The organism is Bacteroides sp. HMSC067B03, from assembly GCF_001811315.1.
Lineage (GTDB): Bacteria > Bacteroidota > Bacteroidia > Bacteroidales > Bacteroidaceae > Bacteroides > Bacteroides faecis.
In genome coordinates this window covers 259,700-303,943 of the sequence record NZ_KV804368.1, presented here as the reverse complement: position 1 = coordinate 303,943, position 44,244 = coordinate 259,700, and the positions used below count along the sequence as shown (strand labels likewise).

The window sequence follows — 44,244 nt, the reverse complement described above, 5'->3', positions numbered from 1 at the left end:
GGCGGGGATTTATGTGTTTTGGCGGTTTAGGAAAAAAGTGCTATATTTGCCGGCGACAATTATTTTATTAAACGTTTAAAGCAAATTAAAAGGTATGAAAACAAAACTTTTTTTGGCTGCTGTAGCAGTAACATTTTCTTTCGCTGTGATTTCTTGTTCTGGTAACAAAACTAATAATGCTGCCGCTTCTGAAGGTGAAGAAGCAACAGTTGAAACTGTAGAAGCTGTTGCTGTTGAAGCAACTGACTCTTGCTGCCAGGCTAAAGACTCTTGTGCTACTGCTTGCGATAAGAAAGCTGATTGCGCAGAAAAGAAAGAATGCTGTGATAAGAAGTAATCTATTGATTTAGAACGATAAATTAAAGGGGGTATGGTGTGTCTGCACTATACCCCCTTTTTCTGTTTGACGAAATGCAGTGCTTAATTAGTGATACTTTTTTGCTAATAACCGACTTTAACTTATGAAATGAAATTATTTTCGATAAAAAAGTAACGTATTATTTGGTAGTATAGAAATAATCCATACCTTTGCACCGTCAAACTATAAAAGAGACAAAAAATGAATCAGATGTTTATACATATTCTACTATGCGGTATTATTATTCTACTATCAAAGGTTAGTGGAAGTGAGTGCTGCGCGTAACTGTGTATACTGAAAATATACGAAAGCCTTTCTCACTTCCAAGTGCGAAAGGTTTTTTTTTGAGCTAATAATAACATAAAATGATAGAAGATGGACAATAGGTTATTTATTTTTGATACCACCCTTCGGGATGGTGAACAGGTTCCGGGATGTCAGTTGAACACAGTGGAGAAGATTCAGGTAGCGAAGGCGCTCGAATCTTTGGGAGTGGATGTAATTGAAGCCGGCTTCCCTATCTCCAGCCCGGGAGATTTTAATTCAGTGATTGAAATTTCAAAAGCGGTGACTTGGCCTACTATTTGTGCGTTGACCCGTGCGGTTCAGAAGGATATCGATGTAGCAGTAGATGCATTGAGATTTGCCAAGCATAAACGTATCCATACAGGTATCGGTACTTCTGATTCTCATATTAAATATAAATTCAATTCCAATCGGGAAGAGATTATTGAACGTGCGGTAGCAGCAGTGAAGTATGCACGTCGTTTTGTGGATGATGTGGAGTTTTATGCAGAGGATGCAGGGCGTACGGACAATGAATATCTGGCACGTGTGGTAGAAGCGGTTATTAAAGCAGGAGCTACGGTGGTGAATATACCGGATACGACAGGCTATTGTCTGCCTTCAGAATATGGTGCTAAGATTAAATATTTGATTGACCATGTAGATGGCATCGATAACGCAATCATTTCTACCCACTGTCATAACGATTTGGGAATGGCAACAGCTAATACAATAGCGGGTGTTTTGAATGGGGCACGTCAGGTAGAGGTGACAATCAATGGTATCGGCGAACGTGCGGGAAATACTGCTCTCGAAGAAATTGCGATGATTATTAAGAGTCATCACGAAATTGATATTCAGACAAATATCAATACACAGAAGATTTACCCGACCAGCCGTATGGTATCGAGCTTAATGAATATGCCTGTTCAGCCGAATAAAGCGATCGTAGGCCGTAATGCTTTTGCTCATTCTTCGGGTATTCACCAGGACGGCGTATTGAAGAATGTGCAGACTTATGAGATTATCGATCCGCATGATGTAGGTATTGATGATAACTCGATCGTACTGACTGCCCGTAGCGGACGTGCGGCATTGAAGAATCGCCTTTCGATCTTGGGAGTGAACCTGGATCAGGAGAAGTTGGACAAGGTATATGAAGAGTTCCTGAAGTTGGCTGATAAGAAAAAAGACATCAATGATGATGATGTGCTGGTATTGGCAGGAGCAGACCGTAGCCAGAATCACCGTATTAAGTTAGAATACTTGCAGGTGACAAGCGGTGTTGGCGTCCGTTCGGTTGCCAGTCTGGGACTGAATATTTCCGGTGAGAAGTTTGAAGCCTGTGCAAGTGGCAATGGTCCGGTGGATGCTGCTATTAAGGCACTGAAGAAGATTGTAGACCGTCACATGACATTGAAAGAGTTCACTATTCAGGCAATCAGCAAGGGAAGTGATGATGTAGGTAAGGTTCACATGCAGGTGGAATACGATAATCAGATATATTATGGCTTCGGAGCAAATACGGATATTATTGCTGCATCAGTAGAAGCTTATATCGACTGTATTAACAAATTCAAGGCGTAAGGAATAAAGAAAGTGGTACTGAAATACGTAACTCGCATTAATTATAAATCATACATAGTAAAAATATAGATAACAGATGAATACATTATTTGATAAGATATGGGATGCCCACGTGGTGACTACGGTGGAAGATGGCCCGACACAACTTTATATTGATCGTTTATATTGTCATGAAGTGACCAGCCCGCAGGCTTTTGCCGGATTGCGTGAGCGTGGAATCAAGGTATTGCGCCCGGAAAAGGTGTTCTGCATGCCCGACCATAATACTCCGACACATGATCAGGATAAACCGATTGAAGATCCGATCTCCAAAACTCAGGTGGATACGCTGACGAAGAATGCAAAAGACTTCGGTCTGACACATTTCGGTATGATGCATCCTAAAAATGGAATTATCCATGTGGTAGGTCCGGAACGTGCGTTGACATTACCGGGCATGACGATCGTTTGCGGCGACTCGCATACTTCCACTCATGGGGCAATGGGGGCAATCGCCTTCGGTATTGGTACCAGTGAAGTGGAAATGGTGCTGGCTTCACAATGTATCCTTCAGTCAAGACCGAAAACAATGCGCATTACTGTAGATGGTGAACTGGGTAAGGGCGTGACAGCGAAAGACATTGCCCTGTACATGATGTCTAAGATGACTACCAGCGGTGCTACCGGTTACTTTGTGGAATATGCAGGTTCGGCAATCCGCAATCTGACTATGGAAGGACGTCTTACTCTTTGTAACCTTTCTATTGAAATGGGAGCACGTGGTGGAATGGTTGCTCCGGATGAAGTGACTTTCGAATATATCAAAGGTCGTGAAAATGCTCCGAAAGGGGAGGCATGGGATCAGGCTATAGAATACTGGAAGACACTGAAGAGCGATGATGATGCCGTATTCGATAAGGAGGTTCGTTTTGATGCGACAGATATCGAACCGATGATTACCTATGGAACTAATCCGGGAATGGGAATGGGAATTACGCAAAACATTCCTACTACGGAAGGGATGGGAGAAGCTGCACAGGTTTCTTTCAATAAATCGATGGAATATATGGGATTCCAGCCGGGTGAATCATTGCTGGGCAAAAAGATTGATTATGTATTCTTAGGTGCTTGTACTAATGGTCGCATTGAGGATTTCCGTGCATTTGCTTCTCTCGTGAAGGGACGCAAAAAAGCGGATAATGTAATCGCATGGCTGGTTCCGGGATCATGGATGGTAGATGCGCAGATTCGTAAGGAAGGAATTGACAAGATATTGACTGAGGCAGGATTTGCAATCCGTCAGCCGGGATGTTCAGCTTGTCTGGCGATGAATGACGATAAGATTCCTGCCGGAAAGTACTCTGTATCGACTAGCAACCGTAACTTTGAAGGTCGTCAGGGTCCGGGAGCGCGCACATTGCTGGCCAGTCCGCTGGTTGCTGCTGCCGCTGCGGTGACAGGAGTGATAACCGATCCGCGGGAACTTATTTAATGGATAATTGATAATTGAAAATGAAATGAAGACAAAATTTAATATAATAACAAGTACTTGTGTACCCCTTCCTTTAGAAAATGTAGATACTGACCAGATTATTCCGGCACGTTTTCTGAAAGCGACCACTCGTGAAGAAAAGTTTTTTGGTGATAACCTGTTTCGTGACTGGCGTTATAATGCTGACGGTTCTTTGAACAAGGACTTTGTGTTGAATGATCCCACTTACAGCGGGCAAGTATTGGTGGCAGGAAAGAATTTCGGTTCGGGTTCCAGCCGCGAGCATGCAGCCTGGGCAATTGCCGGTTATGGTTTCCGTGTAGTGGTATCAAGTTTCTTTGCCGATATTCATAAGAATAATGAGTTGAACAACTTCGTTCTTCCGGTAGTTGTTACAGAAGAATTCTTGCAGGAGCTTTTTGACTCTATTGCTGCCAATCCGAAGATGGAGGTGGAAGTGAATCTTCCGGAACAGACCATCACTAACAAAGCAACAGGCAAGAGTGAACATTTTGAAATCAATGCTTATAAGAAACTTTGTCTGATGAACGGATTGGACGACATCGACTTTTTGCTAAGCAATAAAAATAAAATAGAAGAATGGGAAAACAAGGCGTCAAAATAGAGATCATGGACACAACGCTCCGTGACGGTGAACAGACCAGCGGAGTGTCTTTTGTGCCTCATGAGAAACTAATGATTGCCCGTTTACTGTTAGAAGACTTAAAAGTAGACCGGGTAGAGGTTGCGTCAGCGCGTGTGTCGGACGGTGAGTTTGAAGCCGTGAAGATGATTTGCGACTGGGCAGCCCGCCGCAATCTGCTTCACAAGGTGGAAGTGCTGGGGTTTGTTGACGGTCAGACTTCGGTGGACTGGATACAACATACCGGCTGCCGCGTAATCAATCTCCTTTGTAAAGGTTCGCTGAAGCATTGTACGCAGCAACTTAAAAAAACTCCGGAACAACACATCGCGGATATCGTCAACGTAGTACACTATGCTGACGAGCAGGATATCAACGTGAACGTATATCTGGAAGACTGGAGCAATGGAATGAAGGATTCTCCCGACTATGTGTTTCAGTTGATGGATGGCTTGAAGGAAACGAGTATCAAACGCTATATGCTGCCCGATACACTGGGAATCCTGAATCCGCTGCAAGTGATAGAGTATATGCGGAAGATGAAGAAACGGTATCCAGATACACATTTTGACTTCCATGCGCACAATGATTATGATCTGGCTGTGAGCAACGTGTTGGCTGCTGTGCTGAGTGGCGTTAAAGGACTTCACACTACTATAAACGGACTGGGCGAACGGGCGGGTAATGCACCTCTTGCGAGTGTTCAGGCTATTCTGAAAGATCATTTCAATGCTATAACCAATATTGATGAAAGTCGCTTGAACGATGTCAGCCGGGTAGTAGAATCGTATTCGGGTATTGTAATTCCTGCCAATAAGCCGATTGTCGGTGAGAATGTATTTACACAGGTAGCAGGAGTGCATGCCGATGGCGATAACAAGAATAATCTGTATTGCAATGACTTGCTTCCCGAACGTTTTGGACGTAAACGCGAATATGCGTTAGGGAAAACGAGTGGCAAAGCAAATATCCGCAAGAACCTTGAAGACCTCGGATTGGAGCTGGACGAAGATGCAATGCGTAAAGTAACGGAGCGCATTATCGAACTGGGAGACAAGAAAGAACTAGTCACTCAGGAAGATTTGCCATACATTGTTTCTGATGTGTTGAAGCATGGAGCAGTAGGTGAGAAGGTCAAGTTAAAGAGTTATTTTGTAAATCTGGCTCATGGACTGAAACCGATGGCTACTTTGAAAATAGAAATCAACGGCAAGGAGTACGAGGAAAGCTCGGGTGGCGATGGACAATATGACGCTTTTGTACGTGCATTGCGTAAGATATATAAGGTGACATTGGGACGCAAGTTCCCGATGTTGACGAATTACGCGGTAACGATCCCTCCCGGTGGACGTACGGATGCATTTGTGCAGACAGTCATCACTTGGAGTTATGACGAACAAGTGTTCCGTACCCGCGGACTGGATGCCGACCAGACTGAGGCAGCTATCAAAGCTACAATGAAGATGCTGAACCTCATTGAAGATGAATATGAGAAAGAGTAAGTGGAAGTTACTTGCCCGAAGAATGTTTTTATAAGTATATAAATAGATAGAATTGACGATTATGGATTTTAAGATTGCTGTATTAGCAGGCGACGGCATCGGACCCGAGATTTCGGTACAAGGTGTAGATGTAATGAGTGCCGTTTGCGAGAAATTTGGTCATAAAGTAAGTTACGAATATGCGATCTGCGGTGCAGATGCGATTGATAAAGTGGGTGATCCGTTCCCGGAAGAAACATATCAGGTTTGCAAGAATGCAGATGCTGTTTTGTTTTCAGCCGTAGGCGATCCGAAGTTTGACAATGATCCTACTGCAAAAGTGCGCCCTGAACAGGGATTGCTGGCAATGCGTAAGAAATTAGGATTGTTTGCCAATATTCGTCCGGTACAGACATTCAAATGTCTGATCCATAAATCTCCGTTGCGTGCAGAACTTGTTGAAAATGCAGATTTTATCTGTATCCGTGAGTTGACCGGAGGTATGTATTTCGGTGAGAAATATCAGGATAATGATAAGGCATACGATACTAACTACTACACTCGTCCGGAAATTGAACGTATTCTGAAAGTTGCTTTTGAATATGCAATGAAGCGCAGAAAACACTTGACTGTGGTGGATAAGGCAAACGTTTTGGCTTCTTCCCGTCTGTGGCGTCAGATTGCACAGGAAATGGCTCCGAACTATCCGGAAGTGACTACTGACTATATGTTTGTGGATAATGCTGCAATGAAGATGATCCAGGAACCTGCTTTCTTTGACGTGATGGTGACTGAAAATACATTCGGTGATATTCTGACTGACGAAGGTTCTGTTATCAGCGGCTCTATGGGATTGCTTCCTTCAGCTTCTACTGGTGAAAGTACTCCGGTATTCGAACCGATTCATGGTTCATGGCCACAGGCGAAGGGCTTGAATATTGCGAACCCGTTGGCACAGATTCTGTCTGTAGCTATGTTGTTTGAATATTTCGATTGCAAGGAAGAAGGTGCGCTGATTCGTAAGGCGGTTGATGCATCACTGGATGAAAACGTGCGTACACCGGAAATCCAAGTAGCTGATGGTGCCAAATACGGTACAAAGGAAGTAGGACAGTGGATTGTTGACTATATTAAGAAGGCTTAAACAGATCATTCTGAACAAGATATATGGAGGCTGGATTCTTAAAACGGAGTTCAGCCTCTTTTTTGTTCATTTCGTTTCTTTGTTTTTTTACTGAATAAAATGAGTCCGTTGGGAGAAAAAACTAGTCGGACTGTTAAAAAGTAAAAGAGTAAGATATTTGCTAATGAAAAACAGTATATTTGCACAGATTAATACACAAATGCTATGACAAAAAATTATCTATTCTTACTGTTGGGTTTGCTGCTTGCAGCGTGTAGCTCTGATGACAAGGATGAACAACCGATTTTAGTGACCAATGTTGTAATGCCTGCTTCGGGAACAGTATTCAAGCCTGGTGAAAAGGTAACGATAATGGCGAAAGGATTCCAGGACAATGATGAAATCATGTTCGATATCCGCTGGCCGCTTCAAGATGAAGTGCTGCATGAAGGATATGCTAAAGGGGGACGGGGTGTTATAACGGAAAAGACGGCTACGAGCATTACTTTTCTGGCTCCCGGACACTGGCCTGCTTCTACAACGGAAATCTTGTTATGCCGCTCCGGTCAAATGATGTCTTTAGGAAAGATTTCAGTGGCGGATGGACAGGCACCCAAAGATTTTCAGCTTTATGGTATCATTAATTCTCGTTCCAATACTGACCGTCCTTATGCTATCGAATACATCAATCTTGAAAAGCCACAGACAGTAGAGATAGTACGACTTGCAGACAATCAAGACTTCTCTTGTGTAGTCAACCTTCCCGGAAGCTGGAGTCTTAGTGGAGTATGGACGCAGGATAATCGTCGTACGACCGGGCTTTATGATCTTTCTATGAACTATTGGGAAAAAACGGGAGCTGATCAGCTTGTAACAATGGGGATAGCGACCGGTAACTCTGTATTTGGGGTATATCAAGGTGGAGACCGTTTATTTGTTAAAACAGTTAATGTGATGCCCTATACCAGAATGTATATGCCGGAGAAATCTGATTATGGTTTTCTGCTGCCCGAAGGAATGAAGGCTGAAGTATTGTCACGTTATCCCTGTATACAAATGAGTGATGGAAATATACTCTGTTCGGCTGATAATGGCGATGGAACTTTTTCACCAGTAGTCTTGAACGGACAAAATATGGAAGAGAAAAGTATATATGTTGGCGAGCCGATACAGGCTGTGGCATTGATCCCTTTTTGGATAGTTAAGCCTGTAGAAGGTATGGGAACGGCTAAATATACACGTGTTGGCGGATATATCGTATCGAAGAGAAATGGTGCGACGGCAGAGGAGGGAGATGGAACAGAATTTAGGTTATGGAATCCGGCTACAAAGACGCTGGACGAACCTTTCACCACATTCTCTAATGCTGCGTGTTCAGTAGCCACACTTGTTTCGGAAGATTTTAAGAAACAAGAACTTTATGTATTGTTTGATGGTAGTCGGAATGGAAGGCTGATTTATGTATATGATTTACTAAAAGGTAGCTGGGAGTCATTATATCCAGGGGGCGGATTTCCTTATTCAGAAATCGTATTAGCCCGATAAGATTATTACTCAGTTATTCTCCGGGCTACTATGCACAAAGGCCCTTTTTCATGCTTATATGAAGCAATGGAGACAAAGCCGGACTGCAAGAGTATGGATTTCAATTCATCACAAGAACGAATAATCATCCCGTCAATCAGATTTGTCCAAGTTTTGACTGACGGGTTATTCAGTTCGCAGCAAATCAGGAAATGTCCGTTCCGCTTTAATACCCGTGTTACTTCGGTGAATGCTTTCGGAAGATCGTTCCAAAAGTAAACCGTCTCGAATGCAGTGACTACGTCGAACATTTCATCGGTATAAGGCAGTGTGTCTACCGTGCCTTGTTCTATAAAACAGCGGGTGGAAAGATATTTCTTGTTTTTCTTCTGTGCGAAAAGGACACTTTCCGGTGAAATGTCAATGCCGTATGCTTTTCCTTGCGGACAGCGACGCATCAACTGTGTAAGATTGGCTCCGCCACCGCAACCAATGTCGAGCACATTCCATTCCTTATTCCATGCTATATGTGACATTCCCCATTCGGAAAGCAAAGTGTGCCGTTTGTTCATTTCCCGGAGAATGACTCTTCCCCAAAAGCCTTCCGGTTTTTTGAGATTGTTGAATAACTTATGGATGATATTTTTTTTACCCATGTTATAAACTAACTTTGCACGATGGAGTAGATGATAATGCCTGCTAAAGTCAGCAATCCGGTATAGATCATAACTTCCGTTTGTTTCATGCCGGTACCCTTTTCAAGAGCAGGAGTAGGAGTATCTGACTGAAGTCGTGCCGTTAACTTGTGGGCGATAAAGTAGAACAGCCAACCTCCGAATCCACCGATAATGGCTCCTGCTACTAAATCACCGGGATAATGCAATCCCAGATACAGGCGTGTGTAAGAGTTGGTAAATGCCCAAAGCACGATAAATATGCTTAACCAGCGTTTACGGAACAGGCAAATCAGAAATATGGCAAGTCCGAAAGAATTGGCAGCATGACAGGAAGGGAAACCGAATCCTCCTCCTTGTCTTCCATTCACGATATAGACCAAATCCGCTATTGGATTTTCCGGATTGGAGGGACGCAGGCGACCTACCAACGGACGAAGAAAACTATTGCACATCTGATCGGCAAACGTGATAGTGAGGGCGATTGCTATCACATAGCACAATGCCACTTTCCAATGAAAATTCTTGAGCAGTATATATAAAATACTGGCATACATCGGTACCCATATAACTTTACCTGTGAATGCACTCATGAAGTAATCCCAGAAAGGCGAATGTATTCCGTTGAAGAATAAAAGCAGTTGGGTGTCTATATCTGAAAGAAATTCTATCATAAAATAAATCGTATTATTGAAAAGGGATTTGTTTGATCTTATCGTTTAGCCAAGTCATCATATAGCTTCTGAAGGAAGGCTTTTCCTTTTTCCAGATTCGCTCCTTTCTCAGTTCCTTCGTCTATCTGAACGGTATTGGCATCCAGATTGTACACTAATTGATTTTCCGCAGTCACCATGCCGAACAGGGTCGGTTCTGTGAAATACCCGAAGTGGGGAGAAGCCGGATTGAAGATATTCTTACTGAAGGTAAAGTCATCATGCGGTAATCCCAGCTGAGAAAGTAGAGTAGCAGCGATGTCAATCTGTGAAGCATAGGTCTCTACGACTCGTGGTTCCTTCACAGCTCCTCCGATAAGTATGAGCGGAATTGTATGTCCCTCCAGCGGATTTTCTACCGGACGGGGGTAGGCACCCAAATGATCCGGTACAAGTACAATCAGCGTATTTTTCCACATAGGAGTCGCCTTATACTGTTTCACAAAATCTCCTACACAACTGTCTGCGTAGGCGAAAGCATTCAGGACTTTGTCATCCAACCGGTAGAAGGGAACTTCAAAGGGCTCATGACTGCTTGATGTCTGTACAATTTTGAAGAAGGGTTCCTGTTGTCTCTCTTCTTTCAGGTCTTTCATAAAACGTTGGAAGAGTGCGTGGTCCGGTGCTCCCCATTTGCCCGGGCGTTCGGACAAAGGAAAATCTGTCTCTGAAATAATCTTCTCAATGCCCGATGAAACCAGATAGGAACGCATGTTAGTGAAGTCTGCATCTCCTCCGTAGTAGTATTCCAGACTGTATCCGGCATCTTTCAGACTGCGTGGAATGGAAGGGAGCCCGTCTGTCTTTTCAGGATACTTCATAATACTGGTACTTGGCTGACCGGGATAACCACTGATAATAGAGGCCAGTCCGCGATCTGTGCGGAAACTGTTTGCATAGAAATTAGTGAATAACACTCCTTCTTTTCCGAATTTATCCATATTCACTGCCACATTTGGTTGTCCTCCCATCGTTTCCATCAGGTGTGTAGAAAAACTTTCGAGGATGATAAAGATAATATTCGGGCGCTGAGTATTCAGAATTTGTGGGATACTGTCTGTTGCAGTAACAGGTTTATCCAGCATTTCTGTAAACAGATTATCCGCAACTTTCGGGTCCATGAACCGATATTGCTTATCGAAATTGTTTTGATGGGTAGCGGAATACATAAAACTGAATGCCGGATTGATGGCAGCATGATTCATTCGCTGATTCTGACTATAATATACTTTACTCAGATTCATGGTTGACACGGAAAAACCACCGCGGATGGGAATGAAAAGCGCAGCTGTCAGCAACAAAAGAACGAGGGATACATATTGCCGTTGATAAGGTATTTTCAGTGGTGTTTTCTCCCGAATAAGTACGGTGTAGAAAATACCGTAGAGAATGGCTGCGTAAATCAGCATAGCCAGTACACCGAGTAATATAAACCAGAAACTGACGCTCGCCATCGCATCCTTCGGGGAGGAGAAGAAATAGAAGATCGGAGTAGCATCCAGCCGGAATCCCCAGAAGCCGTACAAGCCCAGATCGACAATGAAGATACAGGACATCACAAAAGAGATGATTCCGAAATAACCTTGCCGGATACGGCGTAATATGGAAGATTTCGTCCAGGCGGAAGCGATAAGCAGGAAGCCCGGAATAGCAGTCAGATATCCTGCCAGTGAGAAATCCAGAGGCAAGCCGTGCCACATAACGTTGAAATAATCGCCGATGGAGGCGTCTGTATAAAGTTCATGGTAGTAAACCATGAAAATAGGTTTTTGAAGGACAAACAGAAGAACGAACAAAAAATAAGTCGTGAGAAATTGCAGTATTCTCTTTTTCATATCTATAAACTTAAAAATAATGAACGGAGACAAAGGTACAATTCTTTTCTGTATCTTTGCGCATCAACCTGATAAAACGAGGTGAATGATGGCAAAAATTGCGAATAAATTAACAGATTTAGTGGGTAATACACCTCTAATGGAACTTTCCGGTTATAGTGGAAAGTATGGTCTTGAACAGAATATTATTGCTAAACTGGAGGCGTTTAATCCGGCGGGAAGCGTGAAAGACAGAGTCGCTCTTTCCATGATTGAAGATGCGGAAGCCCGTGGAGCACTGAAGCCCGGTGCTACAATCATTGAACCGACCAGTGGAAATACAGGAGTTGGACTGGCAATGGTAGCGACCATTAAAGGATATCATCTGATATTGACTATGCCCGAAACGATGAGTCTGGAACGGAGAAATCTGTTGAAAGCACTGGGTGCGCAGATTGTGTTGACGGATGGACTGGGAGGTATGGCAGCTTCTATTGCCAAGGCGCAGGAGTTGCGGGATAGTATTCCCGGTTCGGTCATTCTGCAACAGTTTGAAAATCCTTCGAATGCTGCTGTCCATGAGCGGACAACGGGAGAAGAAATCTGGCGGGACACAGATGGCGAAGTGGCAGTGTTCGTTGCCGGAGTAGGAACCGGAGGGACGATTTGCGGTGTAGCACGTGCTTTAAAAAAACATAATCCGAATGTATATATTGTTGCGGTAGAACCTGCGTCGTCTCCCATATTGGCGGGAGGGCAGGCTGCTCCCCATCGTATACAGGGAATCGGAGCGAATTTTATTCCCGGACTTTATGATGCTTCTGTAGTGGATGAAGTAATCGGTGTGCCCGATGATGAAGCTATTCGTGCCGGACGGGAGCTGGCTGCTATAGAAGGGTTGCTTGCCGGAATCTCTTCGGGAGCGGCTGTTTATGCAGCCCGTCAGTTGGCACAGCGTTCGGAATTCAAGAACAAAAGAATTGTTGCGTTGTTACCTGATACGGGAGAACGCTATCTGTCGACGGAATTGTTCGCTTTTGATGCCTATCCTTTGGATTAATACTTAAACCATGATAAGAATTATTTTAATTTTATTGTTTAGCTTTCCAGTTGCCTTATGTGCGCAAACCTATCAGCAATTATCAGAAAAGGCGATTGAATATATCGAGATGGACAGTCTCCACAAAGCGGAAGAGCTTTTGCTTCAGGCTTTGAAACTGGAACCGAAGAATGCGAAGAATGCCATGCTTTTCTCCAATCTGGGGTTGGTACAGCGCCGTATGGGGGAATATGATAAGGCACTCGAATCTTATTCCTTTGCATTGAACTTTGCTCCATTGGCAGTGCCTATCTTGCTGGATCGGGCTGCGATCAATCTGGAAATGGGAAATACGGATCGTGCCTATACCGATTATTGCCTGGTACTTGACGAAGACAAGCAAAATAAAGAAGCGCTGTTGATGCGGGCATATATCTATGTGCTCCGGAGGGATTATCCTGCGGCACGAATCGATTATAATCGCCTGTTGGAGCTTGATCCGCAGAATTATAGCGGGCGGCTGGGTCTGGCTACCCTGGAACAGAAAGAAGGGAAGTTCAAGGAAGCGCTCGAAATCCTTAATAAGATGATTGCGGCGACTCCCGAAGATGCGACTCTCTATATTGCCCGTGCTGATGTAGAACGTGAAATGAAGCATGAAGATTTGGCTCTCGTTGACCTGGAAGAAGCGATTCGCCTGAAGCCGTCTTCGGCGGATGCCTATCTGCTGCGTGGCAATATTTATCTGACACAGAAAAAGAAAGCATTGGCTAAAACGGATTTTGAAAAAGCTATTTCGCTGGGCATACCTCCTGCTGATTTGCACGAGCAGCTAAAACAATGTAAGTAGAACTTCAGACAGTATACGGAAACTAAGTGCAGTATTTCCGCTATGAATACATGTTCCGCATAGAAAAGACAAAACTAAAAACATTTTTACTACTAACTAATACTCAAACAGAAAATGAAACGTATCGTTTTTTTAGATTACGTGCGCGTGTTCGCATGTTTCCTTGTTATGGTGGTCCACGCCAGTGAAAACTTTTACGGTGCTGCCGGATCTACCGATATGGCAGGACCGCAGTCTTATTTAGCTAATGAGGCAGACCGTTTGTGGGTGGCCGTGTACGACGGCTTTTCACGTATGGCAGTACCACTGTTCATGATTGTCTCTGCCTATTTGCTGGTACCGATGAAAGAGGGGCAGACCTCATGGCAATTTTATCGCCGCCGCTTCACTCATATCCTGCCGCCGTTTTTCATATTTATGATATTATATTCTACCCTGCCAATGTTGTGGGGACAGCTAGATGGAGAAACATCATTAAAGGACTTGTCTCGGATACTCCTGAATTTTCCGACGCTTGCCGGACACTTTTGGTTCATGTATCCTCTGATCAGTCTTTACCTGTTTATACCTATTATATCTCCATGGCTGAATAAAGCCACGGCGAAAGAAGAACGTTTCTTCATTGGACTGTTCCTGTTATCAACATGTATGCCGTACTTTAACCGCTGGTTTGGTGAAGTGTGGGGACAATGTTTCTGGAATGAATACCACATGTTATGGTACTTCTCAGGTTTCCTTGGATATCTTGTACTGGCACATTATATACGTGTACATCTAACTTGGGACCGCTCCAGACGTTTTATCGTAGGACTTGTTTTGATGGTTGTCGGAGCTGCATTGACAATTTACTCATTCTATATACAGGCTATACCGGGAGAAACTCTTTCTACACCTGTGATAGAGATAGGATGGGCCTTCTGTACAATCAACTGCGTACTTTTAACTGCAGGTACATTCTTGCTTTTCACATGCATAAACCGTGCGGAAGCTCCACGGCTTGTAACTGACATGTCGAAACTCAGCTATGGTATGTATCTTATGCACATATTCTGGCTCGGATTGTGGGCGACAGTGTTCAAGAGTACTCTGGAATTACCTACTGTTGCCGCGATACCATGCATTGCAGTAAGTACATTTATTTGCTGTTATGTGACTACGAAACTTATCTCGTTTATACCGGGAAGTAAATGGATAATAGGATAAATAACTGATTTTTTTAGGCACGGATTACACCGATTTCACGGTTTTAGGAGATTGGATAGACTACTAAAACCGTGTTCATCCGTGTAATCCTGCCTGATTTCATTTCATAACGACGTAATAATATGTCTTTTTTATATCGAGCGTTTTTTTACGAAGTCGATAAATTAGCACCGGATTACTATACAAACTGTCGGATCAGGTTCACGAACTCTTTTCCGTATTTCTTCTTCTTAAACTCTCCGATACCACTGATTTCTCCGAATTCTTCGATGGTAGTCGGGCGAGAAATACTAAGCAGATGCAGCACTTTATCAGACAAGACGATGTATGCCGGAAGTCCGTCCTGATCTGCTATTTGTTTCCGCAATGCCCTTAATGCTTCGAATAAATCTTCGTTTTCTCCACCGGGGATGCCGAAAGGAAGTTCTTTGGCAATGACTACCTTCTTCTTTTTCCCTTTTCCTGTCGCGATTTCTTCCCGGTGAATCACAGCGAGTGTCGCTTTTGCTTTTCCAAAAAGAATGTCACTTCCGCTTTGAGTAATTTTGAGATGGTTGTTCTCATTGTAGGCTATTTCAAAATAGCCCAGTTGTAACATCTGGAGTAAATAATCTTGCCAGTCACGAGGTGGTATGTCTCTTCCTGCACCAAATGTTTTTAATTCCTGATATCCTTTTGCCGTCACTTCTGCCGAATAACTTCCACGAAGAATATCTATTAATGTACCCGTACTTATTTGTTGATTCGCCCGGGCAATGGCACTTAATGCTTTTTGTACAATCACCGTACCGTCAAACCGTTGTGGCGGATTTTTACAGACATCACAGTTTCCGCAATCTTCTGTTGAGGTTTCTCCAAAATAGCTCAGCAGGATTCTTCTGCGGCAGATATCTGCTTCAGCGTATTGTTGCATACGTTGCAGTTTTTCCAGGTTGATGGCCTGCTGACTGCTTTCTGTGGCGAATTTAGTTAACAGTATCAAGTCCCCCAATGAATAGAACAATACTGTATCACTTGACAAGCCATCACGCCCTGCACGCCCGATTTCCTGATAAAAACTTTCAATACTTTTAGGAAGGTTGTAATGGATGACCCAACGGACATTCGATTTATCGATTCCCATACCAAAGGCAATCGTAGCACATACTACCTGAATGCGGTCGTTGATGAAATCGTTCTGAGTTTCGTCCCGATGTTGCGAAGACAGTCCGGCATGATAAACACCGCATCGGATTCCTTGTTTTTGCAGCATCTGTGCTACGGTTTCCGTTTTATTGCGGCTCATGCAGTAGATGATTCCGCTTTCTTCTCTGTGGCGATGGATAAATTCCAGAATCGCTTTATTTTTCTCTTTTGCCTGAAAACCGCGTTTCACGTCCAGGCTGATGTTGGGACGGTCAAAAGAAGAAATAAACGTCCGGGGTTGAACCAGATGCAACTGTCGGATAATATCCTCGCGGGTTATTTTATCCGCTGTTGCCGTTAATGCGATAATCGGTATCTGAGGAAATTGCTGATGGAGCATTCCCATTTGTGTATATTCCGGTCGGAAGTCATGGCCCCATTGGGAAATACAGTGCGCTTCGTCAATGGCAAAGAGTGAAATGCTCATATCCCGCAACAGATAGTCTTTTTCCGCTATTAACTTTTCCGGTGAGATATAAAGCAGTTTCAGGCGGCCTTCAACGCAGGCACGACGGAGATTGGCGTTTTCGGTTTCGTCATTGCTGCTGTTGAGTGCTCCTGCCGCGATACCATTGGCTTGCAATGTTTCTACCTGATCTTTCATCAGGGAAATAAGCGGAGAAACTACTACAGTCGTTCCTTCGGAGAGCAATGCGGGCAGTTGGTAACAGATCGATTTGCCTCCGCCGGTGGGCATCAATACCAGTGCATCTTGCTTATTCAGTACGTGACGGATGATCTCTTCCTGCAACGGGCGGAAGCTGTCATAACCGAAATATGTTTTTAGAGTTTCTTTCATCAACATTTATTTAAACTTTGTGGCAAAGGTACGCTTTTCTTTAGCAATCTTTATCATGTCTCGATTTCTGTTTTGATTTTAATGCTTCAAGAGTTAAAGTTTCTTATTATTCACCCTTAATTCCTCTTTTTCAAGGTTTTTGATTGTTTTATTAGAAAAAAAATGCACAAAATAATTGTGTGTTTAAAAAAAAAGTAAGACATTTGTAACATGTAACGTTGCAAATGAGCAATTAATAACAAATAAACAAACCCTAACCAGTTAATTCAATGAGTGATTTAGAGAACAAAAAAGCGGAGGAAGCTCCAAAGAAACGTCCCTACAATTTGAGGGAAAAGAAAGAAAAGAAGGCTGCATACCGGTCATTAATCAGACCGGAACTGGCAGACGAGTTGTATGACAAGATTCTGAACATTGTAGTTGTTCAGAAGAAGTACAAAGATCCTGATTATTCAGCTAAGGATTTAGCTAAAGAATTGAAAACGAACACTCGTTACCTTTCTGCAGTAGTGAATTCTCGTTTTGGTATGAACTATTCTTGTTTGTTGAATGAATACAGAGTGAAAGACGCTCTGCATTTGTTGACAGATAAGCGTTATGCCGACAAGAATGTAGAAGAAATCAGCGCAATGGTTGGCTTTGCAAATCGTCAATCTTTTTACGCTGCATTTTACAAGAATGTAGGTGAAACTCCTAACGGATATCGCAAGAAACACGCTGATAGTAAGAAGTAATTGCGTTTTCCGATACTGACCAAAAGGAATTACCTCTGAATGAAAAGTTCGGAGATAATTCCTTTTCTTATTTAATTAATCAATATCAGTAATTATGAAAAAACATTTTATTTCGATGGCCGTAACCGCTACGATCCTTGCATCCTGTGGTGGAGCCAAAACAACAACTGCTGAAGCAGATAAATTTGATTATACAGTGGAACAATTTGCAGACTTACAAATATTGCGGTACAAGGTCTCTGAATTCGAGACTTTGACGCTGAAACAGAAAGAATTGGTTTATTATCTGACTCAGGCTGCCCTGGAAGGACGTGACATCCTGTTTGATCAGAATGGAAAGTATAACTTGAGAATCCGTCGGATGCTCGAAGCTGTTTACACCCATTATCAGGGTGACAAATCGACTTCCGACTTTAAAAATATGGAAGTGTACCTCAAACGGGTATGGTTCTCCAATGGCATTCATCATCATTATGGTATGGAAAAGTTTGTGCCCGATTTCTCGCAAGACTTCCTGAAGAAGGCTGTACTCGGAATGGATGCCCAATTACTTCCGCTGGCGGAAGGACAGACTGCTGAACAACTCTGTGACGAGCTTTTCCCGGTAATGTTTGATCCGGCTATCATGTCGAAACGTGTAAATCAGGCGGATGGTGAAGACTTGGTGTTGACTTCGGCCTGCAATTATTATGACGGAGTTACTCAGCAGGAGGCGGAAAGCTTCTACGGAGCAATGAAAGATCCGAAAGATGAAACTCCGGTTTCATACGGACTGAACAGCCGTCTGGTCAAAGAGGATGGAAAAATACAGGAAAAAGTATGGAAAGTAGGCGGACTTTATACTCAGGCGATTGAAAAGATCGTATACTGGTTGAAGAAAGCGGAATCGGTAGCTGAAAATGATGCGCAGAAGGCAGTGATCGGCAAACTGATTCAATTTTATGAAACAGGCAGTCTGAAGGACTTCGATGAATATGCTATTCTTTGGGTGAAAGATCTTGATTCCAGAATCGATTTTGTGAATGGCTTTACAGAAAGTTATGGTGATCCGCTGGGAGTGAAAGCCAGTTGGGAATCATTGGTTAACTTCAAGGATTTGGAAGCTACCCACCGTACGGAGATCATCAGCAGCAATGCGCAATGGTTCGAAGATCATTCTCCGGTCGATAAATCTTTCAAAAAGGAGAAAGTAAAAGGAGTATCTGCTAAGGTGATCACCGCAGCTATTCTTGCCGGCGACTTATATCCTGCAACTGCCATCGGTATCAATCTTCCGAACGCTAACTGGATTCGCGCCCATCATGGTTCTAAGTCTGTAACGATTGGTAACATCACAGATGCTTATAATAAGGCGGCTCACGGAAATGGTTTTAATGAAGAATTCGTTTACAATGATGAAGAAAGACAGCGAATCGATCAATATGGTGATCTGACAGGTGAACTTCATACCGACTTACATGAATGTCTCGGACACGGTTCCGGCAAGCTTCTTCCAGGGGTAGATCCTGATGCATTGAAAGTTTATGGCTCTACAATCGAAGAAGCACGTGCTGACTTGTTCGGACTGTATTATGTAGCTGATCCGAAGCTGGTGGAATTGAAACTTGTTCCCGATGCTGAAGCATATAAAGCGGAGTATTATACATTCCTGATGAATGGTCTGATGACTCAACTCGTACGCATTGAGCCGGGAAACAATATAGAGGAGGCTCACATGCGCAATCGCCAGCTGATTGCCCGTTGGGTATTTGAAAAAGGTGCTCCCGACAAAGTGGTCGAAATGGTGAAGAAGGACGGAAAAACTTATGTAGTAGTCAATGATTACGAGAAAGTACGTGAACTGTTCGGTGAACTGCTGGCTGAAATTCAGCGAATCAAGTCAACAGGTGATTTTGAAGGAGCCCGTACATTGGTCGAAAATTATGCGGTGAAAGTTGATCCGACTTTGCATGCCGAAGTGTTGGAGCGTTATAAAAAGCTGAATCTGGCTCCTTATAAAGGGTTTATAAATCCGGTATATGAACTGGTGACTGACAAGGATGGAAATATTACTGATGTTACCGTGTCTTATGACGAAGACTACGTAGAGCAAATGTTGCGTTACAGCAAAGATTATTCTCCGTTGCCTTCCGTAAATAACTAATATTGAAAATGGATATAAAAGAACAACTGAAAGATATTAAAACACAGCTCCGTCTCTCTATGAACGGGGCTGTGTCCCAAAGTATGCGTGAAAAGGGGTTGGTATACAAACTCAATTTCGGAGTTGAACTTCCTCGCATAAAGATGATTGCCGAAGGTTACGAAAAGAATCACGGCCTGGCGCAGGCATTGTGGAAAGAGGACATTCGCGAGTGTAAAATCATGGCGGGAATGTTACAGCCTATCGATACATTTTATCCCGAGATTGCCGATATCTGGGTAGAAAGCATCCGTAACATAGAGATAGCGGAGCTGACCTGTATGAATCTTTTTCAGCATCTGCCGTATGCCCCTGCTAAATCTTTTCATTGGATGGCTGATGAACAGGAATATGTGCAAACCTGCGGTTTCCTGACGGCAGCCCGTCTTTTGATGAAAAAGGGGGATATGACGGAAAGAGCTTCCGGTGAGTTGCTTGACCAGGCATTCTGTGCCGTTCATTCTGAAAGTTATCATGTGCGGAATGCAGCTATGCTGGTTATCCGTAAGTATATGCAACATAACGAAGAGCATGCTTTCCGTGTATGCCGGCTGGTTGATGGGATGGCGGATTCTACAGTGGAAACGGAGCAGATGCTCTATAATATGGTGAGAGAAGAAGCTAATGATAAGTATTAAGTAATAAATATTAAGTATTAGGTATTGTCATGTGGGCATCATCTGCCGAATGGAATTTTAAGTAACTACGGTTCATACCTAATACTTATTACCTGTTACTTATTTCTCAGAAATTCTTTTGCTTTCCACAAAAAAGGCTTAACTTTGTTCGCGCTAATTTTGTGCTGATGATGGAAACTCAAAATGTGAAAGATACGGTAAGACAGATATTCACAGAATATCTCACAGCGAACGGGCATCGAAAGACTCCCGAACGTTACGCCATACTCGAAACTATCTATTCCATCGACGGCCATTTCGACATCGATATGCTCTATTCCAGAATGATGGATCAGGAGAATTTCCGGGTAAGTCGGGCAACTCTTTATAATACTATTATTCTGCTTATCAACGCACGGCTGATCATCAAGCATCAGTTCGGTACTTCCTCCCAATACGAAAAATCATACAATCGCGAGACACATCATCATCAGATATGTACTCAATGCGGCAAAGTGACCGAGTTTCAGAACGAGGAATTACAGCATGCCATCGAAAATACAAAATTAAGCCGCTTTCAACTTTCGCATTACTCCTTATATATATATGGATTGTGCAGCAAGTGTGACAGAGCTAATAAACGGAAAAAAGTCAGTAACAACAATAAAAAAGAAAAATGAAAGTAGATGTTCTATTAGGATTACAATGGGGCGACGAAGGTAAAGGAAAAGTAGTCGACGTATTAACACCTAAGTACGATGTGGTCGCTCGTTTCCAGGGCGGTCCGAATGCCGGTCATACACTTGAGTTCGAAGGACAGAAGTATGTACTTCGTTCTATTCCTTCCGGTATTTTTCAGGGAGATAAGGTAAATATTATCGGTAATGGTGTAGTGCTCGATCCGGCATTGTTCAAAGCGGAAGCTGAGGCACTCGAAGCATCGGGACACCCATTGAAAGAGCGTTTGCACATTTCTAAGAAAGCTCATCTCATTCTTCCGACGCACCGTATTCTGGATGCCGCTTACGAAGCAGCTAAAGGAGATGCGAAAGTAGGAACTACCGGTAAAGGTATCGGTCCTACTTATACGGATAAAGTAAGCCGTAATGGTGTTCGTGTAGGTGATATTCTTCATAACTTCGATCAGAAATATGGTGCGGCAAAAGCTCGTCACGAACAAATTCTGAAGAGTCTGAACTATGAATATGATCTCACTGAACTCGAAAAAGCATGGATGGAAGGTATCGAATATCTGAAGCAATTCCATTTTGTGGACAGTGAACATGAAGTAAACAACTATCTGAAAGATGGCAAGAGCGTTCTCTGCGAAGGTGCTCAGGGAACTATGCTTGATATTGATTTCGGTTCGTATCCGTTCGTAACTTCTTCCAATACGGTTTGTGCAGGCGCATGTACCGGCTTAGGAGTAGCTCCGAACCGTATCGGTGAAGTGTTTGGTATTTTCAAAGCATACTGTACTCGTGTAGGTGCCGGTCCGTTCCCGACAGAACTGTTCGACGAAACTGGTGACAATATGTGCACACTGGGACATGAATTTGGTTCAGTAACAGGACGTAAACGTCGTTGCGGATGGATTGATCTGGTAGCTTTGAAGTATTCTGTAATGATAAATGGTGTTACCAAGTTGATCATGATGAAAAGCGATGTACTCGATACATTCGATACGATCAAAGCTTGTGTAGCTTATAAAATAGATGGCGAAGAGATAGATTATTTCCCATACGACATCAATGAAGGTGTAGAGCCTGTATATGCAGAGCTGCCGGGCTGGAAGACAGATATGACAAAGATGCAGAGTGAAGACGAATTCCCCGAGGAATTCAACGCTTATCTGACTTTCCTTGAAGAACAACTTGGTGTGGAAATCAAGATTGTATCTGTTGGACCGGACAGAGCGCAGACTATCGAACGGTATACTGAAGAATAAGAAATGTTATTCTGTCGAATAGAAGAATAACTTTGTTCTATAACTTAATGAGAGAGGCGGAGAAATGGAAATTACTCCGCTTTTTTTTCTTTACCCCCAATATTAACTATAACGCATTATGAAAACACATTTCATCTCTTTCCTATTGTTAATAGGTATGAGTCTGGGAGTATCTTCTCAGCTCTATGCACAGCCTTCCTACCAACCTAGTGAAGAAAATCTCAAAGCCCGTGAAGAATTTCAGGATAATAAGTTCGGAATTTTTCTTCATTGGGGACTGTATGCCATGCTTGCCACCGGTGAGTGGACTATGACAAACAATAATCTGAATTATAAGGAATATGCCAAACTGGCAGGTGGCTTCTATCCTTCCAAATTTGATGCAGATAAGTGGGTGGCTGCCATCAAGGCATCGGGTGCCAAATATATTTGTCTGACTTCCCGCCATCATGATGGTTTCTCCATGTTCGATACCAAGTATTCGGATTTCAACATTGTAAAGGCAACTCCTTTTAAACGGGATATTATAAAGGAATTGACAGCTGCTTGCAGCAAACAGGGAATCAAACTTCATTTCTACTATTCTCACCTTGACTGGACGCGGGAAGATTATCCCTGGGGACGTACAGGACGGGGAACGGGACGTTCGAATCCGAAAGGAGACTGGAAAAGTTATTATCAATTCATGAATAATCAGCTGACGGAGTTGCTGACTAAGTATGGTCCGATAGGAGCAATTTGGTTTGACGGTTGGTGGGACCAGGATGGAAATCCTGACTTTAATTGGGAATTGCCGGAACAATATGCCCTGATACATAGATTACAGCCAGGTTGCCTGATAGGAAACAATCATCATCAGACTCCCTTCTCCGGTGAAGATATTCAGATATTTGAGCGTGATCTGCCCGGAGAAAATACAGCAGGACTTTCCGGACAAAGTGTTAGCCATCTGCCTTTGGAAACATGTGAAACGATGAATGGCATGTGGGGATATAAGATTACAGATCAGAATTATAAATCGACGAAGACACTGATTCATTATTTGGTGAAAGCGGCAGGAAAGAATGCGAACTTACTGATGAATATCGGTCCTCAACCCGACGGAGAACTTCCGGAGGTAGCCGTACAACGGTTGAAAGAAGTGGGAGAGTGGATGAAGCAATACGGTGAAACGATATATGGAACCCGTGGCGGTGTAGTTGCTCCACACGATTGGGGAGTGACGACGCAGAAGGGGAACAGACTATATGTACACATTTTGAATTTGCAGGATAAGGCGTTGTTCTTGCCTTTGGCAGACAAGAAAGTCAAGAAGGCAGTGCTATTTAAAAATGGTACTCCCGTCCGTTTTTCTAAAAATAAAGCAGGTGTGTTGCTGGAATTTGCAGAGATACCCAAAGATGTTGATTACGTTGTAGAACTAACAATTGACTAATTTTTAGCTAATTCTTCATAAAAGCATAGGGAAACTATCGTTACATACGTAGTTTCCCTTTATTTTTGGCAAACAATTTGTTTATATAGATATAGAGTAATAATTAAAATGAAAAGTATATGATGTCTTACTGGGTATTATTTATTGGTATTGCCGTAGCAAGTTGGTTGGTACAGATGAATTTGCAGAACAAATTCAAGAAGTATTCCAAAATTCCGACAGGAAACGGTATGACAGGACGCGACGTAGCTTTAAAGATGCTGCACGACAATGGAATTTATGATGTACAAGTAACTCATACACCCGGTCAGTTGACCGATCACTACAATCCTGCTAACAAAACAGTGAATCTGAGTGAAGGTGTATACGAAAGTAATAGTATCATGGCGGCTGCCGTGGCAGCGCACGAATGTGGACACGCTGTTCAGCATGCTCGCATGTATGCTCCATTGAAAATGCGTAGTGCCTTGGTTCCGGTAGTGAATTTTTCGTCCTCTATCATGACTTGGGTGTTGTTGGGTGGTATTTTACTGTTCAATACGTTTCCGCAATTGTTGTGGATTGGTATCATTCTGTTTGCTACCACCACTTTGTTCAGTTTTATCACCTTGCCGGTAGAAATCAATGCAAGTAAACGTGCATTGGTGTGGTTAAGTTCATCCGGCATTACAAATTCATACAATCATACACAAGCCGAAGATGCTCTTCGTTCTGCTGCATATACCTATGTAGTAGCTGCACTGGGTTCGTTGGCTACATTGATTTATTATATTATGATTGCAATGGGTAGAAGAGACTAAGAAGCCAATTTAATAATTATTAGGGCGCCTCCATCGTTTTCAAAGACGGTGGAGGCGTCTTGTTTAGTCATAATACGTATATTCACGTTTTTTACAATATTGACGATTTTTTCGGATATATGCAAGCGTTGCTCGGAAATTTGCAGTAAATTTGCGCAATTAAAATACTAAACAGTAATTATATCATGGCAGCAAAACCAAGTATTCCTAAAGGAACTCGTGACTTTTCGCCGGTAGAAATGGCGAAGCGTAATTATATATTCAATACGATTCGTGATGTATATCATCTGTATGGTTTCCAGCAGATAGAGACTCCATCGATGGAGATGCTTTCTACACTGATGGGGAAATATGGCGATGAGGGTGATAAACTTCTATTTAAGATTCAGAATTCCGGAGATTACTTTTCAGGCATCACGGATGAAGAGTTATTGAGTCGTAATGCCGTTAAGCTGGCAAGCAAATTCTGTGAGAAAGGTTTGCGTTATGACTTGACGGTGCCTTTTGCCCGTTACGTGGTAATGCATCGTGATGAAATTACTTTTCCGTTCAAGCGTTATCAGATACAGCCGGTTTGGCGTGCAGACCGTCCGCAGAAAGGACGTTATCGTGAGTTCTATCAATGCGATGCCGATGTGGTCGGTAGTGATTCCTTGCTGAATGAGGTAGAATTAATGCAGATTGTCGATACAGTATTCAGCCGTTTCAATATCCGTGTGTGCATTAAGATTAATAATCGCAAGATTCTTTCCGGTATCGCTGAAATCATCGGGGAAGCTGATAAAATCGTAGATATCACAGTGGCTATTGATAAACTGGATAAGATTGGTTTGGAGAATGTCAATACGGAACTGAAAGAGAAAGGTATCAGTGATGAGGCGATTGCCAAATTGCAGCCAATTATTTTGTTGAGCGGAACAAATGCTGAAAAACTGGCTACTTTAAAGAGTGTATTGGCAGCCAGCGAAACAGGTATGAAAGGAGTGGAAGAAAGCGAATTTATTCTGGGTACGTTAGAAACAATGGGCTTACAGAATGAAATTGAACTTGATTTGACTTTGGCTCGCGGATTGAATTATTATACCGGTGCTATCTTTGAAGTGAAGGCTCTGGATGTACAGATCGGTAGTATCACCGGTGGTGGTCGTTATGACAACCTGACAGGAGTATTTGGTATGACTGGAGTGTCGGGTGTCGGAATCTCTTTCGGTGCAGACCGGATTTTTGATGTCTTGAATCAACTGGATCTTTATCCGAAAGAAGCTGTAAACGGTACAGAATTGCTGTTCGTGAACTTTGGTGAGAAGGAAGCTGCTTTCTCTATGAATATACTGGCAAAAGTACGTGCGGCAGGTATTCGTGCTGAGATTTTCCCGGATGCGGCAAAGATGAAGAAGCAAATGAGCTATGCCAATGCGAAGAATATTCCGTTCGTTGCTATTGTAGGAGAGAACGAGATGAATGAAGGCAAAGCAATGCTGAAAAATATGGAGACTGGCGAACAGAATCTTGTTTCGGTGGAAGAACTGATTGCAAAAATAAAATAGATTGGATGGAGAATCTCTAAGTGTGCGATTTTCTTATTTTATATAAAGACTGCCTCTATGGAATGTGAAGATTCTGTGGAGGTAGTTCTTAAATATTGACTTTCGTGTTTACTCCGGATAAGAAACTTATCTGTATTTATCTTTTTCGACAAATACAGTCTGCCAGATGATCGTTGATAAATCCTGCAGCCTGCAAGTGAGCATAGCAAATCGTAGTTCCGAAGAATTTAAATCCTCGTTTTTTCATATCCTTGCTCATGGTATCGGATTCGGGAGATGATACAGGAATCTCACTCAATGAACGAACGGTACTGATAATTGGTTTTCTGTCGGGAAAGAATGAAAGTGTGTAGTCATAAAAACTACCGAATTCTTTTTGTATGGCGAGAAATTGCTTTGCATTGGTGATTGTCGATTTGATTTTCAGGCGGTTTCTCACAATACCGTCAAACTGCATCAGCATTTCAACATCTTCGTCGGTCATTTGTGCTACAAGTTCGGCGTCGAAATCGCAAAAGGCTTTGCGATATCCCTCACGTTTTCTAAGAATAGTTATCCAACTCAATCCGGCTTGGGCACTCTCCAGCACAAGAAACTCAAACAGCGTCTTGTCGTCGGTTACCAGTTTTCCCCACTCCTGATCATGGTATTTCACATACAGCTCGTCAGTTCCGCACCAACCACAGCGTCCGTTTATTATATCTTGCATAAGCATAACATTTATAGTATATTACAAATATAGATAAAAATCATGAGTATACTATTCAAAAACAAAAGATATTCACTTTAGATTAAACGGAAAAAGCAGGGAGAGCTGGGCATTAATTTCTATCTTTGTATATAACATTAAATCATTGGCAAATATTTGAAAAACGACAAAATCCAGAGTTATATGAATACGATTAGAAACATGTTATTTTTAGGCATTATCTGTGCTGTCACTACTGTCTTTTCGACAGCTCATGAATTCGAGTTTAATAAGATCTATCCAAAGAAATCAGTGAAGACGCAAGTAAGAAAAGAGATTGTTACGTTCTTTTCTGAATACCTTTCTGGTAAAACAACCACCTTTGATGCAGGAAAGTCATTGAAACTGTCAGAAGTGGAGCAGTATCGTGATGCCGTATGGCAGTTGTGGAAAGAGGCAAATGCTGGTTTTGAGGAAGAAAAATTAATAGCTTTGGATACACTTTCATCTAATTCTTCCGGTTGTTGGAAACTTCCTGAAAACTTGGAACCGAATGCTGTGATGCCCTATTGTTGGGGAATGAAAGGAGCGGTTGAAACAGGAGCTGAACTTCCATTATTTCTCTATCTGCATGGCTCGGGCCCTAAGGAGCGGGAATGGAGTACAGGGTTGAAAATTTGCCGGAATTTTGATGATGCTCCTTCCGTTTACTTTATTCCACAGATTCCGAATGAAGGTGATTACTATCGTTGGTGGCAGAAAGCTAAACAGTTTGTCTGGGAGAAATTGCTGAGGCAAGCATTGTTCTTGGGAGAGATTGATCCGAATAGAGTTTATGTCTTTGGAATTTCGGAAGGCGGATATGGTAGTCAGCGTCTGGCTTCGTTTTATGCTGATTATTGGGCTGCAGCGGGACCGATGGCGGGAGGGGAACCTTTGAAGAATGCTCCGGCAGAGAATTGTAGTAACATCGCTTTTTCTTTGCGGACAGGGGATAAAGATACCGGATTTTATCGGAATACACTGACCGGATACGCGTTGGAAGCATTTGATAGTTTGGCACATCAACGTCCTGGCCATTTTATTCATAAGATAGAACTGATTCCCGGAATGGGACACAGCATTGATTATCGTCCGACAACTCCTTGGCTAAAGCAATATGTCCGTAATCCTTATCCCAGATATGTAAGTTGGGAGAACTTTGAAATGGACGGAATTTACCGGACGGGCTTTTATAATTTGTATGTGAAGGAAAGATCCGATGAAGAAGGGAAGTCTCGTACTTATTATGAGATGAATATTTCAGGAAATGATATTTCTTTGAAGGTAAATGAGGTTGTTTATGAAGTCATAGAGAAAGATCTCCGATGGGGAATAGAGATGAAGTTTGCAAAGAAATATATGCAGGCACACAAGGGGAAAGTTATCATTTATCTCTGTGATAAACTGGTTGATTTAAATGAAAAGGTGACTTTGACAGTGAACGGCAAAAAGGTGTTTGAAGGAAAAATGAAAGCCGATTTGAAGAACATAGTCAACAGCTGCGCTGCGTTCTTTGATCCCCTACGACTTTATCCAGCGTCCATAGAGGTAGAATTGGATTAGAATGCGTTTTAGGATAAAAAATAATTCGTGCAGCGAACGCAAAGGATGCTGCACGAATTTTCTATTATAAGTGGCGTTCCGGATACATTTCATTCCACCATTCCGGTTGATTCTGCAACCAGCGTGCAAACCATGCCATAATAGAATTATGCCATTTGATTCGCTTGTCGTAATCGGAAATAAAGTGATTCTCTCCGTCTACGGTTACAAGTTCTACCGTTTTGCCAAGTATTTTCAGCGCATTGAAAAGCTGGATACTTTCGCCGACAGGTACATTCGTATCTACCGTACCGTGAAGCAACAGCAATGGAGTGTTGATTTTGTCGGCGTTGAACAGAGAGCCTTGCTTGGTGAATAATTCCGGGTCCTTCCACGGATAACTGTCAGCAGCGGCGATAGCATTGTAGGAATATCCCCAATAACCTTCACCCCAGTAGCTGGTTACATCACTGATGCCCGCGTGTGATACGGCTGCGGCAAAAATATCGGTCTGTGTCTGCAAATACTGCGTCATGAAGCCTCCATAGGAAGCACCGAGACAACCGATTTTTTTATCGTCCACAAACGGATGCTCCTTGCAGAACTGCTTTGTACCTTCGATGATATCATCTGCTGTACGTTTCCCCCAAGCATTGACATGGCGGGCGGAGAACTCCTGCCCGAAGCCGGTTGTCCCGCTAGGCTGGATGACATATACTACATAATCACGTGAAGCGAATAATTGCGCGCAATACGGATTACTGATTCCGCGGGTAGTCGGGGACGTGCCGCCATAGTAATATACAATCATCGGATATTTCTTGTTAGGATCGAAATTCGGAGGCAGACACATCTTACCTGTGATGACAGTTCCATCGGAAGCGGTAAAGTTCCACGGTTCTATTTTTCCCAATTCTATTTTATCCAGAATCGGTTTCATCGGATCGGCCAGCAGGCGGGACGTTTTTTTCTTCATGTCATAGAGGTAGGCAGCTCCCGCATTGTAATCCGACTGACCGATATAAGCGGCTATGCCCGGATTATACTCGGACAGAGCGAAGTTAGTGGTGACATCTGTTTCCAGATTCAGTTTTTCAAAACGTCCGTCTTTCGGTGAATAACGATAGATGTTTTTGCAGTCTTCATCTTCCGTGTTAAAGTAGATGCAACCATCTCCACGGTTCCACTGCAAGGGGCTGACAGTGGGGTTGAAATCTCTGGTGATTGGTTGTATCTTACGGGTAGCGAGGTCCATGATGAAAGCCTGGGTATCGAAATCATTGGCGATAGGATGATCGCCACAGTTCTTTCCAATGCCGCCGAAGGCTTCGGGGCTGCCTGTCAGCAGTAACTGTTTTCCATCCGGTGAATAGCCTGCACCACCCAGAAAACGGTCTTCGTAGAAGAGAGTATCGACTTTCAATGTTTCCAGATCTACTTGATAGAGTGAGGATAAAGAGAACGGACGTTGAGTGATATTTTCTTTAGAGGTACTATATAGCATGTATTTTCCGTCCGGCGAAATGTCCTGCAGGTAAGTGCTGTGGTTACCATAGGTCAGTCGTTCGGAAACTCCGTCGGACAGGTTATATTTAGCTAAGAAACTCCGTCCGCGAGTATTCGGAATACGGTCTGCCGGACTAACGATACGACGGAGAGGCCCATCCTCCTTTACTCCTTCCTCACGGGGATAGTAAATCAGGAAATCTTCGTTGGGTGACCAGGTGAAACTCTGCTCAGGGATACTCTGTAGGATAGTCTCTTCGCGGAGTGTGACAGGATCGAGACTGATTACATCATTTCCGGCCAGGGCAGTTACTGTATAGTATAGTTTATCGCTTTTCGGCATCCAGCTCATACCGTCTCTGAGATTGGTCAGGAGTACTTTACCGGATTTTAGCTCTGTCAGTTCGCAATAGGTACGTGAACGTTTGGCAGCGTGGTTGTCCCAGTAGCGGGTCAACAGATATTTTCCGCTGGGAGAGACAGAAACAGCGATGGCCCGGCTTCCATATACTGTATTGTCAAGGGAAAAACGTTTTCGTGCTTCCGGATCTAAGTTGCAGGGAATGTCTTTGAATTTCTCGTCTTTGATCAGTTCGCATTTCAGCGTTGGAGTGGCTTTGTCATCGGCAGCAGAAAGCAGTTTGATGATAATTTCGTAATCCCGTTCGGGTTCCAGGCTAAGGGCTATGTCGCGTGATGATCCGGAAGTGATACTGTCCTCTGCCGCATCCTTCACTTGTTTGGAGGCTCCGTCAATAAAGACTTCCCAGCGGACGGGAGAGGTGATTTTCAACTTCCCTTTCAAGAAGCGCTCTGCACGAATCTGCGTCTTGACCAGGTAAAGTTTGTTGTCTTTATCCGCTTTTTCAAAACTTAGATACCCTGCTGTGTCAGTGGTGAGTGACTGCATCGGTGTATCCGGTAAGTGCAGTACGACTGGGGTTTGGAGTAACATCTTTTTAGTGTGTTTTTCTCCTTTAGGATTGATGCTGTCGTTCATAATGGGGGTACGAACGCTGATGGCATTCCGGACTTTGTACTGTGTCAGTCTGTCTTGTGCTTGAATAGTAACACCGGTTGCCAGAAAGATGGCTAAAGCCATAGTTCTCTTTTTCATTTGTCTATGTCTAAAGTTAATAAATATTTGATTGCGTGACTAATATAAGACAAATGCTTGAAGCATGCAACCAAATGTTCTTTTTATTTTAATATTCTATTTGATTAAGTATCCCGTTGAGGAAAGCAATAGCCACTCCGTAATTTGTCATCGGTACGTTCTGTTGCCTGGCTCTTTCGATACGATTCAGTACATATTTGCGGTTGAACATACAGGCGCCGCAATGGATAACCAAAGAATAGGGAGTGAGATCTTGTGGAAAATCGGTTCCTGCCACGATGTCTATTTGTAACTTTTCTCCAATCCGCTTTCGCAATAAGCGTGGGAGCTTTACTCTGCCGATATCTTCGGATAGAGGGGCATGTGTACAAGCTTCGGCTATCAGTATGCGGGAGGATTCTGTCAGGCTTTCGATGGCTGAGACACTTTCTACATAGTATCCGATATCTCCTTTATAACCAGCAAAAAGAACAGAAAAAGAGGTCAGTCTGCTTTCTGTCGGTTTTTGCTCGTAGACTGTTTTGAATACTTGTGAGTCTGTAATAATTAGTTTAGGAGGGCGGGCGAGAGCTTGCAATGTTTCTGATAATTTATCTGTGGTGCAGCTCATGATCAGACATTTCTTGTCGAGCAGTTCCCGCATGGTTTGTACTTGTGGCAAAATCAGTCTCCCTTTAGGAGCCTGAATATCTTGTGGCATAACCAGTAAGACGAGGTCTCCTTCTGTTACTAATCTGCCTGTGATACTTTGCTGATTGTAATCTTCCGGCAGTTTTTCCAGAATCGCCTGGCGTATCAGTTCTATGCCTGTCCGCTCTTTGGCACTGACCAAGAGAGGATGATTCCCAAAAGTTTCTTTTATTCGGGTAGCGAGTGATGCGGGGGATTTTCGTATATCTGCCTTGTTGATAAGCAGAATAGTCGGAATGTTTTTTGCTTTGAGTTGTTCCAGCCAGTGAAGTTCTTCGGTGAAATCCGCATCTTCGGGTATTTCTATGGAGGCATCACCTGCACAAAGCAGAATGGCAATATCGGTTTTTTCTACGGCTTTCCATGTACGTTCGATGCGCATGTTTCCTAATTTGCCTTCATCGTCGAATCCCGGAGTGTCTATGAACAGGCAAGGACCGATACCGTGAATTTCCATTGCTTTCTGTACGGGGTCGGTCGTTGTTCCGGGAGTGTCGGAAACAAGAGCGGTATCCTGCCCGGTCAGCACATTGATCAGGGAAGATTTTCCGCTATTGCGCTTTCCGAAGAGGGCGATATGGAGCCGGCTGGCATTGGGAGTAAAACTGCTATGCATATAAGTGGATATAAATAATGTTGTTTTCTACTTAAATTGAGAATCAGATATTTATAATTATTTAGGCACGGATGATGCGGATTACACGGTTTTGTTTTGCGTTAACACATTAATAAGAACTGTGTAATCCGCGTCATCCGTGCCTAATTTATGATGAATTAAAATCTGAAATCTCTTTTTCCTTCCGCTATTTCTTTTAGATTTCGAATCGCTATTTCTCTGATTTTTGGGTTCGGAATCCGGTCGGTCTCTTTAGCTATCAACTTCATTCCTTTGATTCGGGTATCTTCCGATGCATAATCTTCGAGGTATTCTTTCAGAGTCATTAATGCGTTCGGTCCGCAGCAGTTGGCTATCTGGCCCGATTTGACTAAAGACATAAACCGGTCACCGGTCCGTCCTTCCCGATAACAGGCGGTGCAGAAACTGGGGATATGTCCGGATTCGAGCAACCAGTTGACCACTTCGTCCAGCGTCCGGGTATCGCTCACATCAAATTGTGAAGAGTTGTCTTCCGGAAGCTCTGTCTTTGCATATCCGCCTACACTTGTACGGGAACCGCCACTGATCTGTGAGATGCCGAGTTCAAGAACCTTTTCGCGGGACTCTTGTGACTCTCTGGTTGATATAATCATTCCGGTATAAGGAACTGCTATCCGGATGACGGCTACAATCTTGCTGAATATATCATCTGAAATTGCATTGGGAAAATCTCCCGCATCAATATCATCTGCCGAACAGATACGGGGTACGCTGATAGTATGGGGACCTACACCGAAACGGGCTTCCAGATGTTCTGCATGCATCAACAATCCTACGAAGTCATAACGGTAAGTGTTCAATCCGAAAAGTACTCCCATTCCTACGTCATCGATTCCTCCTTCCATGGCACGGTCCATTGCTTCCGTATGATAAGCGTAGTTGCTTTTTGGCCCGGTGGGATGGAGGGCTTCGTAGTTCTCTTTGTGATATGTTTCCTGAAATAAGATATAGGTACCGATACCGGCATCTTTCAACCGGCGATAGTTTTCGACGGTAGTGGCGGCGATATTCACATTAACCCGGCGGATAGCCCCATTCTTGTGTTTGATGCTATAAATGGTCCGGATAGATTCCAGTATATATTCCAGTGAATTCAGTGTCGGATGTTCTCCGGCTTCGAGTGCCAGACGTTTATGCCCCATATCCTGCAAGGCGATTACTTCTTTGCGAATTTCTTCCTGTGTCAGTTTTTTGCGGGCGATTGTTTTGTTCTTTGCGTGATACGGGCAATACACACACCCGTTTACGCAATAATTTGACAAGTAGAGTGGCGCGAACATGACAATGCGGTTGCCGTAAAACTTCTGTTTGATTTCTTTGGCGAGATGGAAGATTCGTTCTATCAGGTCAGGCTGGTCACATTCCAGCAGGGTGGCTGCTTCGCGGTGCGTCAATCCTTTGCAAAGAGCGGCTTTTTCGATCAGCTGTTCTATGAATGCGCGGTTGTCTTTGTGATTCCGTGCATATTCAAGAGTTTCCAGAATTTCTTCATGATGAATGAATTTTTCTGCTTGGGATGAATCTACTTTATACATTTCTTTATTGTTTGTAATCCCCTCTGTCGAAGGAGATTTGATAACCGATGTTTTCCAACTGTTGTTGTAATATTCTAAGTCCTTCCGCAGATTCCGCTCCGAGGGAGGCTTTGTTGTTATACAGATTGTATTTTTTACGTTCTTCTTGTGGCGACAGATTGGGCATGACCACATTGGCGCCAGCCAGTATTCCCCGTTCCCGTCCGTCGGGAGTGAGTGTAGCCAGTGCTGTGGTGGCTGGAATCAGTGCCGACGGATGCATCAGCCGGAAGATGGATAATAAAAGGATGGTCTGTTCCACGGTTCCGCAGGGGGACTGGGCAAAAGGGGTGTCACGATGAGGCAGGAAAGGACCGATACCAATCATTTCGGGACGAAATTGTTCGATAAACAAAATGTCCTGGATCAGATGTTCCACTGTCTGCCCCGGACTGCCGACCATGATCCCGGTTCCCGTCTGATAACCGATTTCTTTTAAATCCTGCAAGCATTGCAGACGATGTCCGCACGACATACCCTCGGGGTGTAGTTGCCGATAATGCGATTTATCATAAGTCTCGTGACGCAGCAGATAGCGGTTGGCACCTGCTTGGAAAAAACGTTCGTATGCTTCACACGGCTTTTCACCGAGTGACAGTGTAATGGCACAATCGGGATAATTCCGGTGAATCGCTGAGACTATACTTTCTATCCGTTCATCTGTCAGTACAGGATCTTCTCCTCCTTGCAGCACAAATGTGCGGAAACCGAGTTCATAGCCCTGCTTGCAGCAATCCAGTATGCTTTCTGCGGTTAGCCGATAACGTTCCAGATTCGGATTTCCTTTCCGGATACCGCAGTAATAGCAGTTATTCCGGCAACAGTTGCTGACTTCAATAAGCCCGCGAATAAAAATCCGGTTATCGAAATGACGGAGGCTGACTTCTTGCGCCTGTTCGTTGATATAGCGCAATAATTCTCCGTCACATTCGGTCAACAGTTGCCGAAATTCTTCCGGTCGGAGTGTCCTTTCTTTTCGTAGTTTATCTACCCATTGTCTCATAGCTTTCTTTTCGCTTGAGCAGCTCTTGTACCAATTGACGACGTCCTGAAACAATGTCATTGTGTGTACTTGGTCCGGTGATGCAACCGCCTTCGCAAGCCATCACTTCGATAAATTGTCCCGCTGCTTTTCCTGTTTTGGCACAGGCACGCAGCAAGGCTATATTCTTTTTGTTGATATCTGATACTTGGATAGCATTGATCTTATCCGCTTCCTCTTTCAGATATGCCTTCACTGCTCCCATCACACCGCCGGCCTGCGCAAAACCATGTGCTTCGCGTACGGAAGTATGCAGGATGGAGAAAGAATCCACCTGCTCCAGTTGAATGTCCATTCCATCAAGGATAGAACCGACTTCCTCGAAAGTCAGGATATAGTCTACCGCTTCGTCACGGCGTACCTCTTTCCGTTTGGCTACACATGGACCGACAAATACAATCTTCGCATCGGGATGCTTCTCTTTAGCGATTCTTGCTGCATAATACATCGGTGATCCTGTGGTAGAAACGTATGGTTTCATTTCTGTCAGATGTTTCTCTACCAGTTCGATGTAAGAGGGGCAACAGGAAGTAGTCATGAATTTCTGTCCTTCTTCCAGTTTTTCCAACAGTTCGTGTGCTTCGTTGCTGGTGGTCATCATGGCTCCTTCGGCTACTTCGATGATATCGGTGAAGCCTATCTCTTTGAAAGCACCGTACACCTGTTCAATAGACGTTTTGAACTGTCCGAGGATAGACGGAGCGATGATGGCAACCATCTTTTCTCCTTTCTTGATTCGCTGCAATACGTCGAATGTCTGTGAGATTTCGAAGATAGCACCGAATGGACAGGCATTCATACACTTTCCGCAATAGATACATTTGCTCTCGTCAATGTACTCCACGCCATGTTCGTCTTTTTTTATAGCTTTCACCGGGCAGGACTCTTCGCAGGGCACAGGGATATATACAATCGCATGATAAGGGCAACTCTTATGACAAATACCACAACTGACACAAGTATCGTGATCAATCATTGCCTGACCGTTTTTCTTGAAACGTATCGCATCTTTGGGGCAGTTCATGTAGCAGCTGCGTGCCACGCATCCCCGGCAAAGATTGGTAATTTCGTAATTAATCTGTACGCAGGAAGAACAGGCTTCATCAATGACGCACATGATATTCTCCTTACTTGGCTCCGGACGGTCCAGTGCCATCCGTGCATATTCGGAGAGAGGAGTTACTTCGTCGTGTTCATCTGTCATATCCAGTCCCATCAGCGGAAAAGTTTTGTATCTCCATACAGCGCGTTCTTTATGTACGCAGCAACGTCCCAGCGGTTTTGATTTGCGCGGACTCAGCTCAATAGGGAGGCGGTCTATTTTTTCTACTAACTGGTCGTTTTTCCAGAGTCTGACAAGGTCAGCCAGCAATTTGTGCCGGACAATCATAATATTATTCGTAAAAGCCATATAGTAATTAAAAGGATTGTTAGTGGGTGCAAAGATAGTAACTAGTTTGCGGATAAACTAATAATCGTTAAATTGAATGTCGCAGATTGTTACATTCATGTTTCCGGATGGATAAAACAATCCGAATATAAGAGGTTATGTCTTTCCGGTTGGTTAAATAAATTCAATATTTAAGTTTTTTGAAACATTCTTGTCAATTTTTTGTAGCATTCCGGTGTTATCTTTGTGAAGCATAAAATAGAGAGGAGAAAGAGATATGAGTAGTAGTATGTTGGAGCAAAGAAGTCGCTTTGCGATGATCGGTGCATTGATGATTATTGTCAGCCTGATGTTTTTGTATTATATGGGGAGTTCGCTGGTTGGTGCTACAAAAAAGTATTTGGAACAGGTGCAAACCATTGAGATCTCTTGCGAATAAAAGGGGGGAATATAGCAAAAGCCTATTTCGATTTTCTTTTGAATTAAAAAAATAGAAAATCGAAAGGGGCTTTTAGTATGTGTCCATTATATGTTTTTAATCAAAATCTAAAGAAGATATATCTTCGAATCTTCCTTCAAAATAGAATGAACCGGTAGTTTTACGTTCTTTATTTTGTTCTATGTCAAATTCGCCGGGTTGAGCGGCTTCTAAATTCAGATTTTTAATTTCTATTTTATACAGTCCATCTGATGTCTTGCTAATGATTAGATCGCTTGATTGATATCCCTTGTTCCAATCTGCCTCATAATATTGTTCACAATAGTCACTTCCATCACTATTTTTTACACAATTGATATTAATTTCACAGTCATAATAATAGTCATCTTTTTTACTACTATAATATGCTTGAAAAGGAAAATCTCCTTCAGGAAGAGAATTAATGTCATATTTCTTAGGTGAAACAAAAGAGATGACTGCAAAAGACACTTTTTTACCAATAATTTCTTCTTGTTTTTTAGTATAATAAAAATAGTCAATATTAGAGAATTCAAGTTCGTACTCATATAAACCGCCAGAATAGGAGGGTTCATCTATTGAAAGATAAGCATACTTGAAGTCGACATGTCTTCCATCAGTGTCTATATAACATTTTTTTGTGTTTTCGTTTCCTTGTTCGTCGTCGTCGTCTCCACAAGAAGCTAATGTGAGGCATGAAGTTGCCATTAATAGCATCAAAATCCAGTAATTTAAACTTTTCATAATAGTATCGCTTTTATAATTTGATAATGTTTTGTTATTAAGTTGTGTGTTATTTATCAGCCGCAAATGTATACTTTAAAAATAACATCAAAAAATGTATAATTCGCTATATGAGCCTATTATGTGGAATGATGTGACTAAACGCTAAAAATTAAAGTTTATTTGGTGAATCTTTTTTTCTTGGTTATTATGCTGCTTGTTATTGACTGTTTGATGAGACTTCCTACTATAAACTCATTTTGGGGAATCCGAAGAAAAACATTACTTTTGTCAAAGACAAATGGAATCATTATGGATGAAAAAGAGAAAGCATGGAAAACGGTGAGCAGTAAATACCTGTTTCGCCGTCCTTGGTTGACTGTACGTTGCGAAGATATGTTGCTTCCCAATGGGAATCATATCCCTGAGTATTATATACTGGAGTATCCCGACTGGGTGAATACGATTGCCATTACGAAAGAAGGCAAGTTCGTGTTTGTGCGCCAATATCGTCCGGGAGTAGAAAAGACCTGTTATGAACTTTGTGCAGGCGTTTGTGAAAAGGAGGATGCTTCCCCTCTGATATCCGCTCAACGTGAATTGTGGGAAGAAACCGGATACGGCAAGGGAAACTGGCAGGAATATATGGTGATCTCTGCCAATCCAAGTACTCATACCAATCTGACCTATTGCTTTCTTGCCACTGATGTAGAATTGATAGACCATCAGCATCTGGAAGCAACAGAAGATTTATCTGTTCATCTGCTGACTCTGGAAGAAGTTAGAAGCCTGCTGGACAACAATCAGATAATGCAGGCATTGAATGTAGCTCCGCTTTGGAAGTATATGGCTGCTTTGAAATAACATTTCTCTCCTGAATAAAAACTTCAAAAAGATCTTTCATCTTTCACCGATACTGCGGAATCTCTTTATTGATCAAGGGTCTGTGATGGTGAAAGATCTTTCACCTATCTTTCATCTTTCACCCTTTTTTCATCTTGGTCTCTGTTTCCTTATCTAATAACCTATTACTCTTTCCGTCATCTATTAATAGATAAGTTCTGTTTCATTAGAGATTAACTTCTTTTCCTCTAATGGCAAACTTCCTTTGTATTAGATCCAAACTCAAAACGCAAGCTTTGTTTTTATAAATGCAAGCTTCATTTCTATAAACGCAAGTTTCGTTTATAAAAACAAAGCTTGCGTTTTGAGTTTGCTTTAGATAAAAGATAAGTTTATCATTAGAACAAATGAAGTTTGCTCCTGATGCAACGGAATTTGTCTATTAATGAATTACAGCCAGTCTATTAGTATACTATAATCTGATGAATGTGAAAGATGAAAAGATTGATTAATTCTTATGTAGAATATTACTTTGTGCCAGATAATGCGGATTATTGGCATAGATAAACATGACACTGCCGTCTTTGATCGTATTGATAATGGGGCGGGCGAGTTTAGTCGGAAGGGCGGGGCATCCGAGGCTTCTGCCTAATCGCCCCGAAGCAGCTACTGACGGATTGGCGTATGGAGCTCCGTGCACTACGATAGACCGTGCTTTTGCTTTATCGTTGATTCCTTTTTCCAGTCCGTTGAGAATAAGGGAATATCCGTTTCCTCCTTGGTAAGTATTTTCGGTAAGATAAAAGCCTAGCGAACTTTTATATGAACCATATTGGTTGGAAAATGATGTGGCGTAATTTTCTCCGCTATTTCTGCCGTGTGCAACGACTGATGAATACAGTAATTTCTTCTTTTCCATGTCAAACACAAAGAAGCGTTTCTCGGTAGAAGGTTTGGAGAAGTCTATCAGTGTCAGAATCGGTTTGCTTTTTTCTTTGATTCGATTATAACCTGCTACAGCCTGCCGGAAAGCAATGAAATTGACAGTTCCTCCTAATTCCATTTCTTCGAAAAGCTGCTCACCGGCGGCTAGCTCCGAAACCGGTTCCGAAGAGGTAAAAGGAGAGTTGGCAACCGTATTGACAGCAGCACGGTTCAGAGGAATGAAAAGAAATAACAAACAAAAGATAACTTTCTGAAACATAGTGTGTAAGCTAGGAATAAAAACGTGGCAAATATAAAAACTATTTTATTCCAAAACAAAAATAATCGTCTCGTTAACAGGTGCCCAGTCAAAAATAAACTTAGCGTGGGAGGTCGCATTCCGTACACACATATGTGATCGGGGAGTTGTTCCCAATGACCAGCTATATTCTATTTGCGTCTTTCGTGGCTCGTTGACAGGTACTCCATGAATGTATGCTCCATCCGTGAAACGGCTGGCATAAGGAGCGTAGCCGCCTGTCTCTTTGGAACCATCTTTCAGAAAGACCATCTTTACTTTTTTCTCTTGCAGTACGAACATCCCCAAAGGTGTCTCCTGCGCATATGGCGGACGGTGAAGTCCGGTCGTGGAAGGATTCATGCTGCGTACTACCCATTCGCCTTCGCCCGTTCGTTCTAGCGTGGCGATGTTCTGATTGTGGCGGTCTACAAAGATCGCTTTGTTGAAAACAACCGTGTCACCGATTACCTTGACATACTTTTTAGGAATCATCCATTCTCCTCCGGTAAATATAGGTTCTGCTTTCACGAATTTCTCCCTGTCTTCGAGGAATCGTGTCAGTTCCCCGTCTTGACCGTAACGTTCGGGTACTAAGGTATCTGTCAGCAGATAAAGCGGAACGGACTGGTAACGTTCTACGCCGAGAGTATCTGCTACACGTCCGTAAGCATTTCTTTTGAATGTTCTCACCAGAGGCGCTTCGCCGTTTCTGTTTTTGTAGTTCTGCAGTATCGCCCATTGAGAAGGCTGCTGCTGTATATTTTCGAGCAAAGCAAGCTGTTCCTTTATCTTATCCCACTGAAAACTGCGGGTAGTATCCTTATAAGGATAGGTGTCCTCCAGCGTATATTTGTCATATAGCAGTTCTTTGGTGATATGGATTTGTTCCGGAGTAATTGTTTTAACTACAGGTTCGGCTACCGTCTCCGCAATCGTATCTTGCATGAGGGAGTCTGTTTGCAGTGTTTCGGTAGAAGGCATGTCTCCTGTACGCGATGTGCAGGAACACAGGATACAGAGCGTGACGGATATACCGAATCCTATTTTATTCATATTATTAATACAATGCATTTTGAGGTTCGTTTACGAATATACACTATTAAAAGGAATAATCCTCTTCTTTTGTTTAAAAAGTAAGGAACAAATATGCTTTTTTGCCAATAGGAGCAGGTTGTCAGTCATTTTGTCAGTCAAACTCTGCCAAACAATCATTCTTTTGCTTTGGCACGCTTTTCGCAATGAGTTTAGCGTCCTCTTCAAAAGAGGACAAAACATGAATATAATGTATAACAAATAAAATCAAAAAAGAACTATGAACATTAAACCGTTAGCAGACAGAGTGCTTATTCTCCCTGCACCTGCAGAAGAAAAAACAATTGGTGGTATCATTATTCCTGATACAGCAAAAGAAAAACCTTTGAAGGGTGAAGTTGTGGCAGTAGGTCACGGTACGAAAGACGAAGAAATGGTATTGAAAGTAGGCGATACAGTTCTTTATGGCAAATACGCCGGAACAGAACTTGAAGTCGAAGGTACTAAATACCTTATCATGCGTCAGAGCGACGTTCTCGCTATCTTGGGTTAATTTCGGGATCTTAAATAGAAAATTGTAAATCATTAAATAGTAAATAAGGAGATGGCAAAAGAAATATTATTCAATATCGATGCCCGTGACCAATTGAAAAAAGGTGTCGATGCATTGGCAAATGCAGTAAAAGTAACTCTCGGTCCAAAAGGACGTAACGTTATCATTGAGAAGAAGTTCGGTGCTCCGCACATCACAAAAGACGGTGTGACAGTAGCAAAGGAAATCGAATTGGCAGATGCTTACCAGAACACCGGTGCTCAACTGGTGAAAGAAGTTGCTTCAAAGACTGGTGACGATGCAGGTGACGGTACAACGACTGCAACTGTTCTTGCTCAGGCTATCGTAGCTGAAGGTTTGAAGAACGTGACTGCCGGTGCAAGCCCGATGGATATCAAACGTGGTATCGACAAGGCTGTTGCCAAAGTGGTGGAATCAATCAAGGCACAAGCAGAAACTGTAGGTGACAACTATGACAAGATCGAACAAGTTGCTACCGTATCTGCCAACAATGACCCGGTTATCGGTAAATTGATTGCTGATGCAATGCGCAAAGTATCTAAAGACGGTGTGATCACTATCGAAGAAGCTAAAGGTACTGATACTACAATCGGTGTAGTAGAAGGTATGCAGTTCGACCGTGGTTACTTGTCAGCTTACTTCGTAACCAACACTGAAAAGATGGAATGTGAGATGGAGAAACCTTACATCTTGATTTACGATAAGAAGATTTCTAACCTGAAAGATTTCTTGCCTATCCTTGAACCGGCTGTACAGACAGGTCGTCCTTTGTTGGTAATCGCAGAAGATGTAGATAGCGAAGCGTTGACTACCTTGGTAGTGAACCGTCTGCGTTCTCAGTTGAAGATTTGTGCTGTGAAGGCTCCGGGCTTCGGCGACCGTCGTAAAGAAATGCTGGAGGATATCGCTATCTTGACAGGTGGTATGGTAATCAGCGAAGAAAAAGGTCTGAAACTGGAGCAGGCTACAATCGAAATGTTGGGTACTGCTGACAAAGTAACAGTTTCTAAAGACTATACTACCATCGTAAACGGTGCCGGTGATAAAGAAAACATCAAAGAACGTTGCGATCAGATCAAGGCTCAGATCGTTGCTACTAAATCAGACTACGACCGTGAGAAATTGCAGGAACGTCTGGCTAAATTGTCAGGTGGTGTAGCAGTTCTCTACGTAGGTGCTGCTTCTGAAGTAGAAATGAAGGAGAAGAAAGACCGCGTAGACGATGCATTGCGTGCAACTCGTGCAGCTATCGAAGAAGGTATCATCCCGGGCGGTGGCGTAGCTTATATCCGCGCTATCGATTCTTTGGAAGGCATGAAGGGTGACAATGCTGATGAAACAACCGGTATTGGTATCATCAAACGTGCTATCGAAGAGCCGCTTCGCGAGATTGTAGCTAATGCAGGTAAAGAAGGCGCTGTAGTTGTTCAGAAAGTACGTGAAGGAAAAGGTGACTTCGGTTACAATGCCCGTACTGATGTTTACGAAAACTTGCATGCTGCCGGTGTAGTAGACCCAGCTAAAGTGGCTCGTGTAGCTCTTGAAAACGCAGCTTCTATCGCAGGTATGTTCCTGACTACTGAATGTGTGATCGTGGAAAAGAAAGAAGATAAACCTGAAATGCCGATGGGTGCTCCCGGAATGGGAGGCATGGGCGGAATGATGTAATCTCGTCTTTCTTAGATTAAAAAATAGTTTGGAACCGCTTCCCTACAGGGGGGCGGTTCTTTTTTGCGTTAAACTCTTTGTTCCCCGATTTTGTTAATTCTGGACTCACTGTTACTGTTTATAGGAAAAGTGTGTATTTTTGGTTTTGTAATTAACAGTTTTAATACGATGGGGAATTTAATTTTATTTTTTAGAAAAGTAGCCGATGAGCTACGGGCAGAGGGAAATTTTGGGACTGCCCATGTATATCGAAGTACGTTGAATACCGTGATCACCTTTCATGGAAGTAAACATCTTGATTTTCGTCGGGTGACTCCCGAATGGTTGAAAGCCTTTGAAGTAAATCTTCGGAGTCGGGGGTGTAGTTGGAATACTGTTTCCACCTATCTTCGGGTTTTTCGTGCAGTTTACAATCGAGCCGTGGATCTTCGGAAAGCGGAGTATATCCCTCATTTGTTTCGTTCTGTTTATACAGGTACACGTGCTGATAGAAAGCGAGCGTTGGAGGATGAAGAAATGCGCAAGGTTTTCGGACGTCTGCCGGAATTGCCAGAAGTGACCCCGGATTTAAGGCATGCGCAGAATTTGTTTATTCTGATGTTCCTGCTTCGTGGTCTGCCTTTTGTAGATCTGGCTTATCTGCGGAAAAGTGATTTGCGAGACAATGTAATCACTTATCGTCGCCGCAAAACGGGACGTTCGTTGTCTGTCACTCTTGCACCGGAAGCAATGGTGTTGTTGCGACGATATATGGATCGTAATGAGAGTTCTCCTTATTTATTTCCAATTCTGAGTAGTGATGAAGGAACAGAAGAGGCTTACCGTGAATACCAACTGGCTTTGCGTAGCTTCAACCAAAAACTGATGCTATTGGGGAAATTGATGGGGATGGAAGGAAAATTGAGCTCATACACGGCTCGCCATACGTGGGCTACGACTGCGTATCATTGTGAAATCCATCCGGGAATTATTTCCGAAGCAATGGGACATTCATCTATCACTGTGACAGAAACCTATCTGAAGCCTTTTCATAATAAGAAAATTGATGAGGCTAATAAAAAGATCGTGGATTTTGTTCGGCGATCAACTGGATGGGCAATCGTCTGAAAATAAGGACGTTACTTTATAGGTAACAGAGCCGAATAGCGTTGCAAAGATGGATATATTTTGGAAAACATGCAAACAAAAAAGATATTATTTCTAGTAAACTACTAAAAAAAGAGAAATTACACGATAAAACAGCGGATTTCTTAGTATTGGACTTTTGTAATCCTTTCATCAGAATAAAAGATTTCCCTCCCCTCTGCCGCATTTCAGAAGCAGGGGTAAATATGTTTCGTAGCCAAATCATTTAGTTTTTCGTATAGAAGGCCCTCTAAAAGCCTGGACAAAGGTTTTCCTGTTACCTATAAAGTAACGGGCGTTTATTATTGAAACTTAGTGTTTAATAATATATTATTA

The 44,244-nt window shown here is 42.9% G+C and carries 37 protein-coding genes; 24 read left to right on the top strand and 13 right to left on the bottom strand.

All coding sequences use genetic code 11. The features are described 5' to 3' along the window. Positions 1 to 94 precede the first annotated feature (94 nt). From HMPREF2794_RS15040 to HMPREF2794_RS15010, 7 genes are all read left to right on the top strand, one after another. Positions 95 to 337: a hypothetical protein gene (locus HMPREF2794_RS15040; protein WP_010539075.1), complete on the top strand. Its 243-nt coding sequence runs from the start codon at positions 95 to 97 to the stop codon at positions 335 to 337. Positions 338 to 733: 396 nt separating this feature from the next. Then, on the top strand, positions 734 to 2,230 hold the full coding sequence (locus tag HMPREF2794_RS15035; RefSeq protein WP_010539074.1) for a 2-isopropylmalate synthase: 1,497 nt from the start codon (positions 734 to 736) through the stop codon (positions 2,228 to 2,230). 76 nt (positions 2,231 to 2,306) lie between these two features. Further along, positions 2,307 to 3,701: a 3-isopropylmalate dehydratase large subunit gene (gene leuC, locus HMPREF2794_RS15030; RefSeq protein ID WP_010539073.1), complete on the top strand. Its 1,395-nt coding sequence runs from the start codon at positions 2,307 to 2,309 to the stop codon at positions 3,699 to 3,701. A 25-nt stretch (positions 3,702 to 3,726) separates the two neighbouring features. Further along, on the top strand, positions 3,727 to 4,326 hold the full coding sequence (gene leuD, locus HMPREF2794_RS15025) for a 3-isopropylmalate dehydratase small subunit (protein ID WP_010539072.1): 600 nt from the start codon (positions 3,727 to 3,729) through the stop codon (positions 4,324 to 4,326). Then, positions 4,302 to 5,846, top strand: a complete 1,545-nt coding sequence (locus HMPREF2794_RS15020; RefSeq protein WP_010539071.1) for an alpha-isopropylmalate synthase regulatory domain-containing protein — start codon at positions 4,302 to 4,304, stop codon at positions 5,844 to 5,846. The genes leuD and HMPREF2794_RS15020 overlap by 25 nt, the downstream gene beginning before the upstream one ends. A gap of 61 nt (positions 5,847 to 5,907) precedes the next feature. Further along, a complete protein-coding gene (leuB, locus tag HMPREF2794_RS15015) occupies positions 5,908 to 6,969 on the top strand; it encodes a 3-isopropylmalate dehydrogenase (RefSeq protein WP_010539070.1) in 1,062 nt (353 codons plus the stop codon). A 204-nt stretch (positions 6,970 to 7,173) separates the two neighbouring features. Then, a complete protein-coding gene (locus HMPREF2794_RS15010; RefSeq protein WP_070751795.1) occupies positions 7,174 to 8,493 on the top strand; it encodes a DUF4784 domain-containing protein in 1,320 nt (439 codons plus the stop codon). Between the two features lie 5 nt (positions 8,494 to 8,498). Here the strand turns inward: HMPREF2794_RS15010 and HMPREF2794_RS15005 are convergent, their stop codons facing one another. Genes HMPREF2794_RS15005 through HMPREF2794_RS14995 form a run of 3 tightly spaced genes read right to left on the bottom strand, consistent with a single transcriptional unit; the run spans position 8,499 to position 11,694 of the window. Beyond that, positions 8,499 to 9,128, bottom strand: a complete 630-nt coding sequence (locus tag HMPREF2794_RS15005) for a class I SAM-dependent methyltransferase (RefSeq protein WP_070751794.1) — start codon at positions 9,126 to 9,128, stop codon at positions 8,499 to 8,501. Positions 9,129 to 9,136: 8 nt separating this feature from the next. After that, the gene (gene lpxF, locus HMPREF2794_RS15000) at positions 9,137 to 9,820 is read right to left on the bottom strand and encodes a lipid A 4'-phosphatase (protein ID WP_010539067.1); all 684 of its coding nucleotides are present in this window, start codon (positions 9,818 to 9,820) and stop codon (positions 9,137 to 9,139) included. Between the two features lie 38 nt (positions 9,821 to 9,858). Continuing rightward, positions 9,859 to 11,694, bottom strand: a complete 1,836-nt coding sequence (locus HMPREF2794_RS14995; RefSeq protein WP_168166607.1) for an LTA synthase family protein — start codon at positions 11,692 to 11,694, stop codon at positions 9,859 to 9,861. 88 nt (positions 11,695 to 11,782) lie between these two features. Here HMPREF2794_RS14995 and cysK point away from each other — a divergent pair, with 88 nt between their 5' ends. The 3 genes from cysK to HMPREF2794_RS14980 all read left to right on the top strand — a co-directional run bounded on the left by cysK (position 11,783) and on the right by HMPREF2794_RS14980 (position 14,765). Next, positions 11,783 to 12,733, top strand: coding sequence for a cysteine synthase A (gene cysK, locus HMPREF2794_RS14990; protein WP_010539065.1), 951 nt, complete (start codon positions 11,783 to 11,785; stop codon positions 12,731 to 12,733). A 10-nt stretch (positions 12,734 to 12,743) separates the two neighbouring features. Beyond that, positions 12,744 to 13,562, top strand: coding sequence for a tetratricopeptide repeat protein (locus tag HMPREF2794_RS14985; protein ID WP_022302484.1), 819 nt, complete (start codon positions 12,744 to 12,746; stop codon positions 13,560 to 13,562). Between the two features lie 114 nt (positions 13,563 to 13,676). Then, complete coding sequence (locus tag HMPREF2794_RS14980) at positions 13,677 to 14,765, top strand: acyltransferase (RefSeq protein ID WP_070751793.1); 1,089 nt, start codon at positions 13,677 to 13,679, stop codon at positions 14,763 to 14,765. Between the two features lie 178 nt (positions 14,766 to 14,943). Here HMPREF2794_RS14980 and recQ read toward each other — a convergent pair whose 3' ends face one another. After that, the gene (gene recQ, locus HMPREF2794_RS14975) at positions 14,944 to 16,749 is read right to left on the bottom strand and encodes a DNA helicase RecQ (RefSeq protein WP_070751804.1); all 1,806 of its coding nucleotides are present in this window, start codon (positions 16,747 to 16,749) and stop codon (positions 14,944 to 14,946) included. Between the two features lie 269 nt (positions 16,750 to 17,018). On the opposite strand from recQ, the gene HMPREF2794_RS14970 reads away from it, so the two are divergent. The 8 genes from HMPREF2794_RS14970 to hisS all read left to right on the top strand — a co-directional run bounded on the left by HMPREF2794_RS14970 (position 17,019) and on the right by hisS (position 26,012). After that, complete coding sequence (locus HMPREF2794_RS14970; RefSeq protein ID WP_010539061.1) at positions 17,019 to 17,483, top strand: helix-turn-helix domain-containing protein; 465 nt, start codon at positions 17,019 to 17,021, stop codon at positions 17,481 to 17,483. Between the two features lie 94 nt (positions 17,484 to 17,577). After that, on the top strand, positions 17,578 to 19,626 hold the full coding sequence (locus tag HMPREF2794_RS14965; RefSeq protein WP_070751792.1) for a dipeptidyl-peptidase 3 family protein: 2,049 nt from the start codon (positions 17,578 to 17,580) through the stop codon (positions 19,624 to 19,626). Positions 19,627 to 19,634: 8 nt separating this feature from the next. Continuing rightward, the gene (locus HMPREF2794_RS14960) at positions 19,635 to 20,303 is read left to right on the top strand and encodes a DNA alkylation repair protein (RefSeq protein ID WP_010539059.1); all 669 of its coding nucleotides are present in this window, start codon (positions 19,635 to 19,637) and stop codon (positions 20,301 to 20,303) included. A gap of 170 nt (positions 20,304 to 20,473) precedes the next feature. Further along, positions 20,474 to 20,962: a Fur family transcriptional regulator gene (locus HMPREF2794_RS14955; RefSeq protein WP_008767710.1), complete on the top strand. Its 489-nt coding sequence runs from the start codon at positions 20,474 to 20,476 to the stop codon at positions 20,960 to 20,962. Then, positions 20,959 to 22,230: an adenylosuccinate synthase gene (locus tag HMPREF2794_RS14950; RefSeq protein ID WP_010539058.1), complete on the top strand. Its 1,272-nt coding sequence runs from the start codon at positions 20,959 to 20,961 to the stop codon at positions 22,228 to 22,230. The genes HMPREF2794_RS14955 and HMPREF2794_RS14950 overlap by 4 nt, the downstream gene beginning before the upstream one ends. Positions 22,231 to 22,348: 118 nt before the next feature. Then, entirely contained in the window at positions 22,349 to 23,665 is a 1,317-nt protein-coding gene (locus HMPREF2794_RS14945; protein WP_070751791.1) for an alpha-L-fucosidase, read from the top strand. Positions 23,666 to 23,784: 119 nt separating this feature from the next. Further along, positions 23,785 to 24,465, top strand: coding sequence for a zinc metallopeptidase (locus tag HMPREF2794_RS14940; protein ID WP_010539056.1), 681 nt, complete (start codon positions 23,785 to 23,787; stop codon positions 24,463 to 24,465). Between the two features lie 185 nt (positions 24,466 to 24,650). Then, positions 24,651 to 26,012, top strand: coding sequence for a histidine--tRNA ligase (gene hisS / locus HMPREF2794_RS14935; protein WP_070751790.1), 1,362 nt, complete (start codon positions 24,651 to 24,653; stop codon positions 26,010 to 26,012). A gap of 136 nt (positions 26,013 to 26,148) precedes the next feature. Here the strand turns inward: hisS and HMPREF2794_RS14930 are convergent, their stop codons facing one another. Beyond that, a complete protein-coding gene (locus tag HMPREF2794_RS14930; protein ID WP_022302489.1) occupies positions 26,149 to 26,721 on the bottom strand; it encodes a DNA-3-methyladenine glycosylase I in 573 nt (190 codons plus the stop codon). 183 nt (positions 26,722 to 26,904) lie between these two features. Between HMPREF2794_RS14930 and HMPREF2794_RS14925 the strand changes: the two genes are divergently transcribed. Then, entirely contained in the window at positions 26,905 to 28,305 is a 1,401-nt protein-coding gene (locus HMPREF2794_RS14925) for a hypothetical protein (protein WP_070751789.1), read from the top strand. Positions 28,306 to 28,369: 64 nt separating this feature from the next. Here HMPREF2794_RS14925 and HMPREF2794_RS14920 read toward each other — a convergent pair whose 3' ends face one another. The 5 genes from HMPREF2794_RS14920 to HMPREF2794_RS14900 all read right to left on the bottom strand — a co-directional run bounded on the left by HMPREF2794_RS14920 (position 28,370) and on the right by HMPREF2794_RS14900 (position 36,282). Continuing rightward, positions 28,370 to 30,907 (bottom strand): S9 family peptidase, encoded by a 2,538-nt coding sequence (locus HMPREF2794_RS14920; protein ID WP_070751788.1) that lies wholly within the window; start codon positions 30,905 to 30,907, stop codon positions 28,370 to 28,372. Between the two features lie 88 nt (positions 30,908 to 30,995). Next, complete coding sequence (gene hydF, locus HMPREF2794_RS14915) at positions 30,996 to 32,213, bottom strand: [FeFe] hydrogenase H-cluster maturation GTPase HydF (protein ID WP_010539051.1); 1,218 nt, start codon at positions 32,211 to 32,213, stop codon at positions 30,996 to 30,998. A 158-nt stretch (positions 32,214 to 32,371) separates the two neighbouring features. Continuing rightward, a complete protein-coding gene (hydG, locus tag HMPREF2794_RS14910) occupies positions 32,372 to 33,790 on the bottom strand; it encodes a [FeFe] hydrogenase H-cluster radical SAM maturase HydG (protein ID WP_070751787.1) in 1,419 nt (472 codons plus the stop codon). 4 nt (positions 33,791 to 33,794) lie between these two features. Next, positions 33,795 to 34,832: a [FeFe] hydrogenase H-cluster radical SAM maturase HydE gene (hydE, locus tag HMPREF2794_RS14905; RefSeq protein WP_070751786.1), complete on the bottom strand. Its 1,038-nt coding sequence runs from the start codon at positions 34,830 to 34,832 to the stop codon at positions 33,795 to 33,797. After that, on the bottom strand, positions 34,813 to 36,282 hold the full coding sequence (locus tag HMPREF2794_RS14900) for a 4Fe-4S dicluster domain-containing protein (protein WP_022302495.1): 1,470 nt from the start codon (positions 36,280 to 36,282) through the stop codon (positions 34,813 to 34,815). The genes hydE and HMPREF2794_RS14900 overlap by 20 nt, the downstream gene beginning before the upstream one ends. Before the next feature lie 256 nt (positions 36,283 to 36,538). Here HMPREF2794_RS14900 and HMPREF2794_RS28995 point away from each other — a divergent pair, with 256 nt between their 5' ends. After that, positions 36,539 to 36,700, top strand: a complete 162-nt coding sequence (locus tag HMPREF2794_RS28995; RefSeq protein WP_022302496.1) for a hypothetical protein — start codon at positions 36,539 to 36,541, stop codon at positions 36,698 to 36,700. A 96-nt stretch (positions 36,701 to 36,796) separates the two neighbouring features. Here HMPREF2794_RS28995 and HMPREF2794_RS14895 read toward each other — a convergent pair whose 3' ends face one another. Continuing rightward, positions 36,797 to 37,462, bottom strand: coding sequence for a hypothetical protein (locus tag HMPREF2794_RS14895; protein ID WP_010539047.1), 666 nt, complete (start codon positions 37,460 to 37,462; stop codon positions 36,797 to 36,799). A 291-nt stretch (positions 37,463 to 37,753) separates the two neighbouring features. Here HMPREF2794_RS14895 and HMPREF2794_RS14890 point away from each other — a divergent pair, with 291 nt between their 5' ends. Then, positions 37,754 to 38,305 carry an NUDIX hydrolase gene (locus tag HMPREF2794_RS14890; RefSeq protein WP_029425668.1) on the top strand — a complete coding sequence of 184 codons (552 nt, stop codon included), beginning with the start codon at positions 37,754 to 37,756 and terminating at the stop codon, positions 38,303 to 38,305. Between the two features lie 487 nt (positions 38,306 to 38,792). On the opposite strand, the gene HMPREF2794_RS14885 is transcribed toward HMPREF2794_RS14890, so the two are convergent. Both HMPREF2794_RS14885 and HMPREF2794_RS14880 read right to left on the bottom strand, forming a co-directional pair. Continuing rightward, a complete protein-coding gene (locus tag HMPREF2794_RS14885; RefSeq protein WP_022302498.1) occupies positions 38,793 to 39,488 on the bottom strand; it encodes a murein L,D-transpeptidase catalytic domain family protein in 696 nt (231 codons plus the stop codon). Between the two features lie 45 nt (positions 39,489 to 39,533). Then, the gene (locus HMPREF2794_RS14880; RefSeq protein WP_074759484.1) at positions 39,534 to 40,580 is read right to left on the bottom strand and encodes a L,D-transpeptidase; all 1,047 of its coding nucleotides are present in this window, start codon (positions 40,578 to 40,580) and stop codon (positions 39,534 to 39,536) included. Positions 40,581 to 40,821: 241 nt separating this feature from the next. On the opposite strand from HMPREF2794_RS14880, the gene HMPREF2794_RS14875 reads away from it, so the two are divergent. The 3 genes from HMPREF2794_RS14875 (at position 40,822) to HMPREF2794_RS14865 (ending at position 43,890) form a co-directional block, all read left to right on the top strand. After that, on the top strand, positions 40,822 to 41,094 hold the full coding sequence (locus tag HMPREF2794_RS14875) for a co-chaperone GroES (RefSeq protein WP_010539043.1): 273 nt from the start codon (positions 40,822 to 40,824) through the stop codon (positions 41,092 to 41,094). Between the two features lie 51 nt (positions 41,095 to 41,145). After that, positions 41,146 to 42,783 (top strand): chaperonin GroEL, encoded by a 1,638-nt coding sequence (gene groL / locus HMPREF2794_RS14870; RefSeq protein WP_010539042.1) that lies wholly within the window; start codon positions 41,146 to 41,148, stop codon positions 42,781 to 42,783. A gap of 168 nt (positions 42,784 to 42,951) precedes the next feature. Further along, entirely contained in the window at positions 42,952 to 43,890 is a 939-nt protein-coding gene (locus tag HMPREF2794_RS14865; RefSeq protein ID WP_022302501.1) for a tyrosine-type recombinase/integrase, read from the top strand. The last annotated feature ends 354 nt before the right edge of the window (positions 43,891 to 44,244 follow it).

Excerpts from the sequence above, each read along its gene's own strand:
- HMPREF2794_RS14985 (WP_022302484.1), top strand. The coding sequence starts at position 12,744 with ATGATAAGAATTATTTTAATTTTATTGTTTAGCTTTCCAGTTGCCTTA.
- lpxF (WP_010539067.1), bottom strand. The coding sequence starts at position 9,820 with ATGATAGAATTTCTTTCAGATATAGACACCCAACTGCTTTTATTCTTC.
- hisS (WP_070751790.1), top strand. The coding sequence starts at position 24,651 with ATGGCAGCAAAACCAAGTATTCCTAAAGGAACTCGTGACTTTTCGCCG.
- HMPREF2794_RS14900 (WP_022302495.1), bottom strand. The coding sequence starts at position 36,282 with ATGGCTTTTACGAATAATATTATGATTGTCCGGCACAAATTGCTGGCT.
- HMPREF2794_RS14885 (WP_022302498.1), bottom strand. The coding sequence starts at position 39,488 with ATGTTTCAGAAAGTTATCTTTTGTTTGTTATTTCTTTTCATTCCTCTG.
- hydF (WP_010539051.1), bottom strand. The coding sequence starts at position 32,213 with ATGCATAGCAGTTTTACTCCCAATGCCAGCCGGCTCCATATCGCCCTC.
- HMPREF2794_RS14880 (WP_074759484.1), bottom strand. The coding sequence starts at position 40,580 with ATGCATTGTATTAATAATATGAATAAAATAGGATTCGGTATATCCGTC.
- HMPREF2794_RS15005 (WP_070751794.1), bottom strand. The coding sequence starts at position 9,128 with ATGGGTAAAAAAAATATCATCCATAAGTTATTCAACAATCTCAAAAAA.
- hydE (WP_070751786.1), bottom strand. The coding sequence starts at position 34,832 with ATGAGACAATGGGTAGATAAACTACGAAAAGAAAGGACACTCCGACCG.
- HMPREF2794_RS14945 (WP_070751791.1), top strand. The coding sequence starts at position 22,349 with ATGAAAACACATTTCATCTCTTTCCTATTGTTAATAGGTATGAGTCTG.
- leuB (WP_010539070.1), top strand. The coding sequence starts at position 5,908 with ATGGATTTTAAGATTGCTGTATTAGCAGGCGACGGCATCGGACCCGAG.
- HMPREF2794_RS28995 (WP_022302496.1), top strand. The coding sequence starts at position 36,539 with ATGAGTAGTAGTATGTTGGAGCAAAGAAGTCGCTTTGCGATGATCGGT.
- HMPREF2794_RS14995 (WP_168166607.1), bottom strand. The coding sequence starts at position 11,694 with ATGAAAAAGAGAATACTGCAATTTCTCACGACTTATTTTTTGTTCGTT.
- HMPREF2794_RS15010 (WP_070751795.1), top strand. The coding sequence starts at position 7,174 with ATGACAAAAAATTATCTATTCTTACTGTTGGGTTTGCTGCTTGCAGCG.
- leuD (WP_010539072.1), top strand. The coding sequence starts at position 3,727 with ATGAAGACAAAATTTAATATAATAACAAGTACTTGTGTACCCCTTCCT.
- HMPREF2794_RS14960 (WP_010539059.1), top strand. The coding sequence starts at position 19,635 with ATGGATATAAAAGAACAACTGAAAGATATTAAAACACAGCTCCGTCTC.
- HMPREF2794_RS14895 (WP_010539047.1), bottom strand. The coding sequence starts at position 37,462 with ATGAAAAGTTTAAATTACTGGATTTTGATGCTATTAATGGCAACTTCA.
- cysK (WP_010539065.1), top strand. The coding sequence starts at position 11,783 with ATGGCAAAAATTGCGAATAAATTAACAGATTTAGTGGGTAATACACCT.
- HMPREF2794_RS14930 (WP_022302489.1), bottom strand. The coding sequence starts at position 26,721 with ATGCAAGATATAATAAACGGACGCTGTGGTTGGTGCGGAACTGACGAG.
- HMPREF2794_RS15035 (WP_010539074.1), top strand. The coding sequence starts at position 734 with ATGGACAATAGGTTATTTATTTTTGATACCACCCTTCGGGATGGTGAA.
- HMPREF2794_RS14890 (WP_029425668.1), top strand. The coding sequence starts at position 37,754 with ATGGATGAAAAAGAGAAAGCATGGAAAACGGTGAGCAGTAAATACCTG.
- HMPREF2794_RS14955 (WP_008767710.1), top strand. The coding sequence starts at position 20,474 with ATGGAAACTCAAAATGTGAAAGATACGGTAAGACAGATATTCACAGAA.
- HMPREF2794_RS14940 (WP_010539056.1), top strand. The coding sequence starts at position 23,785 with ATGATGTCTTACTGGGTATTATTTATTGGTATTGCCGTAGCAAGTTGG.
- HMPREF2794_RS14965 (WP_070751792.1), top strand. The coding sequence starts at position 17,578 with ATGAAAAAACATTTTATTTCGATGGCCGTAACCGCTACGATCCTTGCA.
- recQ (WP_070751804.1), bottom strand. The coding sequence starts at position 16,749 with ATGAAAGAAACTCTAAAAACATATTTCGGTTATGACAGCTTCCGCCCG.
- HMPREF2794_RS14980 (WP_070751793.1), top strand. The coding sequence starts at position 13,677 with ATGAAACGTATCGTTTTTTTAGATTACGTGCGCGTGTTCGCATGTTTC.
- groL (WP_010539042.1), top strand. The coding sequence starts at position 41,146 with ATGGCAAAAGAAATATTATTCAATATCGATGCCCGTGACCAATTGAAA.
- HMPREF2794_RS14920 (WP_070751788.1), bottom strand. The coding sequence starts at position 30,907 with ATGAAAAAGAGAACTATGGCTTTAGCCATCTTTCTGGCAACCGGTGTT.
- leuC (WP_010539073.1), top strand. The coding sequence starts at position 2,307 with ATGAATACATTATTTGATAAGATATGGGATGCCCACGTGGTGACTACG.
- HMPREF2794_RS14970 (WP_010539061.1), top strand. The coding sequence starts at position 17,019 with ATGAGTGATTTAGAGAACAAAAAAGCGGAGGAAGCTCCAAAGAAACGT.
- HMPREF2794_RS14865 (WP_022302501.1), top strand. The coding sequence starts at position 42,952 with ATGGGGAATTTAATTTTATTTTTTAGAAAAGTAGCCGATGAGCTACGG.
- HMPREF2794_RS15020 (WP_010539071.1), top strand. The coding sequence starts at position 4,302 with ATGGGAAAACAAGGCGTCAAAATAGAGATCATGGACACAACGCTCCGT.
- hydG (WP_070751787.1), bottom strand. The coding sequence starts at position 33,790 with ATGTATAAAGTAGATTCATCCCAAGCAGAAAAATTCATTCATCATGAA.
- HMPREF2794_RS15040 (WP_010539075.1), top strand. The coding sequence starts at position 95 with ATGAAAACAAAACTTTTTTTGGCTGCTGTAGCAGTAACATTTTCTTTC.
- HMPREF2794_RS14925 (WP_070751789.1), top strand. The coding sequence starts at position 26,905 with ATGAATACGATTAGAAACATGTTATTTTTAGGCATTATCTGTGCTGTC.
- HMPREF2794_RS14950 (WP_010539058.1), top strand. The coding sequence starts at position 20,959 with ATGAAAGTAGATGTTCTATTAGGATTACAATGGGGCGACGAAGGTAAA.
- HMPREF2794_RS14875 (WP_010539043.1), top strand. The coding sequence starts at position 40,822 with ATGAACATTAAACCGTTAGCAGACAGAGTGCTTATTCTCCCTGCACCT.